Below are 54495 nucleotides of genomic sequence, written 5' to 3'. Positions count from 1 at the left end.
ACGTGCCACTGGCTCATTGACCAGATCCTGGGATAAATGCTCGTTTCGATACGGAATGCCAGCTGCATCTAAGCCCTCCATGATGAATGTCCCGTAGTCGCTGATTTGCCGGGAGAACAGGATGGCGATCTCATGCAGCGGGATCTGGTCAACCGTGACCCACTGTCGAATCGTATTCACGATGTAGGCAGCTTCTCGCTCAGAGTTTTCAAAGTGGCAAGCGATGATCTCTCCTTCATCGCCGGCGATAAGCTCCCCGGCCATGACGGCATCAGGATCGAGGGCTCGGATGACCTCGTTCTGCATACGCAGCAACTTAGGCTTCGACCTGAAATTCCTAAAAAGATGGAGGGGCTTTGCTCCAAAGTCATCGACAAATCTGGCAAAGATGCCGTCCATTGCTCCCGCCCATCCCATGATCTTTTGCTTCACATCCCCCACGGCCGTTAATCGTATGGGCTTACCTAGAAAAATGAGGTGCAGAAGCTCGTATTGCTGAGTGGTGCAGTCCTGGAACTCGTCTAGGAAAACGTCGCTGTAGGTTTGGCAAAGGGCATTACGGGCCGCCGGACAAGAAGACAGTATCTTGATGGCTAGCGGGATCAACTGGTCGAGCTTGATCTGCTTCCTACGAATGAACTGCGTGCCGATTTTGTAGCCTGGCTCCAGGAAATGGTCTCCCTGTAAGACTGGCCTGAACCGGTCGACGATGCGCTTTGCGAAGCCGTGGAAGGTGTAGCTATCGAAGCGTGATGCGAGCTCAAAACCACACCTCTTCTGTACACGCTGCTTCAGGTTTTTGCTTGCATCGACCTTGAATGAGATGGCCAGAATTCGTTTGGGGTACCGAGACTCACCGGTTTTGAGCAAAAAGTCGGCACGCTGCGCTAACACCTCCGTCTTACCAGCTCCTGGCCCCGCCGTGAGGGCTAGCGAATGCTCAAGCTCCTTGACCGCAAGTAATGCATTCTTCTCGAGTGTTAACCCATCGGCGGGCGACCATGTTTCAACGGCGGTCATTCTGGCAGCCCTTCCAAGGCTGCAATCACCGCATCAGCAAGCCTGTTGAAGGAGGCCGGCAGATTCTTTAAAAGGTCTTCGTCAGACAGCTCGGCAAGCGCTGCGATATGAGCTGCGGGTTTGCTACCGAGCTTGAACTTGGAATGATAAGAGGCGAACAACTCTTGCTCTTCGTCGGAATACTGCTCTGGTTCATGCCGTTTTTTGCCAAGGACAGCTTTGAGCGTTGCTTCATCCGGTACGGCACGTTCTACCCCATAGGCTTCGGGATATGAGCTAATCATTGAGAAGTCGAGATCCATCGGAGCAGAGAAGAACACTCTTCGCTGCTCAAGCTCTTTAACAAGATAAAGTTCGCCGAAACGGTTTTTCTTCCTGATTGGTACGTTCACTGCGTCCCAATTCGGAATAGTCCAACCAGTCGGCAGCTGTCGGGCCGGATTGTATAGCTTCAGTTGGTTATTGACGTAGTGAATCCGGCCCCACCCGCCTTGGTATCTCGAAACGTCCAAATCCAGCAAAGTCAGATATGGGGTACCCAATCCCTCGAGTAACCGCCAGAAATGGTTAACATGTCGCCCCCCAAGCGGCGCAATGGTGACTGCAGATTCGTCGACCGGCGCCCCCTTGGCTTTGAGGATTCGAGGGAGAACGATTTCCTCACTATCGCCTTCACCCAGCACAACTAAGCGAGAGAAATAGATCTCTGGAAACGCCTGGACAGCCTCCCTGACAAACTTGCGGGCATCGCCGTCCTTCTCGGGCAACTGGATCGTGGATACCTTAGTGACGCGATTTTCATCGAGCCGGAGGTAGCGAATATGCTCGGGCTCTACACGCCGCAGCATGGAGGGGGCGTGGGTAGCAATCAACGCCTGAGAGTCTGCCCCGCCAATCGAGCTGTCCAAAGCATTAACGATTCTGCCCAGGTAGTGAGGAGAGAGGCTGTTCTCAGGCTCTTCGATTGCTATCAGGGTGAACGATGGTGGCTTGAGCCGCTTTACGTCGAATGCCTTCGACTCACCTTTCAGCACTGCGCGACCTATCGCATGAGATGACAGAACCAGAGAGAGATACAGCATCGATTTCTGACCATCAGACAGACGTGAGAAATCCACCAGATTCTCGTCGTGGCCAGGTGTGAAAGACACCGACATGTGACGGAGCAAAGACTCAATTTCCGACGTGATGAAAGTCAGCTTCGGGTCAGAGAAGAAGGTGCCACGGTGTAGCCCCTTCCATGTGGTACTCAGAATCTCGCTGAAGGCCTTGATCGATACGTTAGAGGACAGCGACTCGCTGATCTTATCAGTGAGTTCTTGAACGACTCCTCGATCCAACTCCCAATCCACCGCTCTAAGCAAACGCCCAAGCAACGCATTGGCACCATAAGTTATGTGGTCAGCTGGGTCACGACGCGCTGGTAGGTAATGCATCTGAATGGCATTGCGGTGATGACGGGTCACTGGCGCTGTAGTCAGCGCGACACCCTCTTCGTTTGCATCCAAAACGTACAGCAGTGTTTCCTCTATATCACCGGCGAGGCCCATGGTAGCCTCAAGGCGGTATCTAACCCTGGGAATACCGTCTTCTGAGTCCATTCGCATATGGGCAAAATGAGGCGCCACAGTCGCGTTGTCGTCTTCCTTAAGCAACTCAGGGAAGTGAAAATCCGCTTCAAGCCACAGAGAGCGCTCTTCGGGTGCTTCCACCTCATCAAACGGTACGTAAAAATCGGAACGGCGAATCCGACGCAGCGACGGATCGAAGCAGAACATTCGGCACAACGCCTGTAGAACGGCAGTTTTGCCTGCTCCGTTCGGGCCAATTAGAAACGTGGAATCCTCAAAGTAGATCGAGGTTGGCTTGCCGAAGGATTGAAAATTACTCAGTCGAACACTGTGCAGCTTCATTGCCTATCTCCGTCCATGATGCGCTGGTTTCCACCAGCCAGGGTGGGAGGAGGATAAGCTCATTTCACACAGTGATGGTAGAGGGCCACTACCCTAATGCGATGTCCTGCGTACGAGCGGAGCGCGATAAACTCGGCCTAGGCTGATCTAGGTAGGTACACCATCCCATGATATTCCCTTGTAACGCAGTCAATCAGCTCATCGGTAAGCCGACGAATCTCGTCGCTAGCCAGTGAGTCTGGAGCGAAGTCGACTACCGAATCAAAATAGCAGTAACCGTCCCAAAAACCTCTAGGGATGCTCCGATCAACTTGTCGTGCAGCCGCGGCAAGTTGCAATTTTCCAGGCACCTACAGCGTCATTGGACGAAAAGTGACCGAAAAATCATGTACGGAGAGCTTTTTCGACCGGTTCTCCGTGTTAAACGCGAACCTCACCCATACCCATGAGCTGTTTTCGAACCCTCCACAGGTTTGCCAGGGCGAACAGCGTGGTCAACTGAGCCGTGTTTTTCATCAGCCCACGAAAACGTATTTTCACGTAACCAAACTGCCGCTTGATCACGCGAAACGGATGCTCGACCTTGGCCCGTGTCTGAGCCTTGCAGAACTCGATCTTGCGCTTGGCTTTGTACAGTACGCTGCGCTGGTTCAGCTTGGAATAGGTGCTGCGACGCGCTGCAATCTGCCAGATCACCCCCCGATTTTCATGCTCTTCGCGCCTTTCGACACCGGTGTAACCGGCATCTGCATACACGGCGTTTTCTTCGCCATGCAGCAGTTCAGCCACCTGCGTGACATCGGCCACATTGGCAGCGGTGCCATGGACGTGATGCACCAGGCCGGACTCGACATCGGCACCGATGTGCGCCTTCATCCCGAAGAAATACTGACCGCCTTTCTTGGTCTGGTGCATCTCGGGATCACGCTTGCCTTCTTTATTTTTGGTCGAGCTGGGGGCATGAATAATGGTGGCATCGACGATGGTGCCTTGGCGCAGCGACAGGCCTTTTTCCTGCAGATAACCATTGATGACCGCAAGGATTGCCGGTGCGAGCTGATGCTTCTCCAGCAAGTGCCGGAAGTTCATGATCGTGGTGTCTTCGGGGATTGGCGCGCTCAGCGTCAGGCGTGCGAACTGGCGCATGGGCGTGATTTCGTAGAGCGCTTCCTCCATGGCCGGGTCGCTCAGGGAGAACCAGTTCTGCAACAGATGGATGCGCAGCATGGTTTCCAGAGGATAGGGTTTTCTACCGCCGCCGGCCTTGGGGTAGAACGGTTCGATCAGCTCCAGCAGGCCTGCCCAGGGCACCACCTGATCCATTTCGGCGAGGAAGCGCTCTCGGCGGGTTTGCTTGCGCTTGCCGGCGTACTCAAAGTCGGAAAAGCTCATCTGGCTCATGGGCGGCTCGGATCAGGTGTTGCGGGGATTCTCGCATAACTGAAGGCTTGTTCGGAGATTCCCTAGTGCTGTTGTATCTCGCAATCTCCATGGAATGCGCCTTAGTCATAAACGTACGCAACATCGGCACTCTCAGTTTTCGCGCCTCAAGGTAAACTTCGGATTGATGCTCATAGGATTCAATTACCTCTCTACGAACCTGCTCCGCGTCCGCCTCATCATCTATATACTCAAGATATTCCGTACCATCCCCACACGGAGCATGATTAGTGATAAGCGTATATAAGTGAGACACCGGACGCCCACCATTCATCGCTATGATATCCTCACAATATTGCTCAGCACTCCATATCGAAGACAGGCAACGATTATCTAGCACCAAGGCTATGACATTCGAAAGCAACAGCGTCCTGTACATATCTCTATTCAGATCCAGCAAAATATAATCATATTCTTTAACAAGGGTAGACAACGCATGGCTGGCTACTTTTTTCCGTTTGATCCTCTCAATTTGATATCCGTAGCAAAATCGAATTTCGCCAGGATCTAGAACGCCCGTCCCAGCAAGGTCTTCTTCAAGCTTGCGCTCAAGGTCACGAAGTTCCGCTGAATACAGGATCACATCGGACTCATCGAAATACGTCACAGGGCTATTTTTAATCTTCAGCCGACGATGCTCACGCATTTCGTCACCCATGCTACATCTGTAGACCACATCTCCCGTAATGATTGCCACGCGGCTTCCACGCCTCGCCAACTCCGTGGCCACATCGACCGTAATGGGGGATTTTCCTACTCCGCCCTTATAGGCTGTGATGCTGATGATCTTGCAACCCACAGACAGCAACCTACCGTCGTTCGAAGTCGGCGGATAGGGCACACCATGGCGCTCACAAAAGACACGAAGGCTTCGCTCTGGGATCGTCCTGTGAGATTTGCAGTCCGCCGAGGTCTCGTAGCTTCGCCAAGCCCTAGCCTTAATATCGATAGAAATCGCCGCCTGCTCACAGGTGAGCCTGAGAGATCGTCTCAGATTTTTGAGATCGCTAGGACTGATAAGGGACATAGGTATCCGCCTCCATAGATACCGAAAGAGTAGCGAGCAGCTTTCTGATCGACAATGTGCACAGCGTGCCATCTGGGCCAGTGCGCTTTACCTCGTGCATTCAAGCTTTAACCACCAGGCGGCCTGCACATAGCAACAAGCCATCATGGTAGGATATTGAACTACTCTTCGGCACGACGAGCTCGACACATGTTTGACCCAGAGGATATTGACCCAGACTACATTTCATTCTTATGGAGCGTGTACCACTGCCGCCAAAGTCCATCCGCCGAAGAGTATTTAGATTTCGCCAGGCAGGATCTTACAGACGGTAACACTCCAAGGCATCTTATCAACGCATTATCAAATGCGAAGCGTGCTCTGCACATGAGAATGGAGGATGTATGCCTAGGCTTCGGAGCAGTCTCACTTAAAAGACTTAGAAACTTCCATGCATTATCCGAATACTTAAAGAAGTGCGGACTTCCTTCGCTTTCCGTACTCGAAAAGCTTAATAAAGCAAGAAACGACACCGAACATGACTTCACCGTTCCAGAACAAGAGATGGTTGAAATTTACATTGACGTAGCGCACCTATTTCTAAGTGCTACAGACAGATGGTCTGGCAGGCATCCATGCGACATCGAGATAGATCACAAGAACGAAGCCGGCGATAGGTGGTTGCGTGAGGTTAATTTTCACTGGAGAAAAGGAAGCGTAACACTAAAAATCAATGGCAAAGATAGCCAACGTTATGAATACCCTCACAGTGTTACCTATACCAACAAAGACCCTGAGTTCTTTAAGTGGGTTACCTTTGCCACTAAACACAGTATCTAGCCAGACAAGTGGGGCTATGAAGAACGCGCTCTCTAAGCAAGCGGAGCGCGCAGGCCAGGAAGGCCGAAGGCGTGAAGGCTGTCAGCCCGACAGGGCCGAGACTGGGCGGAACGCCATGGCTCGGTTCACGACAGCCTGGCCGCTATCAGCGGCACGCCCCCTGCGTATAAATCAGTGAAGCCGATTCGGTGATGGGAGATATCCGCCTCCAGCAAGGAGCCTGAACTCGCGGAGGCTTCTCCGACCACCATCTCGCTTAAAGGTAGCCGCGACGTAGCGGGAATTGACGGTGGTAATAACCCAGAACCGCCCTTCCCTCTCTACCTTCTGGATGTCCGAAGTCCGTATCAAGTGACCATCCGAAAACCGCCCATATGGCCCTTTTCGGGCATGTCCATACACCACGCCTACCGCACTGCATGCGTGTATTTGAACGTTCAACAAGTACGCGGTGACCTCGTCCTCATACTCCTGCCCGACAGCTCGAGCAATTCGAAGCAGGTCAAAATCAGAGTAACGCTTAACATGGTAGTCGACTGAAACCGTGCTGATGTCTGTCATGATTATTACGCCCCCGCCATCTCGGCTGCAGCAGCTTTTACAGGGCTGCGCCGGTACAGCTCTTTCAATCCTTTCAGAGACCCCACATCGAGTTCAGGCTCATGGGTGTCGACGTATACTTTTCCGCTCTCGACCTCGAGAACACAGATGGGCACCTCTGCTTTATTGAAGCCCATCGAAAGAGACGTCAGATTTTCCATCTTCCAGCCACCACCTTTGTTCATCCAGCCGGGTGTGACCACTTGGACTTCCCGGACAATCAGGCTCTGATCTTGGGCTAACAACAGCTCAACGAGTCGGGCCTCATCGTTGGGCATTTCCGTATGATTCCTGAATTGACCATCATCGAAACGCTGAACGCTAACGTGATACCAGTGGGTAGCGAGAGCTCTGGATACACTATGCCAATGCATCAGCCCGTCGCCAAACATGCCAGGGATTCCGGCCATGTCAGCTTGGTGGGAACGGAACATATTTTGATCTCTGGAATAGTCGAGTCGTCACGAGCGGGGCCGTGACTCCTAAAAGATTGAGAAGATGCCTTGCAAGGTGGACGACTTACGATAACCAGAGCCCTTAAGCACGTAGACCGTATTCCGCGTCCCGAATAAATATCCATCCTTGAAGGTCTGAGCGATTGTTGACCTAACCCATTCTCCCGGCTCGAAACGCCGCTGTTCATCGTGAACAACCTTGTGGGCAAACAGGAACATGGGCTGGCATCCAGCCGAAGCTACCTTGGCCAGCTCATCTTCAGTGAGGATGGCATCCAAGATCACCCACTCCTCGACAACGCAAAGAGGCATCCACTTGTAGTGCTGCCTGGCGAGGATAAGCACATCAGCTAATTCGAGCTCGCAGCCCATCAAGCTGACACCCTCTCCCATCAGTCCATCATTGATGGCGCCACTCATACATCCTCCTAACGGTGCCCCACCTGAACGCATCTTAAGCGCAGCGGATTCGTCTCTTGCGTCACACGTATCAATATATAGATTTGTGCGGCGCCTAGCAAACACGTCATACCGTCTGCTTTTAGGGAATGGATGGATGTCGCTGCGCTACTCGTTCGCGGCAGTGCTAAGGCTGCTGCGTCATCAGAAGGGTCTGACTCAATCGGACATCTCAAATACCGTGGCCCAGTCCCATGTGAGCCAACTGGAGTCCGCTAAGACAACTGCGACAATCGACGTGAGCTGCGAACTCGCGAGAGCAATGAGGATGCAGCCTGGATCTCTAATCACCCTTGCCCTCGCCTGCTATGGCCAGCGCACGCCACGCGAATTACTTACCGACGTTTTGGCAGAACTCGAGGAGTTGGAGCTTGCGGATGTCGTCTTGAACCATCAGCAGCAGCCCACCAAGACACCCGCGATGATCGATGCAGAACGCAAGAGAGACGCCATTAGAGCATTGAAGCGAGAGGGTGCTACTCAGGCTGAGGCTGCCAGGCAGCTTGGGCTCCCTGAGGCCACATTACGACGCCTATGGCACCAAGTATCTGACAGTTGATTCTTCTCACTGATAAAGCGGAGGCTCAAGCCAAGCTTCGGCATGCTGGCCTTATTTGAGAGGGCGTAAAGCGAGGTAGCCATTTCGCTCCATAACTGTGAACAAGCGCGTCACCAATACCGTTCGTCGGAAAAAATCTAAGCAATTCGACAGCCAAAATGTCAACATTGACAGATAAAAGCACTCTGCATATCGCGTTAAAAATCCTTTTATATCATTGATTTTTAGGGTTTTTTTCTCGACATTCCAAAATGTCAATGTAGGGCTGCCTCGGATAATCAAGTCAATGGCGACCGCAGCAACTTCAGTTTCGGCTGGCTGCCGGAGCAACGCGGCCAGTATGGCAGTTGCCTGACCCAGGTCGACTTCAAAGCCAAGAAGGTCATGCCACGCCCCTCGATACGCGGCATGATCGCCCGCACCTACTTCTACATGAGCAAACAGTACAACCTGCGCTTGTCCCGGCAGGACCGCCAGTTGTTCGAGGCCTGGAACAAGACCTATCCGCCGCAGGCATGGGAGCGGCAACGCAACCAGCAGGTAGCTTGCGTGATGGGCCGGGGTAATGAGTTCGTCGGGCCGGTCAACCTCAAGGCCTGCGGCTGAACCTCAGACCAACGCCTGCAAATAGGCGCTGGCTTCCCGGTAGCGGGCCAACCGCGCCAGGTCGGCGGGGCCAGGGCAAGGGATGCGCGAAATATCACTGTTATCGGCCAGATCGGCCAGTTTGACGGTTCGCGCCAGCGGGTCATCGCCCAGACGCACCACGAAGTCCTGATAAGCCTCACCCTCGCGGCGACTGAGCGCCAACAAGGCTGCAAGGATTTTAAGCGCGAAACCCTCGCGCGCCAGGTCGGACAGGGTCAGCGAGGTGTCCTCGATCACATCGTGAAGTACTGCGACAATCCGTTGTTCGGGTGTGGACACCCGCATCATCACGCGTAGCGGGTGGAGAATATAAGCCGCCCCACCCTTGTCGTATTGCCCTTCATGCGCCCTGGCGGCCACGGCAATGGCCCGCTCCAGTGTAGACATGAGGCCCCTCCCCGTTCGGCATCGTCACTCCAAGCATAGCCAAACTTGTGTGAACATTGTCTAGCGCACGGTTAACTGTGCCTTGCGGGGCTGACAGGAGCGGTTAGCGTGTGGCCCCGTGCTGGATAACCACCGAATCGGTGCCCAGCTTGGCCATCACTTCATCCCTGCGCGCTTGTGCTTCTTCGCGGGTAGGGAACGGCCCCATCAGCACCACTGGCTTGCCGTCGCGGTATTCCACCGAAGACGGGATGCCCTTTTCGATAAGCCGTGCGGTCATGTCGCTCAACGCGCCCATGTTGGCGCCCTGAACCACCTCTACATCCCAGCCCTCGGGTGCCGGTTGGTCTGCCAGCGCCTCGGCACGGCGCTGCAGGTCGGCACCGCCGCACATCTCGCGGATGCGCAGGTTGTTACCGGTGTCGTCGACGATGATGTCGTACTGGCCATCGCGCTTGATCGCCACGTAGCTGCGGTAGGCTTCGTACTGCCCGGCATCATCCTTGCCACGGACCTGGCCGCAGATGGTGCCTTGGGTGTCGATCCGCACGTTACCGAACTTTGCGGTTTTGGGGTTGTGCAGGTGTTCGGCCACCTGCTTGTGCACGCCTTCGACCTCGTTCTCACAGCCCGCCAGGGCGAGCACTGCCATTACCACAGCCAGTTTGCGCACGCGTGTACCTCCAGATTCGAAGGGGCGGATTCTAGCACGCCGACCTCTGTCCCGAACCGCGACCAAACGTTACACGCTGCTTCACGCGCACATGCAAAAAGGGCGATCATTTCTGATCGCCCTTTTCGGATTTGGTAGGCACAATTGGACTCGAACCAACGACCCCCACCATGTCAAGGTGGTGCTCTAACCAACTGAGCTATGTGCCTGTCGTGTGGTGCGCATATTAGAGATCGAATGCACACCTGTAAAGCTTTTTATTGAGAAAAATCAAAAACTTTCGAATGTAAGCGCTTCGCGCCCCTGCAACGGTTTGCTGCACCCGAAACCGGGCAATGAAAAAAGGGGTGACCCTTGCGGATCACCCCTTCTTCGATTTGGTAGGCACAATTGGACTCGAACCAACGACCCCCACCATGTCAAGGTGGTGCTCTAACCAACTGAGCTATGTGCCTGTCGTGTGGTGCGCATTCTACGCATTCCTAAAACCCTGTCAACACTTTTTTTCGCGCTAAGCTACTGAATCTTAAACTCTTTATAGATAGATGGGCTGGCAGCTAGCCCGTAAAGGATTTTCATCAGACGACTAGCGGGTGTTTATTATTATTGATAGCATCGGTACATTCGTTAAAAATATAAAACACGAGGTTCCTGCAGCATGGCTAACACCCCCTACCCCCAGTCCTACTACGCCGCCTCGGCCAACCCGGTGCCGCCACGTCCGGCGCTGCAGGGTGAGGTGGAAACCGATGTGTGCATCATCGGCGCCGGCTACACCGGCCTTTCCAGCGCCCTGTTCCTGCTGGAAAACGGCTTCAAGGTAAGCATCGTCGAAGCGGCCAAGGTCGGCTTCGGCGCGTCGGGCCGCAACGGCGGCCAGATCGTCAACAGCTACAGCCGCGACATTGACGTCATCGAACGCACCGTTGGCCCCAAGCAGGCGCAACTGCTGGGCCACATGGCCTTCGAAGGCGGCCGCATCATTCGTGAGCGCGTGGCCAAGTACAACATTCAGTGCGACCTGAAAGACGGTGGCGTGTTCGCCGCCCTCACCAGCAAGCAGATGGGCCACTTGGAGTCGCAAAAGCGCCTGTGGGAACGTTTCGGCCACAACCAGCTGGAGCTGATGGACCAGAAGCGCATCCGCGAAGTGGTCGCCTGCGACAGCTATGTCGGCGGCATGCTGGACATGAGCGGCGGCCACATCCACCCGCTCAACCTGGCCCTGGGCGAAGCCGCTGCGGTCGAGTCGCTGGGCGGCATCATTTATGAGCAAACCCCGGCGGTGCGCATCGAACGTGGTGCCAACCCGGTCGTACACACGCCACAAGGTAAAGTACGCGCCAAGTTCATCATCGTCGCCGGCAACGCCTACCTGGGCAACCTGGTACCGGAACTGGCCGCCAAGTCCATGCCATGCGGTACCCAGGTGATCACCACCGAGCCTCTGGGCGAAGAACTGGCACGTACCCTGCTGCCGCAGGACTACTGCGTCGAAGACTGCAACTACCTGCTCGACTACTACCGCCTCACCAGCGACAAGCGCCTGATCTTCGGCGGCGGCGTGGTGTACGGCGCGCGTGACCCGGCCAACATCGAGGCGATCATCCGTCCGAAGATGCTCAAGGCCTTCCCGCAGCTGAAGAACGTGAAGATCGACTACGCCTGGACCGGTAACTTCCTGCTGACCCTGTCGCGCCTGCCGCAGGTTGGCCGTATCGGTGACAACATCTACTACTCCCAGGGCTGCTCGGGCCACGGCGTAACCTACACCCACCTGGCAGGCAAGGTGCTGGCCGAGGCCCTGCGTGGCCAGGCTGAGCGTTTCGACGCCTTCGCCGGCCTGCCGCACTACCCGTTCCCGGGTGGGCAGATGCTGCGCGTGCCGTTCAGCGCCATCGGTGCCTGGTACTACAGCCTGCGCGATCGTCTGGGCTTCTGATGTAGCCGGGACTGGCCTCTTCGCGGGTTTACCCGCGAAAGGGCCGGTACAGGCAAAACTATTTGTTCAAGCTATTGACGGCCTGCTTCGCCGCAATCTCCTGCCCCGCCCGCGCCAGTTCATCCGCAGCCTGCAGCCAGCGCTGCCGATCCACCTGGGCCGGCAGCTGCCGTGGCGGCTGTACCAGTACCGCCCAACTCCCCTGCTTCGCCCACGCCGAGGCAAAGTCATCGAACGCCATCACCTGCCGCCGGTGCATGCCCGAGCGCAACAGCACCCGTTGCTTGTAACGGTCATAGCCGATCAGCACCGCATAACGCGGCTCGCCCCACCACGCCGAACCGTCCTCATAACGCAGCAGCACCGGGTTGCCAGCCGCCACCTGGGCCAGCAGCGCGTCCAGCTGCTTGTCCAACGGGTACACGACCATGCCGTAGTCCCGCGCCACGCGAGGAATGCCGGTGTCCAGCGCTTCGGCGCCCTGAGGCAGGTTCAACGGTTTGTCCAGCAGCCCCGGGGTGATGGGCGCGCCCTGCTGCGACAACACGGCGGCCAGGGCCATGGCGCCACTGTGGTTGGCGTTGCCACGGTAGAACGGCACGCTGCTGATCTCGACACGCTGCGGCAGGCCCTTGAGGTTGGCGGGTGGCGCACTGGCACAGCCGGCCAGGCTGGCCGTAATCAGGCAGGCAGCCAGCAGCCGACGGGGGACGGTTTTGAAGGAATGTTGCTGCATGGACGCTCGCTTGTTTCAACGCCAGGCAGGCAGCGCCTGGCTCTGACCAACGATCATAGGTCCCACAGCGGCGCGGGTATAGCCCGACAGCGGCTTAGAGCAAATCGGACCCAGAGATAGACCTTTGTTCGATGGAACGTCACAGGTGAAGGGCTAGACTAAAGCAGTGTCTGGCAGGCAAGCGCCGGCTGACCGTGCGCTGCCCTTGGAGATGGAGGCACAGATGAGCCTGACCATGGCAATCCTCATGCTGGTGGGCATGTGGCTGAGCGTTGCAGCCGCCATGCTGTGGGGTGTACTGCGTATCGTGCGGCGTCATTCCCACCACCACCTGCCACCGCAGGCCTCCGCCAAGCCACAGCCTGTGCGCCGGGCGCGGCGGCATGCCGGGGTACACTAAGCGTTCAGAAACAGCGAACGGGGCGCATGGCGCCCCGTATTTTTATCAACCTTCAGCCGCCTCACGCTTCAATCGCGCCCTGCGAGCCAGGATGTTGAGGACCTCGATCGCGGTCGAGAACGCCATGGCCGCATACACATACCCCTTCGGCACATGGGCACCAAAGCCTTCGGCGATCAGTGTCATGCCGATCATGATCAGGAAGCCCAGGGCCAGCATGACCACCGTCGGGTTGTCATTGATGAAGTTGGCCAGCGGATCGGCGGCCACCATCATCACGATTACAGCCGTGATCACGGCAATGATCATGATCGGCAAGTGCTCGGTCATGCCCACGGCGGTGATGATGCTGTCCACCGAGAAGACGATGTCCAGCAGCAAAATCTGGAAGATCGCCGCCGCAAAGCCCAAGGTAACCGTCGACGACACCTTGGCTTCTTCCTTGGCGCCGTGCGGGTCGACGTTTTCGTGAATCTCCTTGGTCGCCTTCCACAGCAGGAACAGGCCACCGGCAATCAGGATCACGTCCTTCCACGAGAAGGCGTTGCCGAACACTTCGAACACCGGGTCGGTCAGCTGAACGATCCAGGCCACCGTGCTGAGCAAGGCCAGGCGCATGACCAAGGCCATGCTGATACCAATGCGTCGCGCCTTGGAACGGTATTCCACTGGCAGCTTGTTGGTCAGGATGGAAATGAAGATCAGGTTGTCGATGCCCAGTACAACTTCCATGGCCACCAGCGTAGCCAGGGCAACCCAGGCGGTAGGGCTAGCGGCGAGTTCCAGCAAGTATTCCATTGTTCAAATCCTGCAGCGGCGGTTGGGGGTCAGATTTCCTGAGTGTCTTTTTTCTTGTCGGCATCTTCAGGCGTGTGGCCTTCCTTGCCGATGGCCTCACTCAAGGCCTGCTGGGCGGCCTTGTTGGTGTCGTCGATCGCCTGCTTGGCCGACTGCGCCGCCTGGTCGAGCATCTGCTGGGCGGATTTCTCGGCCTGGTCGCAACCCGCAAGCGTGAACAGGGCCAACGCCAGCACCAACGGGGTGCCAATGGATTTGAGTTGTAGCATGGTGTCCTCGCATGAAATATCCCGGCGGCGCATAGCGCCTGATGCCGTGCATTTTAGAGACGCCAATAGTTCAGGAAAATTCGTATTTTCATGGCGTATACTTCGGTTTTAACGAATCGGGGCGACCGACGGTGCTCAACTATCGCCAACTGCATTACTTCTGGGCCGTGGCCAAGACGGGCAGCATCACCCGCGCCAGCGAACAGCTCAACCTCACACCACAAACCATCAGCGGGCAGATCAGCCTGTTCGAGAAAACCTATGGCCTGGAGCTGTTCCAGCGTGCAGGCCGGCAGCTGGAGCTGACCGAGACAGGCCGCCAGGCGCTGGTCTATGCCGAGCAGATGTTCCAGCTCGGCGGTGAGCTGGAAGCCATGCTGCGCGCCGGCCCGCAAGAGCAGATTCTGTTTCGCGTGGGGGTGGCCGACGTGGTGCCCAAATCCATCGTCTACCGCCTGCTGGCGCCTACGATGGAGCTGGATGAGGTGCTGCGCATCAACTGCCGCGAAGACAAACTCGAGCGGTTGCTGGCAGACCTGGCCATCCAGCGCCTGGACCTGGTGATTTCCGACAGCCCCATGCCCAGCCACCTGGACATCAAAGGCTACAGCCAGAAGCTGGGCGAATGCGGCCTGAGCTTCTTCGCCACCCCAACGCTGGCACAACGGCTGGACGGCCCCTTCCCGGCTTGCCTGCAGGATGCACCGCTGCTCGTTCCCGGCCAGGAGACCGTGGTGCGCAGCCGCCTGCTGCGCTGGCTAGGCGAGCAACAGGTGCAGCCACGGATCGTGGGCGAGTTCGATGACAGTGCCTTGATGCAGGCGTTCGGGCAGTCAGGCAGCGGCATTTTCGTCGCCCCCAGCGTGATTACCGACGAAGTGTGCCGCCAGTATGGCGTGGAACTGATCGGTCAGACCGAGGCCGTGCATGAGTCGTTCTATGCCATTTCGGTGGAACGCAAGGTCAAGCACCCGGGGATCGTGGCGATTACCGAAGGCGCACGGCGGGAGTTGTTTCACTGGTGACGTTGGCCCCTGCGACGACACAGCCGAGGCTGCGCCGCCACGCTCTGTGCTAAAGTCGCGCCCTTTCACAATAATGAGATTGTGCTGCACATGTCCCCTGTACTTCGCCTACTCAACCGAACCAGCCTGGTGACGCAGATCGTCATTGGCCTGCTTGCCGGTATTGCCTTGGCCCTTCTGGCGCCCGCCGTTGCCCGCGACCTGGCCTTCCTCGGCAAGGTGTTCGTCAGCGCATTGAAGGCGGTGGCGCCCGTACTGGTGTTCATCCTCGTCATGGCCTCGATCGCCAACCATCGCCACGGCCAGGAAACCCATATCCGCCCGATCCTCTGGCTGTACCTGCTGGGCACCTTCGCCGCGGCAGTGGTAGCCGTGGTCGCCAGCATGCTGTTCCCGTCCCACCTGGCGCTCAGTACTGGCGAGGCCACGTTGAGCGCACCGGGCGGTATCGCTGAAGTGATGCAAAACTTGCTGTTGAGCGCGGTCGACAACCCGGTCAACGCCCTGCTCAACGCCAACTTCATCGGCATACTCACCTGGGCCATCGGCCTTGGCGTGGCCCTGCGTCATGCCGGTGAAACCACCCGCACCGTGGTCGAAGACCTGTCCAACGGCGTCACGCTGATCGTGCGGGTTGTCATCCGTTTCGCCCCGCTGGGCATTTTCGGCCTGGTCAGTTCCACCCTGGCGCAATCTGGCCTGGACGCCCTGTTCGGCTACCTGCACCTGCTTGCGGTGCTGATTGGCTGCATGCTGTTCGTGGCGCTGATCATGAACCCGCTGATCGTGTTCTGGAAAATCCGCCGCAACCCCTACCCACTCACCCTGCTGTGCCTGCGCGAAAGCGGCATTACCGCGTTCTTCACCCGCAGCTCGGCGGCCAACATCCCGGTCAACCTTGCTCTTTCGGAGCGCCTTGGCCTGCACGAAGACACCTACTCGGTGTCTATCCCGCTGGGTGCCACCATCAACATGGCCGGTGCGGCCATCACCATTACCGTGCTGACGCTGGCGGCGGTGCATACCTTGGGCATTCCCGTGGACCTGCCAACTGCCGTACTGCTCAGCGTGGTGGCAGCCGTTTGCGCCTGCGGTGCCTCGGGCGTGGCCGGGGGCTCGCTGCTGTTGATTCCACTGGCGTGCAGCCTGTTTGGCATCCCCAGTGAAATTGCCATGCAGGTGGTGGCGGTAGGCTTCATTATCGGCGTGCTGCAGGATTCGGCCGAAACGGCGCTGAATTCTTCGACCGATGCGCTGTTCACGGCAGCGGCGTGCCAAGCCGAAGAACGACGCAACGCTTGAGATTGTCGGGGCCGCATCGCGGCCCCAATTGCCTTACGCGGTGGCTTTACCTACCCTAGTGGCCTTTCCCCAGCCATTGAGACAGGGCCATGTCAGAACACGAAACCGCAGGTGAAGGCCGCTTCAACAGCATCGAGATCCGCGTTCTCGGCTCGCTGATCGAAAAGCAGGCCACCAGCCCGGAAAGCTACCCGCTGACCCTCAATGCCCTGGTCCTGGCCTGTAACCAGAAGACCAGCCGCGAGCCGGTGATGAACCTTACCCAAGGCCAGGTCGGCCAGGCCCTGCGTGCCCTCGAAGGGCAAGGCATGACCCGCCTGCAGATGGGCAGCCGTGCCGATCGCTGGGAACAGCGGGTAGACAAGGCCCTGGAGCTGGTACCGGCCCAACTGGTGCTGATGGGCCTGATGTTCCTGCGCGGCCCGCAAACCCTCAACGAACTGCTGACCCGCAGTAACCGCCTGCACGACTTCGACGACACCGAGCAGATCCAGCACCAGCTGGATCGCCTGATATCGCGGGATCTGGCCTTGCACCTGCCGCGCCAGGCCGGCCAGCGTGAAGACCGCTACACCCATGCGTTGGGCGACCCGGCGGAAATCGAGGCAATCCTCGCTGCACGCCAGCAGGAAGGTGGCGCGCGCAGCAGTGGCGCCAGTGTGTCGGAGGAACGGATCGAAGCCCTGGAAGCCCGCATCGCGGCGCTGGAGGCACGCCTGGCCGAGCTCGAAGGCTGAGCCGTCACGGCTCCGGGTCGGGGAAGTTGCGGCAGCTCTTGCGCTCGGCCAGCTCCCGGTCACTGGGGCGCTGGTCGACGAACACGGTGTGGCCGTCGGCATAGATTTCCAGGTAACCCCAGTGCAGGTCCTGCTCTTTTTGCCCGGGCTTTGGAGGGACTAACCACCAGGGTTCGCGGCTGATCAGGGTCATGGATGTGATTCCTGAGGGGGATGCTGTAATCATAGACACCCTCAGATTAAGCTCTGTCTGTTCTGACGCATTCGCGGGTAAAACCGCTCCTACACAGGCCTCCACCTTATTCAAAGGCGGTGGAGGCCTGTGTAGGAGCGGGTTTACCCGCGAAGGGCCGGTACGGGCTTACGCCGGCGCCGAGGTCCGGATCAGGTGGTCGAAGGCTGCCAGCGAGGCCTTGGCCCCCTCGCCCACCGCAATCACGATCTGCTTGTACGGCACGGTCGTTACGTCACCGGCCGCAAACACACCCGGGATGCTGGTCTGACCCTTGGCATCGACGATGATCTCACCACGCGATGACAGCTCGACGGTGCCTTTCAGCCAGTCGGTGTTCGGCAGCAGGCCGATTTGCACGAAGATACCTTCCAGCGCCACTTCGTGTTGCGCTTGCGTCGTGCGGTCCTGGTAACGCAGCCCCGTCACTTTCTCACCATTGCCCAACACTTCGGTGGTCAGCGCGCTGGTGATCACTTTCACGTTCGGCAAGCTGTGCAGTTTGCGCTGCAACACCGCATCGGCCCGCAGTTGGCTGTCGAACTCGATCAGCGTCACCTGGGCGACGATACCGGCCAGGTCGATGGCCGCTTCCACGCCCGAGTTGCCACCACCGATCACCGCTACGCGCTTGCCCTTGAACAGCGGGCCATCACAGTGCGGGCAGTAGGCGACACCACGGGCGCGGTACTCCTGCTCGCCCGGCACATTCATTTCGCGCCAGCGGGCGCCGGTGGCCAGGATCACGGTCTTGGCCTTGAGCGAGGCGCCGCCGGCCAGGCGTACTTCATGCAGGCCACCATCGGTGGCCGGAATCAGTGCTTCGCCGCGCTGCAGGTTCATGATGTCCACGTCGTACTGCTTGACGTGCTCTTCCAGCGCCGTGGCCAACTTCGGCCCTTCGGTTTCCTGCACCGAGATGAAGTTCTCGATGGCCAGGGTATCGAGCACCTGGCCGCCAAAACGCTCGGCGGCGACGCCGGTGCGGATGCCTTTACGTGCGGCGTAAATAGCCGCTGCCGCGCCGGCTGGCCCACCGCCGACCACCAGCACATCAAAGGCGTCCTTGGCGTTGATCTTCTCGGCCTGGCGAGCACCGGCGCTGGTGTCGATCTTGCCGAGGATTTCTTCCAGGCCCATACGGCCCTGGCCAAACACTTCACCGTTCAGGTAGATGCTCGGCACCGCCATGATCTTGCGCGCTTCCACTTCTGCCTGGAACAGCGCACCGTCGATGGCCACATGGCGCACATTGGGGTTGAGCACCGCCATCAGGTTAAGCGCCTGAACCACATCCGGGCAGTTCTGGCACGACAGCGAGAAGTAGGTTTCGAAGGTGAACTCGCCTTCCAGCGCCTGGATCTGCTCGATCACTTCGGCACTCGCCTTGGACGGGTGGCCGCCGACTTGCAGCAGCGCCAGCACCAGCGAGGTGAATTCATGGCCCATGGGGATGCCGGCAAAGCGCAGGCTGATCTCGCCATTGGGGCGATTGAGCGAGAACGATGGACGACGGGCGTCATCACCATCCGCGCGCAGAGTAATCAAGGTTGACAGGCTGGCAATATCCACCAGCAGGTCATGCAATTCGCGGGACTTCGCGCCGTCGTCGAGGGAGGCAACGATCTCGATCGGCTGGGTGACCCGCTCCAGGTAGGTTTTCAGTTGCGATTTAAGCGTGGCGTCCAACATACGGGCGATTCCTTTTTTCAAAACTCGGATACAAAAACGCCCAGGCGAGGTCGCCCGGGCGCTTTTACGGGGCGGTGACTACTTCAGCTTTGGCGGCTGGCTACCGCCCACGACATGCACATGGCCTTAGATCTTGCCGACCAGGTCCAGCGACGGTGCCAGGGTGGCTTCGCCTTCTTTCCACTTGGCTGGGCACACTTCGCCTGGGTGGGCGGCAACGTACTGGGCAGCCTTCACTTTACGCAGCAGTTCGGCAGCATCGCGGCCTACACCACCGTCGTTCAGTTCGACGATCTTGATCTGGCCTTCCGGGTTGATCACGAAGGTACCGCGATCGGCCAAGCCAGCTTCTTCGATCAGCACGTCGAAGTTGCGCGAGATGACGTGGGTCGGGTCACCGATCAGCGGGTATTCGATCTTGCCGATGGTGTCCGAGGTGTCGTGCCAGGCTTTGTGGGTGAAGTGGGTGTCGGTGGACACACCGTAGATTTCCACGCCCAGCTTCTGGAACTCGGCGTAGTTGTCAGCAAGGTCACCCAGCTCGGTCGGGCATACGAAGGTGAAGTCGGCCGGGTAGAAGAACACGACAGACCACTTGCCTTTCAGGTCGGCTTCGCTGACCTGAACGAACTCGCCTTTGTGGTAGGCAGTGGCGTTGAACGGTTTGACCTGGCTGTTGATGATTGGCATGAGAGACGCTCCTTCATGGGGTTGGAATCAGTTGATGGATAGAATCCTAACTAATCATCCCGCTGAAGGCTCATTGGCAAAGCTCATGCTTGCGATTGGTTTTGGCTATAACCGAGGTCTATTAATAGAAGGGAATCGGCTGAGCAAAGGATTGCGGGCCGCGCTTGGGCCTCATTGCCGGCAAGCCAGCAATGAGGCCGTTAGCATCAGCGGGTAACGGTGCGCATGGTCACGAACTCTTCAGCCGCCGTCGGGTGCACGCCGATGGTCTCGTCGAACTGTTGCTTGGTCGCGCCGGCCTTCAGGGCGATGCCCAGGCCCTGGATGATCTCGCCAGCGTCAGGGCCCACCATGTGACAGCCCAGCACCTTGTCGGTGTCGGCATCGACCACCAGCTTCATCAGGGTCTTTTCCTGAATATCGGTGAGTGTCAGCTTCATGGCGCGGAAGCGGCTTTCGAAGACCTGCACCTTATGCCCGGCCTCCAGCGCCTGCTCCTCGGTCAGGCCAACAGTGCCAATCGGTGGCTGGCTGAACACGGCGGTGGGGATGTTCTGGTAGTCCACCGGGCGGTATTGCTCAGGCTTGAACAGGCGCCGCGCCACGGCCATGCCTTCGGCCAGGGCCACCGGCGTCAGTTGCACACGGCCGATCACGTCGCCAATCGCCAGGATCGACGGCGCGGTGGTCTGGTATTGCGCGTCAACGCGGATGTAGCCGCGCGCATCAAGCTCTACGCCAGTGTTCTCCAGGCCCAGGTTGTCCAGCATCGGGCGCCGGCCTGTTGCGTAGAACACACAATCTGCGACCAACTCGCAGCCGTCTTTCAACGTGGCCTTGAGGCTGCCATCTTCCAGCTTGTCGATGCGCTGGATGTCGGCGTTGAACTGCAAGTTCAGGCCGCGCTTTTCCAGCTCTTCCTTCAAGTGCGTGCGCACCGAGCCATCGAAGCCGCGCAGGAACAGGTCGCCTCGATAGAGCAGCGTGGTATCGGCCCCCAGGCCCTGGAAGATACCGGCGAACTCGACGGCGATGTAACCGCCCCCCACTACCAACACCCGTCGTGGCAGGTCCTTGAGGTAGAAGGCTTCGTTGGAGGTGATAGCCAGCTCCTTACCCGGGATGTCCGGTACCTGTGGCCAGCCACCGGTGGCGATCAGGATATGCTCGGCCGTGTAGCGCCGGCCTTCGACTTCCACTTCATTGGCGCCGGTCAGCCGCGCATGGCCCTGCAGCAGGGTCACACCGCTATTGACCAACAGGTTGCGGTAGATGCCGTTGAGGCGCTCGATCTCGCGATTTTTGTTGGCAATCAGGGTGCCCCAGTCGAAATGCCCCTCTTCCAAGGTCCAGCCAAACCCTGCGGCCTGCTCGAGTTCGTCAGCGACATGGGCGCCGTACACCAGTAACTTTTTCGGTACACAGCCAACGTTGACGCAGGTACCGCCCAGGTAGCGGCTTTCGGCCACAGCCACCTTTGCGCCAAAGCCGGCGGCAAAGCGCGCCGCGCGCACACCGCCAGAACCGGCGCCAATCACAAACAGATCAAAATCGTAGGCCATGTATTCAGTCTCCTAGGCAGGCGCCCAGCATAACGCCGTTGGCCGCCGCAAACAAAAAAGCCACCCCGAAGGGTGGCTCTTGTACCAGCAGGGCTTATCAGTAAGCCTTGCCAGCCTTGTAGAAGTTCTCGAAGCAGAAGTTGGTCGCCTCGATGTAGCCCTCGGCACCACCGCAGTCGAAACGCTTGCCCTTGAACTTGTAGGCGATCACGTTGCCTTCGGCCGCTTGCTTCATCAGGGCATCGGTGATCTGGATCTCGCCGCCTTTGCCAGGTTCGGTCTGTTCGATCTTCTCGAAGATGTCCGGGGTCAGGATGTAACGGCCGATGATCGCCAGGTTCGATGGGGCATCTTCAGGCTTCGGCTTCTCGACCATGGCGTCGACACGGAAGATGCCGTCCTTGATCTCTTCACCGGCGATGACGCCGTACTTGTTGGTTTCCTGCGGATCGACTTCCTGGATGGCGACAATCGAGCAGCGATACTTCTTGTACAGCGCAACCATTTGCGCCAGCACGCCTTCACCTTCGAGGTTGACGCACAGGTCATCCGCCAGCACCACGGCGAACGGCTCGTCGCCGATCAGCGGGCGACCGGTCAGGATGGCGTGGCCCAGGCCTTTCATTTCGGTCTGGCGGGTGTAGGAGAACGAGCACTCGTCGAGCAGGCGACGGATACCGACCAGGTATTTTTCCTTGTCGGTGCCCTTGATCTGGTTTTCCAGCTCGTAGCTGATGTCGAAGTGATCTTCCAGCGCGCGTTTGCCGCGACCGGTAACGATGGAAATCTCATTCAGACCAGCATCCAATGCTTCTTCAACGCCATACTGGATCAGTGGCTTGTTGACCACCGGCAGCATTTCCTTGGGCATGGCTTTGGTAGCGGGCAGGAAGCGAGTACCGTAGCCGGCTGCCGGGAACAAGCATTTCTTGATCATAAACGTCCTTACAAAAGGCTAGGCCTGTGGAATTCGGCGCAGTCTAATCAGGCGGCAGTCACCTTACAATGCCCCCTGGTATCGACCGATGCCATCATAGAGATATCCCAGTGTAGATAGTTCCGGCGGATCGTAAATATTACGGTCATACATGACGGATGGATGAAGCAAAATAATGTTGCCTGTACCGGCCTTTTCGCGGGTTTATCGAGGCATCGAACCGCCGCGAAGAGGCCGCCACAGGCCCCCATCAACTACCCGTGCCCTGCCCGACCAGCACCCCGTCAACCTTCTGCCCATACAGATTCACGCCATCATTGGCATGAAATTTCACCCGCGTCTTCTCGATGGAGCCCTCCACCAGACGTGGGTCCTGAGGCCGCTCATGACGGTTGATCCACGCCGCCACGTCCCAGGCCTGCTGGTCACTGAGGCTGCCCGGTTTGCCCAGCGGCATGTTGTACTTGATGAACGACGCCGCCGTATTGATACGGTGCATGCCGGCGCCCCAGTTGTAGGAATCCTTGCCCCACAGCGGTGGCATCACGTATTCGCCCGCCACCTTCTGCCCTTCGCCGCTGTCACCGTGGCAAATCGCGCATTGCTCGCGGTACACCTGCTGGCCACGCTTGAAGTCGTAGCCACTCTTGGGTTGCGGCACCTCAGGGTAACCACGCCCGGCAATCTCCACGCCGATGGGTGCCTTGGTCGAAAGCCAGTATGAGTACACGGCCAGCGCCGTCATCTGCGGGCTGTCGGCAGCAGGCGGCTTGCCATTCATGCTGAACTGGAAACACCCCTGAATACGCTCGGCGTAGGTGTTCACCTTGTCATTCTTCTTGCGGTACGCGGGGTACATCGGGTACGCGCCCCACAACGGTGCCGAATGGGCTAACCGCCCCTGATCAAGGTGGCAGTTGCTGCAGTTCATGCCGTTGCCCACGGCCTCTGGCATCAAACGACGGGTGTCCACGAACAAGGCATGGCCTTCACGCACCATCTTGCCAAAGGCATTGTCCGGCAACTCGCTTTCGGCGGGCGGCATGAACTGCGGCGCGACCTGCACATCGGGCACCTTCAACTGCGACTGGTCTTCCATGGCGATCGGCGCGGCTTGGGCGCTGCCCATGGCCAGCAGCAACAAGGCTGGAATCATCGGTTTCATGGCTTGACCTCCTGGCTGACGGGGTGGGCGAAGAACTCGGCAACGGCCTTGATCTCGTCATCGGTCATGGCCTTGGCCACGCCGACCATCAGCTGGTTGGGGTCATTGCTGCGGCTACCGTCGCGCCAGGCATTGAGCTGCGCCACCAGGTAACTGGCGGGCTGGCCGGCCAAGGGCGGGAAGTGCTCGCCAACCCCACCACCACCGGGGCCGTGACACTGCACGCAGCCGGGAATCTGCCGGCTCCAGTCGCCGTAGAGGGCCATGCGAGTGGTAGGGTCATCGGCAATCTGCTGGCGGCGCAGGTCGCCAACGGGGTCTGCCGGCAGGCTGGCCAGGTACAGGCTGACCGCCTTGATTTCATCGTCGCTCAGGGCCTTGGCCAACGGCTCCATCACCGGCTGCTTGCGGCTGCCGTTGCGCCAGTCATGCAATTGCTTGCTGAGGTAACCGGCCGGTAGCCCCGCCAAACGAGGAAAGCCGGCAGCAGCAATACCCTTGCCGTCCGGGCCATGGCAGCCGAGGCAGGCCATGGCGGCGGGGTTGGCCCCACCCTGGGTGAAGATTTTCTGGCCATCGGCGGCATGCGCCATCGGCCAGGCCAGGATCAGCAGGCTGCCGATCACGACGCGTCTTAACGGTGTCATCACGAAACTCCTTTTCTTTTGTTATATGTTTAGGCCTAAAACATATAAGCAAAGAACGGAAGGTCCGTTGCCTCAGATCAATGTCCGGAGATGCACTGGGTGGCTGCGGTGCGCACATCGCCCAGGCGCAGGGGGAAGTTGTTCAGCCGTTCGTGCAGCTTGATACTGCTACCGCTGCCACGCTTGTCGATATCCACAAGCGCTGCCGGCCCGGCACCCGACGTGAGCTTTTGCGGCACGATCAGCCGCAGGCCGTCACCGCGCTGCTCTTCAGTCAGCGGGTCGCGGGTATCGGCCAGCTTCTGCTTGACGCAGTCGGCATATTCACGCGGACTCTTGCCAGAAATCACATCCAGCGTTTCGCGTGATTGCTCCAGCTCCGTAACGCTCACGCAGCCACCGAGCGTCACCGCTAACGCGGCCACCATCCACTTCATTTGCAACACCTCTGCCTTCAAGAGTTCGGTTCGACCACAGCCGGGCGGTTTTGCTCCCTGCTTTGGCAGAATTATCTGCGCCGGGTGAACAGCGCGGCAGTGTAACGGCACATCGTGGTATCTTTTGCCTTTGCAGATCCAAACCTTGCGGAGCATCACATGAAATTCGTACACCAGCGCGAGCACCTGAACGAGGACGACATCGTCGTCATCGAGTGCTCCCAGCGCTGCAATATCCGCCTGATGAACGACGCCAACTTCCGCAGCTTCAAGAATGGCGGCCGTCACACTTACCACGGCGGCCATTTCGAGAAGTTCCCGGCGAAAATCACCGTACCCAGCACGGGCTTCTGGAACATCACCATCGATACTGTCACAACCCGCCCGATCTCGGTCACCCGCAAGCCGACCCTGACCCACAAGATCAAGATCATCCGTCGTTCGTCGTCGAAACTCAGGTAAGGCCCCCATGACCCAGACCATCAAGTACGTCATCAAATACAAGCTCGACGGCCAGCGCCGCTGGGACTTCGCACTCATGCCAGATGCCTCTCAGGAGCAAGCCTTGGAAGCCCTGCGCAAGATCCACGGCGAAGACGCCGAGAAGATCAGCGACATCCAGGTCAGCAAGGCCTTGTAAAACCCGCTTCAAGCCCCTGTAGCGCCGCCCGCCCCGCACATGGAGAACCGCATGAGCCACTGGCCCGACCGCCGAATCCTCGACCTGCTGGGCATCGAGCTGCCCATTCTCCAGGCCCCCATGGCCGGCGCGACAGGCTCGCCCATGGCCATCGCCGTGGGCCTGGCAGGCGGGCTGGGCGCCCTGCCCTGCGCCATGCTTACCGGCGAACAGATACGCGCGGAAATCGCCGCATTCCGCGCCGGTTGCCCGGGCCGCCCGCTGAACCTGAACTTTTTCTGCCACCAGCCACCCGCGCCCGACAGCGCGCGCGATGTACGCTGGAAGCAGGCCCTGGCACCTTATTACAGTGAAACGGGGGCCGACTTTTCGGCACCCACGCCGGTGTCCAACCGTGCGCCGTTCGATGAGCAAAGCTGCCAGCTGGTCGAGCAACTGCGCCCGGAAGTGGTCAGCTTTCACTTCGGCCTGCCGCAGGCTGAACTGTTGCAACGGGTGAAGGCCAGTGGTGCCAAGGTGCTGTCCAGCGCCACCACGGTGGAAGAAGCGGTTTGGCTGGAACGCCACGGTTGTGACGCGATCATTGCCATGGGGTACGAAGCCGGTGGCCACCGCGGCATGTTCCTTAGCGATGACATCACCAGCCAGATCGGCACCTTCGCCCTGGTGCCGCAGGTAGTGGATGCGGTCAGTGTGCCGGTCATCGCCGCTGGCGGTATCGGTGACCACCGCGGCCTGGTGGCGGCACTGGCGTTGGGCGCTTCGGCTGTCCAGATCGGAACCGCTTACCTGTTCTGCCCCGAGGCCAAGGTTTCGCCGGCTCATCGCAAGGCCCTGGACAGTGCCCCCGCCAGCGAGACCGCGTTGACCAACCTGTTTACCGGGCGCCCGGCGCGTGGCATCAACAACCGCATCATGCGTGAGCTGGGGCCGATGAGCGCGCTTGCACCGCGCTTCCCGCTGGCGGGTGGGGCATTGATGCCATTGCGGGCGATTACCGAGCCGCAGGGCAATAGTGATTTCAGCAACTTGTGGTCGGGGCAGGCGCTGCGGCTGGGGCGGCACATGCCGGCCGGGGATTTGACCCGGGCGATTGCCGAAAAGGCGCTGGCCGTTGTTTATCGTTAGGCTTCTTCTTCAACAGGCTGACCCTCTTCCCCGCAAATGGCCTATCGCTATATAGTTCAGGATATAACGATAACCCCAAGGAGCTGTTTTCATGCGTATCCGCCCGTCCCTCCTGGCCTTCACCGCCCTGGCCAGCCTGCTCGCCTTCAACACTGCCTGGGCCGATGAGGTTCAGGTCGCGGTCGCAGCCAACTTCACAGCCCCTATCCAGGCCATTGCCAAGGACTTCGAGAAAGACACCGGTCACAAGCTGGTCGCGGCCTACGGCGCCACCGGGCAGTTCTATGCCCAGATCAAGAACGGCGCACCGTTCGAAGTGTTCCTCGCCGCTGACGACACCACCCCGAAGAAGCTTGAAGACGAAAAGGAGATCGTCCCCGGTTCGCGCTTTACCTACGCCATCGGCACCCTCGCCCTGTGGTCGGCCAAAGAAGGCTACGTAGATGCCAAGGGTGAAGTACTGAAGAAAAACACCTACCAACACCTGTCGATCGCCAACCCGAAAGCGGCACCCTACGGCCTGGCCGCCACCCAGGTGCTGGACAAGCTGAAGCTCACCGAAGCCACCAAAGGCAAGATCGTCGAAGGCCAGAACATCACCCAGGCCTTCCAGTTCGTCTCCACCGGCAATGCCGAACTGGGCTTCGTCGCCCTGTCGCAGATCTACAAGGACGGCAAGGTGACCAGTGGCTCGGCCTGGATCGTACCAGCCAGCCTGCACGACCCGATCCGCCAGGACGCCGTAATCCTCAACAAAGGCAAGGACAACGCCGCCGCCAAGGCGCTGGCCGAATACCTGAAAGGCCCAAAAGCCGCAGCGGTAATCAAGTCCTACGGCTATGAACGCTGATGCCACTGGATGCCAGTGACCTGGGGGCAATCTGGCTGACTGTTAAACTGGCCAGCCTGACCACCCTGATCCTGCTGGTTATCGGCACCCCCATCGCCTGGTGGCTGGCGCGCACGCGCTCATGGCTGCGCGGGCCGGTGGGTGCGGTGGTTGCTCTGCCACTGGTGCTGCCACCGACGGTGATCGGCTTTTACCTGCTGATCGCCCTCGGCCCGCACGGCTGGCTCGGTCAGGCTACCCAGGCGCTTGGCCTGGGCAGCGTGGTGTTCAGCTTTACGGGCCTGGTGATCGGTTCAACGGTGTATTCCATGCCGTTCGTGGTGCAGCCGTTGCAAAATGCCTTTGGTGCGATCGGCCAGCGCCCACTGGAAGTCGCTGCCACCCTGCGCGCCAGCCCGTGGGACACTTTCGTGCATGTGGTGCTGCCACTGGCCCGTCCCGGCTTCGTCACCGCCAGCATTCTTGGCTTTGCCCACACCATCGGCGAGTTTGGCGTGGTGCTGATGATTGGCGGCAACATCCCCGACAAGACCCGCGTGGTTTCGGTGCAGATCTTCGATCACGTCGAGGCCATGGAGTATTCACAAGCCCACTGGCTGGCCGGTGCCATGCTGGTGTTCTCTTTCCTGGTGCTGCTCCTGTTGTACGCCGGGCGCCGTGGCAAAGCTGGCTGGAGCTGATATGACCGCATCGATTGTGGCGCGCCTGATCCTGGCGCGCGACGACTTTACCCTGGACGTCGACCTGCCCCTTCCCGGGCGCGGCATCAGCGCGCTGTTCGGCCACTCGGGCTCTGGCAAGACCAGCTGCCTGCGCTGCCTGGCCGGGCTGGAACGGGCCGCCAGCGCCTACATCGAGGTTAACGGCGAAGTCTGGGAAGACAGTGCCCGCGGCTACTTCCAGGCACCGCACCTGCGCCCGGTTGGCTATGTGTTCCAGGAGGCCAGCCTGTTCCCGCACCTATCGGTGCGCGGCAACCTGGAGTTCGGCTGGCGCCGGGTGGCGGCTGCCGAGCGCAAGGTCAGCCTGGAGCAGGCGTGCCAGTTGCTGGGCATCGGCCACTTGCTGGAACGCCGTCCTGCCACCTTGTCTGGCGGCGAAGCGCAGCGGGTGGGCATTGCCCGCGCCCTGCTCAGCAGCCCGCGCCTGCTGTTGATGGACGAGCCCCTGGCGGCCCTGGACGGGCCCCGCAAGCGCGAGATCCTGCCCTACTTGGAGCGCCTGCACGACGAACTGGACATTCCACTGGTGTATGTCAGCCACGCCCAGGATGAAGTGGCACGCCTGGCCGACCACCTGGTACTGCTGGAGCAAGGCAAGGCGGTGGCCAGCGGCCCGATCGGCGAAACCCTGGCACGCCTGGATCTGTCATTGGCCCAGGGCGAGGATGCCGGCGTCGTCTTCGAAGGCATGGTGGTGGGGCATGACCCGCACTACGACCTGCTCGACCTGCGTCTGCCCGGCAGCGGCGGGCCGCTGTTGCGCATCGCCCACACGGCACATGTGATGGGCAGCACCCTGCGGGTCAAGGTGCAGGCCCGGGACGTCAGCCTGGCGCTGACGGCTGACAGCACATCGAGCATTCTCAACCGCCTGCCGGTGCGTGTGCGCGAAAGCCGCCCGGCCGATAACCCGGCCCATGTGCTGGTGAGCCTGGATGCCGGCGGCAATGCCTTGCTCGCCCGCATCACCCGCTTCTCGGCAGACCAGCTCGGCCTGCACCCGGGCCAGGCGCTGTTTGCCCAGATCAAGTCGGTGGCCCTGTTGGGCTGAGCATCCTTTACACGGGCGTTGTCCATTGATCAGTGACTTGATCGAGGCCTGCCGCCCATGCTCGACTGCCCCCTGCCACGCACCCTGCACTACGTTGACGACAGCCAGCCGGGCCTGACCCGGCGACGCTGGCGCGACCGTTTCATCTACCTGGATACCGATGGCCAACGGGTGCGCGACAGCGAAACCCTCGCCCGTATCGCTTCGCTAGTGATTCCGCCGGCCTACACGGATGTGTGGATATGCACCGACCCACAGGGCCACCTGCAAGCAACCGGCCGCGACGCGCGTGGCCGCAAGCAGTATCGCTACCACACGCAGTGGCGCGAGCTGCGCGACCAGCACAAGTATGGGCGTATGCTGGCCTTTGCCCAGGCCCTGCCTGAACTGCGCGCACAACTGGAGAGCCACCTGGCACGGCCAGGCCTGGACCGGGAAAAAGTGATGGCGCTGGTAGTGAGCTTGCTCGACCACACCCTGATCCGCATTGGTAATCAACGCTACCTGCGCGACAACCAGTCGTATGGTCTGACCACCCTGCGCAACCGTCATGTGCAGATCAAAGGCAGCACCATCCGCTTCCAGTTCCGCGGCAAGCGCGGCGTGGAGCACAACGTCACCCTCAACGACCGGCGGCTTGCCAGCCTGCTCAAACGCTGCATGGAGCTGCCCGGACAGGCACTGTTTCAATACCTGGATGAGGACGGCCAGCGCCACAGCGTCGGCTCCAGCGAGGTCAACCAGTTTCTGCAGCAGCTGACCGGCGCCGACTTCACCGCCAAGGACTACCGCACCTGGGCCGGCAGCAGCCTGGCCCTGGACCTGCTGAAGCCCTTGGCCTGGGAGCCGGACGCCGAGGCCAAACGCCAAGTCGCCGCAGTAGTCCGCCAGGTCGCCAAACGCCTTGGCAATACGCCCGCAGTGTGCAGGCGTTGTTATATCCACCCTGCGGTACTTGAGCACTATGCCCTGGGGCGCCTGGCCAACTTGCCGAAAAGCCGAGTGCGCAAAGGGCTGGACCCCGAAGAAGTGGCATTGCTGATATTTCTGCAGGCACTTGAGGAACAGGATGACCATTAAGCCTGTCTATTCCCCTCATGATGCGAAGAAATTTCCCATTGGCCGCCAGGCGCCCTATTCTTGCCACCGAGCACCTTGACCGACAAATCGCTGACGGTTTGCTTCGGCACCTGCAACTGAAGACTCGCAACAGAATTTGTCTGTCGGGGAATTACTATCCGCCGAAAGCGTCTTTAATGAGAAGGAAGAGGGACCCGCTCCCGCCGCCAAGGCAATTAGCCCGGCGGTCTTTTACATCACCAAGGAGATCTACATGCTGATACTCACCCGCAAGGTTGGCGAAAGCATCGTCATCAACGATGACATCAAAGTCACCATTCTGGGCGTCAAAGGGATGCAGGTGAGGATCGGGATCGATGCACCGAAAGATGTTCAGGTTCATCGCGAAGAAATCTTCAAGCGCATCCAGGCCGGCAGCCCGGCCCCGGAAAAGCACGAAGACTCGCACTGAGCGACCTGCCTCAAGCCGCACGGACGCGCTTGATCGCCCCACGCCTCAGGTGCCGAGCAGTTCGTGCACCTTGGCGACCATACAGTCCATGTCGAACGGTTTGTCGAACACGGCGGCGAACAGTTCCGGGCATCCCTGGTTGGCCTGTGCGCCGCTCATGAGGATGACCGGCAACTCGCTCAAGGCCGGGTCTTCACGCATCGAGCGCACCAGCTCTTCACCGTTTAGCAGCGGCATCATGTAATCGGTGATGACCAGCTGAACACGCTTCTCCTTGAGCGCTTCCAGCGCCTTGCAGCCATTGCTCGCCTTTTCCACCAGGTAGCCTTCGTCCTCCAGGGCAAAACCGAGGATATCGGCAATCAGGTACTCGTCATCGACGATCAGGATGGTGTTCATGGGCCTGCTCCGTCACCCGCCCCCTTGCGGCACCGGCGTTCCCGAGAGCACGCCACAGGCGCCTTCGAACGCCTTGCGCAGGGTAATGCCTTGCGGCCCCATAAGCAGTTCGTGCAAAGCAGGGTCATGGTGACTGTCACGCACCTTGAGGATCGACAGCATGCGCCGCAGCTGCGAATCCAGCTCGACGAAGCGCATCAGCATCAGGTTGTCGACGATGCTCGACAGGTCCGGGGCCGGGGCGCTGATTTCCGAGCCGAAGATATCGCGCATTTCCCAGGTCAGCATCACACTCACATCACGCGCGCGCAGTTCACCGGTCAAGGCGCGGAAAAATGCATTGAGACGCGCCGGGTCAACAGCCAGTCGGCTGAACGCCCCGAGGCTATCAACCAGCACGCGCTTGCAGCCCTGCGCCTCGACACGTTCGAGCAGGCGCGCCCCGACCTGGTCCAACAAACCTTCGGTGGTCGGTTGCCAGCACAGCTGCAGGCTGCCGGCGCGCTCCATCGCTGCCAAGTCGTAACCCAGTGATGCAGCCTTGCTACGCAGGCGTTCGGGTGTTTCGTAGAAGCCGAAATGCAGCCCCGGCGCTTGCGCAGTGCTGGCACCCAGAAAGGCCAGCCCCAAGGATGTCTTGCCAATACCCGAAGGCCCGATCAGCAAGCTGACCGACCCCGTGGACAGGCCGCCGTCGAGCATTTCATCCAGGCTTGGCACACCGCTGCTGATGCGCGCAGGAATGGCGCTGCCCAGCTGGCTGGGGTGGCTGAACAACGCCTCAAGGCGCGGGTAGACATGCATGCCGCTTTCATCGATAAGGCACTCGTGGCGCCCCGACAACGCCCCACTGCCGCGCGTCTTGCGCAGCTGGATATGGCGCACGGCGCGGCTGCCCACCAGTTGCTCACCCAACTCGATCACGCCATCGACCATGGTGTGCTCCGGGCTGCCCTCGTCCAGCCTTGCGCTGGTGAGCAGCAGCACCGTGCAGCCGGCGAAGGCCGCATGACCCTGCAGCTCGGAGACGAACTTCTTGGTGTCCAGCGCAGTTTCCGCGCGCACCCGGGCATTAAGTACACCGTCGACGATCAGCAAGCTGGCCTGCTGCCGGGCGATTTCTTGGCGCAGCAGCCGCACAACGGCATCAAGCCCTTCCTGCTCAAGGGTATCGAAGGCACTGACAAACTGGATCTGGTCGCCCACTAGCGCAGGGTCGAAGAAGTCCAGCGTGCCCAAGTACTGGAACAGCCGGTCATGCGACTCGCTCAGCAAGGTGGCCACCAGCACCCGGCCACCGCCGCGTACATGGCCGCAGGCCAGCTGGTTGGCGAGAATGGTCTTGCCCGCGCCCGGCGGGCCCTGAATGATGTACGAGGCACCGGCTACCAAGCCACCCTTGAGCAAGGCATCGAGCCCTTCGATACCCGTCACCAGCCGCCTGAGTGCCTGCGCCATGATACTCACCTGTCGAGATTGCTGTGGGTCTTGTCCTGATACGTTGGCAAGTAAAGTTGCATGGAAGTTCCGTGGCCGGGCTCACTGTCGACAAAAATGGCGCCGCCGCTCTGCCTGGCAAAGCCATAAACCTGGCTAAGGCCCAAGCCAGTGCCCTTGCCGAAAGGCTTGGTCGTGAAGAACGGCTCGAAGATGCGTGGCAATACCTCAGGCGCAATGCCTTCGCCGCTGTCTTCCACCACAAAACGCACGAAACGGCCCTGCAATCCTTCCACTTCGCCCGCCAGTTCGACTACTTCGGCCGTCAAGCCTATCCGGCCCTCCCCTGCGATGGCATCGCGGGCGTTGAACAACAGGTTCAGCAGCACCATCTGCAATTGCCCGGCATCGACTTCGATCAGCGGCAAGTCCGCCTGCAACTGCACCTGCAGGTCAATCGAACTGGGCAGGGCATGTTCCAGGAGCCCACGCGTGGCAGCTACAAGGTCTGCCGGCGCTACACACGCCACATCGAGTTTGCGGTGGCGGGCAAAGCTGAGCAGTTGCTGGGTCAGTTCAGTGCCTCGCTGCCCGGCATCCAGAATATGTTGCAGCATGCGCTGGGCACGCGCCGGGTCCTGGGTGGCTATCGCCAGGCGCGCCGAACTGATGATGATGGTCAGCATGTTGTTGAAATCATGCGCCAGCCCGCCAGTCAGTTGGCCGAGGGCCTCCAGTTTCTGCGCCTGGAACAGCTGGGCGCGCACCGCGTCCAGTTGCATCGCCGACTCGCGGCGGTCGGTGATGTCCCGGGTAACTTTGGCCAGGCCGATGATCTGGCCCTGGTCGTCGCGGATCACGTCCAGCGCCGCCAAGGCCCAGAACTGTGTACCATCCTTGCGCACCCGCCACCCTTCATCCTGCGCTACACCCTGCTCCAGCGCTTGGCGCAACAAGCGCTCCGGGCGGCCGTCGGCACAGTCCTGCTGCGTGAAGAACAGCGAGAAATGCTTGCCGATCACTTCATCGGCGCGGTAACCCTTGATCCGTTGCGCACCGGCATTCCACGACACCACATGGCCGGCAGGGTCAAGCATGTAGATGGCGTAGTCCACCACCGACTGAACCAGCTGCTCGTAGCGGTGGGCAGGCATGACGGGGTGGTCGGGGCAGTCAGCTGAAACCATGCAAACTCCACTGGCACAGCGGGAGGAACAAAATGAGCTTAGCCGAACACGCCCGGCGACAGACAGCCGTCACCGTTCAGGCTCGACCAGTATCGGGCTGATGCGCAGCCGCCAGATCAGCCGTGGGCGCACGACACGCTCGCAAGCGTCGGACTGAGTCATCGCCGCATACTCTTGGATCCAATAAAAGGGCAACAGTGGCGTAATGACAGCAAGGTGTCAATTACCCGTTCGCTCGACCCTTCACTCTGTTGATCATAGGTGCTGCAGTTGACTCAACTATAACGATGGGTTATAAAGCGCGCTTGATTGCGAAGCCCTTCTGCTTAGAAGCGAGCCGGTCGTTACGACCCCTTCAAGCGTGCGAGTGTGGTGGAATTGGTATACACAGCAGACTTAAAATCTGTCGGCGTGAGCCTTGCGGGTTCGAGTCCCGCCACTCGCACCAAACTTCGTTGAAAAGGCGCCCTTGCGGCGCCTTTTTGCTGCCTGCCGGCAATATCTCGCGCAGCTGCTAGAGTGGAGCTTGTACTCGTCCACTGGAACGCCGCCATGCGCTACTCCCTGTTCGATGGCCAACGCGACATCATTATCCTGATAGCCCGCGTGCTGCTGATGATCCTGTTCGTCTTGTCTGGCTGGGCCAAGCTTACCGGCTTTGACGGCACGGTCGGCTACATGACCTCGCTGGGTGCCCCTGCCCCCATGCTGGCGGCAGCGATTGCCGTGCTCATGGAGTTCGTGGTCGGCATCCTGCTGATCCTGGGCTTCTATACCCGGCCGTTGGCGTTCCTGTTCGCACTGTTCGTGCTGGGCACGGCGCTGCTGGGTCACCCGTTCTGGAACATGGTCGACCCTGAGCGCAGCGCCAACATGACCCAGTTCCTGAAAAACCTCGCCATCATGGGCGGCCTGCTATTGCTGGCCGTAAGCGGCCCAGGGCGCTTCTCGGTGGACGGCCGCTAGGTCAGTCGTCTTCGCAATCGTCGAACCAGGCTGGGTGATCCCGCTCCTCATCATCGAGGTCATCCAGCGTTTCCTCGTCTTCTTCCACTTCATCCTCGGCGCCTTGGGCATCTGCCTCGTGCTCCACGTCGTCGTAGAGAAACTCATGGTCGAGCAGGTGATCGTGCTCGGGTTCGTGCAGGTCGTCTTCGTCGTGCATGCTGGCTCCTGGCGTGATGGCAGGCCTGTATAGGCTGATCAGCTTCCGAGGTCAATGCGTTGCCACTTAATCCTGGGTTAACCAGCCGGGCGCAACCTGCAGGCTCTCCCTTCAAACGTCTTTTGCCCGCCGCTCATGGCGGGCTTTTTTATGGTGTTGCGCACATGACAGCCTCATGACCTGCGCTTCACGAAATACTGACAAACGGATGGGCACACTGACCCTGCTCCGTACGTTCTTGCAGCCCGCCGCATCATTGCCGCGGGCTTTTCTTTTTGTGGCGCTAACCCACCCCATGACCTGGAGCAGTTTTGCTCGGCCACGCAAGGGCTATGCTAACCCAGCGATAACCCAAGCTCACTCGGATAGACACGGAGGCTCTTATGAAAGCTGCTGTTGTTGCGCCAGGCCGTCGCGTGGATGTGGTTGAGAAAACCCTGCGCCCCCTCGAACACGGTGAAGCGCTGCTGAAGATGCAATGCTGCGGTGTGTGCCACACCGACTTGCACGTGAAAAATGGCGACTTCGGTGACAAGACCGGCGTCGTGCTGGGCCACGAAGGCATCGGCGTGGTCCAGGAAGTCGGGCCGGGCGTTACCTCGCTCAAGCCGGGCGACCGCGCCAGCGTGGCATGGTTTTATCAGGGGTGCGGGCATTGCGACTATTGCACCAGCGGCAACGAAACCCTGTGCCGCGAAGTGAAAAACTCCGGGTACACCGTGGACGGCGGCATGGCAGAAGCCTGCATCGTCAAAGCCGACTATTCGGTCAAAGTACCTGACGGCCTCGACTCCGCCGCCGCCAGCAGCGTTACCTGCGCCGGCGTGACCACCTACAAGGCGGTAAAAATCTCCAACATCCGCCCCGGCCAATGGATCGCCATCTACGGCCTCGGCGGCCTGGGCAACCTGGCGCTGCAATACGCCAAGAACGTGTTCAACGCCAAAGTGATCGCCATTGACGTCAACGAAGAGCAACTGCGCTTCGCCAGCGAAATGGGCGCCGACCTGGTTATCAACTCGCGCACCGAAGACGCCGCGAAGATCATCCAGGCCAAGACCGGGGGCGCCCATGCAGCTGTGGTTACCGCCGTTGCCAAAGCCGCCTTCAACTCGGCCGTGGACGCGCTACGCGCAGGCGGCCGCCTGGTTGCCGTCGGGCTTCCGTCAGAGTCCATGGACCTGAATATCCCCCGCCTGGTGCTGGACGGGATCGAAGTGGTTGGCTCGTTGGTGGGCACACGGCAAGACCTGCAAGAGGCCTTCCAGTTCGCCGCTGAAGGCAAAGTAGTGCCCAAGGTAACCCTGCGGCCGATCGAGGACATCAACCAGATCTTCGACGAGATGCTGGAAGGCAAGATCAAAGGCCGCATGGTTATCCAGTTCGAAGGTTGATAGCCTGAAGGCCGATCGTTTCGAACGACCAAAAGCCCATGGATGATCATTCACGGGCTTTTGCCCTTTTCATTTCATAGTCAAGGGACAGACCATGGGCTTCGACTGGCACGCTGGGCCGATTACCCGCACCACGCCCTTGGACAAGCACTACCGCAACACGCAGAAGGTGCGTCAGTTTCTACTCGGCGAGTGTGGCCAGGCATCCAAGTTCGACGGAGCCTTCATGGCGTGGATCAAGAGCGGCACGCCGTCCACTATGGGCGACGTCGCGGATGAATGGTTACGGATGCATCGCTGACTTTCATTGGCGGATACCTGCGTTGCAGCCGCTTTCTCCAACATCTTGTCCAACGCTTCAACCATGCTGGAATAATCCATTTCCTGACGACCTCGCTGGTGGAATGGGCTTGAGCTCAACCTTAGCTTGCGAACATTTCAATACGTGGTGAGGGAACCGGGGCGTTATTACCGCCCTCCCTTCTGATGACCCACGTATGGGTGGTGCGGTTCAAAATAAGTGCTCAAGGTGCAGCATCGAGCTTGTACACACGAGGAGATGGGCATGTCGATTCGAAGCTTGGCCAAGCATCTACCGCCAGATCCTTCCAGAGCGGGCTGGGTTCTGATGGGCTGCGCGGATTAGCGGCGCTACCTGTAGTTTTCTGCCACTTCGTTCACAACAAAAGTTCAGCACGGTACTTAAAAGCCGCAATCAAGAGGCACCCCAGGCTAGCAATACCAGCGTTGGCCTCCACATTAATACCCTGCCTCACCTACACTTCATTTAGCTCAAACTTCGCAGCCACTACCGAATTACCCGGATACCCATAAGAGGAATACTTCTCAGTATTTGACCTTTCTGTGCATTATTGCACCTCCTGGACTGCCTTCAGCCCAGCGCGCACTCACGACCAAGACCTGCGCCTTCCTTGGAAGAATCTCATACTCCATGTACTTGGTTCACTTTACGCTTATCGGGTTTCTTGGGTCATTTATCGTCGAGGCCGAGGTCGAAATCGAACCGGCCTAGACGGATTTGCAATACGACCCAAGAATCTCCGCCTTATGCGCCCTGGACGCTAAAATCAGTTCCAATAAAAATCGGGATTTGCCAGCTTGTAACCAGCATTGTAGAGGTGTCTAACTTTCGGTTTTGGAACCATTTTTCTGGCTAATTTCCCTTCCTCCTTTACGGCGCCGCGCTGAAAAATGCCGGGCGTGCATCTGTGGCAAACGGACTGTAGGCTACGAGGTCAGAGCGTGAGGTCCAGCAGGCCCGCCGCTTGGCCATCTGGCGCGGAATCCACATGCAAAAAGCCTGGCGCACGACCAGGCTTTTAGATCTATATCCATCTACAGCTGAACGTTATTCCAATGGGCGCTTGTGATAACTATAACGCTCCGCATGGGATGCCCTCGATGGGTCCGGCGGCACCTGTTTCTGCCCTCTTCGAAAGGGAGGGCTGTCGAAATTGTCGTCACGGCCCTCTTGGCAAACGCTTTCGTTCTGATTGACTGATCCCTGTAGCTGCCCCTCATTACCGGCTGGCTGACTGACCTGTCTGTCACTCTCTACGCCATACCTATCTCTGGACATACACACCTCTCAATGCTCAGAAGCCCTGAGCCACTTGAGTATGCGCCTCCAACTCCTCCAGAAGATATAAAACGGACCACCGGGACAAGGCTTGTGTTGAGCTCGCGTCAGGATCGTACGCTCAATCAAACTCACTCATACGTCTGTCGCCTGGATTTCCACTGTGACAAGGAGGGTAAACCGTCAGTAAGCCTCTGGCGTAGCGCTCGGAGCATTGCGAACGAAAAACGGATGAGCCACGAATCATCCTTCAATCGAAACATATTACCCCGGTAAATAGCTATTTCCGTCTCGCTGACGCCAATCCACTCAGAAATATCTAAATCACTTGGCGCATCAAACATACTTGTGCCCTCGCGTTCGCAATGAAGCAACCAAGCAGTGCGCTTTGACGCGCTATCGCTTGTGGATGGACTTGGCCGTTTGAGGGTTGGTCCAAACCGACTTCGGCTTGCTAGCTAGCACGCCGCTGACTCCTGCAGGAACGCTTTCAATTTGGCCTCCCAGCTTGACGAACAATTGAGTCTGTTCATTCAAGCGCTCATGGGCACGCTGCGTCTCGGGGGATATGGCCTGGAGCATAAAAGCAACCTCATAGTGAGCAGCCGCAAAACACGGCTACGCAGTCACTATACAGGCTATTGACAGACTCCGTGCAAATAAGAGCCAGATACTGAAAATTGCCAGCATATTCAACGCAAAACTCGGCAGATTCTTTCGAAAATCCCGCATGCCTAACCATCCGCCGCCGCTGACAAGCTGCATGAGCCTGGTCTGTGGCTAGCGTCACTTCCAGTACTGCAGCAGTAGCGTGAGAATCGACCCTCAGGCCGCGCCGCTAGCGGCCTGCGAATCGCAACTGTTTAATACGGTTCGGCCAGCTTCACCGACTTTCGCCCAGCAAAACCGACATGCTTGAGCTCAGTGCCAAGCCTCCTCGAGCACGGCAGCGCGCCCATCGGGATCTGTAACCAAGGCGAATCGGTCGTTCAGTTCATCCATGCTTGCGTATCCCGGCCATCACTCTGCTCTGCACCACCACGACTGCGCATACAGCACGCCTTCGACTTCCTCGACACCGTTGATGTTGATTCCGAGCTGGGCCATGCCATTGACCTTTGCGTCATGCAATCGAGGAATGATGTCGGGCCCCGGCGCAGGGTTAAACACCCAGGCCTGGGTCGATACCCGGCCCAGTGGTTCGCTGTGATGGTCACCAATGTGGATGTCGGCCTTCAGGGGCTGGATCATCCTGAGCTGATCGTACGGGATGGCCACGCCATTCACGCGGCGGCGAACGAGGAGGAAGTACATACTGCACCATATACTGCATATAAATACAGTATTTCAGCATCAGGAAAAGCAACCTCGCCAGTACCGCTCGGCGGACTATGCTTGTTTGCTCATGCAGGAGGGCGGCGTATGTGTGGAAGGTTGAGTCAGTACCGAGGCATACACGACTTCGTTGAAACCCTGAGCCTGCCAGAGGCCTGGAAGAACAACGTCGGCGACGAGCCTCTTGGCCGGTACAACGTCGCGCCGACCACGCCGGTGGCAGTGCTGAGGGTAGATGACGCAGGCCCGCGCGCTGACCTGGTGAAGTGGGGATGGCGGTCGCATTGGGCGACCGACCGTGCTGCGCCGATCAATGCCAGGGTCGAAAAGGTGGCGCACGGCCCATTCTTCCGAGCGATCTGGCCGAACCGGGCAATCACACCCATCGACGGCTGGTACGAATGGGTTGATGAGGGTGGACCGAAGAAGCAGCCGTACTACATTCGCCGTCGGGACGGGCGCCCCGCCCTATGTGCCAGCATCGGCCAGTTTGTCGGCAGCGAGCACGACGGGTTTGTCATCATCACCGCCGATGCCCAGGGCGGCATGGTCGACGTGCACGATCGTAGGCCTGTTGTGCTGTCACCTGAGCTGGCATACGAGTGGATCGCGGCAGGAATGCCGAGCGAGCATGCAGAGCAACTGGTGCTCAACTTGGGCGAACCGGCCGACGCCTTTGAATGGTACCGGGTGAGCCCCGCCGTAGGGAATGTACGCAACCAAGGTGCCGAGCTTATAAGCCCGCTTCAATGAAGAGGCGGCAAATCCTTGCCGCGGGCTTTAGCTATCACCCGATACTGGTAGTCGGATAACACCTGAAACAACGACTCGGCCAGTCGGCGCAGGCGCTCGACCTCCTTAGCGGTGCGCCACAGTCCTGGGCTTGGTGGTACTCACGCAGCCCGAGAGGACGCCAGGGTGAAGGCCGAGGTCGAGAATAAGCCGGATCTGGCCAACCGTATCGCCCAGTTCCAGTTCCGCGACATCAGACCGAAGGCCGCATCCGAGATCAACGACCTGAGCGATGCAAGCGTGCTGCTAGGTCACTCAAAAGAGGGGATCACCGAGCGCGTTTATCGTCGCGTCGGCGCCATCGCCAAGCCCTCCAAAGGCTGAAGTTTCGGAACTCTTGGCTTTTTTTGACCCATAAAGAAAAACCCCGCAGACGTTAATCTGCGGGGCTTTCGAATGGTGGAGGCCGAGGTCGGAATCGAACCGGCGTAGACGGATTTGCAATCCGGAGCATAACCACTTTGCTACTCGGCCTCAAAGGTCGGATCTAGCTGCTTGCGCTTTGCTATCTCCTTGAAACGCTGAACCTTTTTCAAAGTTTGCTGCGTTTCGATGGGCGCCATTATGTCTTCATTCCTTTAACCTTGCAACCCCCTGAACGAAAAAAAATTTCAACGGGTTCAAGGTGTTAGCGCAGACGCCCGAGTTTACTCCACAAACCTACCACCGTGTTCTCCACCGTGCCGCTCGCCGCCATGCCGATGCGTTCCTGCAGGCTCTTGCGTTCGGCATAGTGGAGGTGGAACAGGTTGGCATTGCGCGCACGCTCGCTGAGGTATTCGTCGCTGGTCTGCAGTTCGTCCACCAGCTTTCGGTTGAGTGCCGCAACCCCGAGCCAGACTTCGCCGGTGGCCACTTCGTCAATATGCAACTGTGGGCGGTAGCGTGCAACGAAGTCCTTGAACAGCTGGTGGGTGATGTCCAGGTCTTCCTGGAACTTCTCCCGGCCCTTCTCGGTGTTTTCGCCAAACACGGTGAGGGTACGTTTGTACTCGCCAGCAGTCAGCACTTCGAAGTCGATGTCATGCTTCTTCAACAGGCGGTTGACGTTAGGCAACTGCGCCACCACGCCGATCGAACCCAGCACGGCGAACGGCGCACTGACAATCTTCTCGCCGATGCAGGCCATCATGTAACCACCGCTGGCGGCCACCTTGTCGATGCACACGGTCAGCGGGATGCCTGCCTGACGAATGCGCGCCAGCTGCGACGCTGCCAGGCCGTAGCTGTGCACCAGGCCACCGCCACTCTCCAGGCGCAGCACTACTTCGTCACGCGGGGTGGCGAGGGTCAGTAGCGCGGTGATTTCGTTACGCAGGCTTTCAGTGGCCGAGGCCTTGATGTCGCCATCGAAATCCAGCACGAAGACCCGGCCCTTTTCCTCGGCCTTGCCCTTCTTCTGCTGTTTTTCCGCCTTGGCCTGCTGCTTGCGCAAGGCCTTGAGCTGGGCCTTGTCCAGCAGGCCAGACTCCAGGCGCTCGCGCAGGTCCTTGTAGAACTCGTTCAGGCGGGTGACCTGTAACTGCCCACCCGGTTTGCGCCGCCCCTTGCCGCGCAGCCCGGCGATGGCTGATAGCACCACCAGGATGGCGATGACCAGGGTGGCGGTTTTGGCGAGAAAGCTTGCGTATTCGGCAAGAAACTCCACGTTGACTCCTTAAATACCTGCGCCACGGCGGCGCGTAACTGTTGCAAGCATACCGTTGCACCCGAGGTGCTGCCAGCAGGTGCAAACGCTGGCAACATCTTTCAAACAACCTTTTCAAACGCTTGTATGTTTTTTCGTTGACAGCCCGTGAGCCGCATCCTAACCTCGCAGCAACCTCCAACAGGCCGGAACCTTTCGTGGGCAACCTCTACCTGATCCGACATGGCCAAGCCTCCTTCGGTGCCGATGACTACGACGTTCTCTCCCCCGTGGGCGTGCGTCAGAGCCAGGCCCTGGGTGAGCACCTTGCCCAGCTGGGTGTACGGCTGGACCGTTGCGTGGCAGGCGACCTGCGCCGTCAGCAGGATACCGCTCGCCTTGCCCTGGAGGCCTTGCAGGCCAACGGCTGCCCGGTGCCGACGGTTGAGACCGACGCGGCGTTCAATGAGTTCGATGCCGACGGCGTCATCCGTGCCCTGTTGCCCGGGCTGCTGCCGCAAGAGCCAAACGCCCTGCACATCCTGCGCAATGCTGCGCAGCACCGCAGTGAGTTCCAGCGCCTGTTCGCCTTGATGGTGCAGCGCTGGCACGACGGGGAGCATGCCGACGACGGCCTGGAAACCTGGCAAGCTTTTACTGCCCGCGTACAGGGTGGGCTGCAACGCGTACTGGATAATGCCGGCAGCGGCGACAATATCGCCATTTTCACCTCGGGCGGTACCATTGCCGCCCTGCTCCACCTGGTTACCCGTATCACCCCCAGCCAGGCGTTCGCGCTGAACTGGCAGATCATCAACACGTCGCTCAGCCAGCTGAAGTTCCGCGGCCGCGACGTGGCACTGGCTTCCTTCAACAGCCAAGCCCATGTGCAGCTGTTGAGGGCACCGGAGTTTGTCACCTACCGATAAGCCCGGCTTTGTTGTGTCCCTGCGGGGACGTGTAAATCACTCTATAAGGAATGCGCCATGACCTCCGTAGCTGATGCCGTCAAAAAGATGCAAGAGAAGTTCAACCCATCCGCTGCCGCCGGCCTGGACCTGGTGTTCGGCTTCAACATCACCGACGAAGGCAAGCAGTACGCGCTGATCGTCAAAGACGGCACCTGCGACCTGCAGGAAGGCGAAAACCCGGATGCCAACTGCACCCTGGTAATGGACAGCGAAACCCTGAAGGGGATCGTCAGCGGCGAAACCGACGGCATGCAGGCCTTCATGGGCGGCAAGCTGCGCGTTGAAGGCGACATGATGCTGTCGATGAAACTCAGCGAGCTGTTCCCGTCCTGAGGGCTGGGGATACCGAATGATCGAAAACCGAAGCCCTCGCGGCTTCGGTTTTTTTTTGCCCGGCATTCGGTGCAGTGATCCACCGGCAACACCCGCACCTATATGGCACCTGGCACGCTTGTTCCAGCCTGGGCAGGCCATTAGATTAGCCAATAGTCCTTGCGATCGAGAATAAGGAAAACGCATGACGCTCACCGACCAGTCCACCCAGGTACGCCCCGGCGAAGAACTCGACGCGGCCGTCATCGCCCCTTACCTCAAGGCCAATATCCCCGGCCTGGATGGCCTACCCAGCATCAGCCAGTTCCCGGGTGGCGCCTCCAACCTCACCTACCTGGTCAGCTACCCGGGCCGTGACTTCGTACTGCGCCGCCCACCGTTCGGGCAGAAAGCCAAGTCGGCCCACGACATGGGCCGCGAGTTCCGTATCCTGAACCAGCTGAACAACGGCTTCCCCTACTGCCCCAAGGCCTATGTGCACTGCACCGACAGCAGTCTGATCGGCGGTGAGTTCTACGTGATGGAGCGGGTCAAGGGCATCATTCTGCGCTCGGATATCCCTGCCGAACTGAACCTGGACGCCAGCCGCACCGAGGCCCTGTGCAAAAGCTTCATCGACCGCCTGGTCGAGCTGCACCAGGTGGACTACAACGCCTGCGGCCTGGCCGACCTGGGCAAGCCGGAAGGCTATGTGCAACGCCAGGTCGAGGGCTGGACCAGCCGCTACGAAAAAGCCCTGACCCCGGATGCCCCGCGCTGGGAACAGGTGATCGCCTGGTTGCACGACAAGATGCCCGCTGACCACCCGAAGCCCGGCATCGTGCACAACGATTACCGCTTCGACAACGTGATCCTCGACGCCGACAACCCCATGCGCATCATCGGGGTACTGGACTGGGAAATGGCCACCCTGGGTGACCCGCTGATGGACCTGGGCAACAGCCTGGCCTACTGGATCGAGGCCGACGACCCAGCACCCGTGCAACTGATACGCCGCCAGCCGAGCAATGCACCAGGCATGCTTACCCGTCGCCAGTTCGTCGATTACTACGCCGAGCGAGCGGGCATCCAGCTCGACAACTTCGATTACTACTATTGCTATGGCCTGTTCCGCCTGGCTGGCATCGTCCAGCAAATCTACTACCGCTACTACCACGGCCAGACCCAGGACAAGCGCTTCGCCCAGTTCATCCACATGAACCGCTTGCTGGAGCAGATGACCCTACAGGTCATTGCCAAGTCCAGCCTGTAAGTCATGACCACGACGACGGATAACAAGGAAAACAGCATGTCCAAGACCCACCTGTTCGACCTCGACGGCAAGATTGCCTTCGTTTCCGGTGCCAGCCGTGGCATTGGCGAGGCCATCGCCCACTTGCTGGCACAGCAAGGCGCCCATGTGATCGTTTCCAGCCGCAAGCTCGACGGTTGCCAGCAGGTGGCCGACGCCATCATCGCCGCCGGTGGCAAGGCAACGGCGGTGGCCTGCCACATCGGTGAGCTGGAGCAGATCCAGCAGGTGTTCGCCGGCATTCGCGAGCAGTTCGGGCGCCTGGACGTGCTGGTCAACAACGCGGCTACCAACCCGCAGTTCTGCAACGTGCTGGATACTGACCCGAACGCCTTCCAGAAGACCGTGGACGTGAACATACGCGGCTACTTCTTCATGTCAGTGGAAGCTGGCAAGCTGATGCGTGAGCACGGCGGTGGCAGCATCATCAACGTGGCGTCCATCAACGGTGTGTCGCCCGGCCACTTCCAGGGGATCTACTCGGTAACCAAGGCAGCGGTCATCAACATGACCAAGGTCTTCGCCAAGGAGTGCGCCCAGTTTGGCATTCGCTGCAACGCGCTGTTGCCGGGCCTGACCGACACCAAGTTCGCCTCGGCACTGGTGAAGAACGACGCCATCCTGAACGCCGCACTGCAGCAGATCCCGCTCAAGCGGGTGGCCGACCCAAAAGAAATGGCCGGCGCAGTGTTGTACCTGGCCAGCGATGCGTCCAGCTACACCACCGGCACGGCACTCAATGTAGACGGCGGCTACCTGTCCTGATCACGCTTTGATTGCCACCAAGGTGTAGCTCAAGGGCAGCCGTGCGGGCTGCTCACGCAAGCGATACTCCCCGTCACTGCCCTTGACCATCTGCCCCGGCAGCGCCTCCCAGGGGATGCTCTGGTGCTCGACCAGTGCCGTCAGTTGCAGCCCATGCGCCAACAAGGCAGTCACCACTTCGCCCAGGCCATGGTTCCATTCATGGGTTTCGGTGTGGGCAAGGCGCTGTTCGGTTTCTACGTAGGTCTGGTCGTTGTGCCACACCGTCGGCGCTTCGTGCTCGAAATACGGGTATTCGAGCTGCAGGCGGTCCTGGTGGTCCTCGTTGACGGCCATCAGCATCGGGTGCCCATCGCGCAGGAACAGCCGCCCGCGTGGTTTCAACAGTGCTGCCACTGTACGCGCCCACAGAAGCTCGCCTTCGTAGTCCTTGGAGGCAGCATGTAGCGGAGCGCGTTCGTCCCAGCTGGCACGGTTGAGTTGAAGAGAGCGATCCATGGTGTCGCCCTTGAGTGGTAACGGCCCATGCTAGCCGTCACCACGCGTCTTGCAACACAACTGCATTGCTAAAAATTGTAAAGCCCACCCCTACAGGGTGAGCGCCTGCGTTACAGGCAAGTAGCCGCTGCCGCCCGGCGCTGCAATGCCACGCCGTCATGCTTCTGCGCGTAATAGTCAACCCGCGCCCCACCCGCCTGCGGGTAAACATCCACGAACGCTTCGGCTTCGCGGGTATACACGGTAAACCCGCCCTGCTTGCGCGGCTCCAGATAGCCACTGGCATCGTCGCCGAACACCTTCTCTTCCTGCCAGCTGAACTGGATGCACTGGGCCACCAGCTCTGGCGCCTTGTGCGAATCGAGCTGCGCCGTCGGCTTGCCGCCGCGGGCCGTCTCCATGGTCGCAGAAGCACAACCGACCAGCATCAGTGCTGCGGCCATCGGCAGAATCGCACGCATGTTCCATCCTCAGGGTAAAAAGAAAGCGACTCTAGCACTGGCATGCATCGCGAGTGAATTGCCACACACCTGCCGCTGTCGCAGATAAGACACGTAACCAAGAGGAAAACCCCATGAAACTGCACTATTTGCTGCTCGCGGTCCTACCCTACCTACCCCTGGCGGCAAACGCCGCCCCTTCCAGCGAAGAAAGCGTCACCGCGCCGGAAACACACAATCGCGAACTCAAGGTGGGTGACAAGGCGCCGGACCAGTACAAACGAGACGATCAGGCCATACAGGACTGGCAAGCCAAGGGCCTGCCCAAGCCCGAAAAAGAAAGCCACTGGGTACGCATGGGCGGGCACTTTGTACTGGTACAGATCACCAACGGCGTAGTGCTGGCAATCCAGCCGGCGTCGTGAGTCAACCCGCTTCGGCCATTGCCGCCATATGCACCGTATTGCGCCCGGCGGCCTTGGCCTGGTAAAGCGCTGCGTCAGCCTGGGCCAACAGGCTGGCGGTACTGTCCTGGAATCCAGGCACGCCGCACCACAAGCCAACGCTGAAGCGCAATTCGATCTGGTCACCGGCAAAACTCGCCGGGTTGCGCGCAATGGCCTCCCGCAGCCCTTGCAGCGCAGCCATCGCCCCGTTGCGGTCAGTGCCCGGCAGCAGCAACAGGAACTCCTCACCACCATAACGGCCCAGGCAGTCACCTTGGCGCAGCCGCTGTTGCAACTGACGCACGCAATGGCACAGCACCTCGTCACCTGCCAGGTGCCCATACAGGTCGTTGATGCGCTTGAAATGGTCGATGTCGATCATCGCCACAGCCAGGATGCCCTGCTGCTGGCGAGCCTGGTCCAGCTCCACGGCGAAGCGCTCAAGGATCGCCCTGCGGTTCAGCGTGCCGGTCAGCACATCGTGCAGGGCCAGGTGCTGCAAGCGGGATTCGCTGCGCTCCTTGGCCATCAACACCAGCCCGATCGAATACATCATTACCGTGGCGGTGCCAATCGCCACCGAAATGCTCTGCTTGAGGTTGCTGGTGTCATAGCGCAACTCCACCGCCGTGCCATTGGCCACCGCCACCCCACGCATGCCCAGGCCGACCAAGCTGATCAACGCACCGATCTGCAGCAGCAAGTGGGCCTTGCCCGGCCGCTCGGCATAGCGTCGCGCCCAGTACAGAATCATCGAACACTGCAACATCAGCACCAGCGTTGCCAGCAGCATACGTGGCTCCACCGTATCGAGCAGCAGCATCAACCCCACCAGCATGCACGCCGGGATAATGAAGATACTGCGCCAAGGCACCAACTGCTGACGCACCCGAAACAGGCTGGCCGTATAGAACGCCAAGGCCAGCGACAACAGGCTGTTGCCCAGGCCATAGCTGAGCCACAGCGGGGCCTGGGCGTAAACGGTGTAGCAGACATAGGCAAGGGCATGCACCAGCAACCCACACCCCGTGAGTGAAAGGTTGTCACGGCGGTTACTGCGCCCGACCAGCAACAGGCAGAAGGCCAGAATGGTTGCAACCAAGGCAACGGCGGCGAACAACGTGGGGGTATGGGCGATCATCATGATTCACTGTGTGGCAAATTGCCGTCTTGCCTGCGGCTTACCCCACAGTCTAGAGGGGTATTACCGGCTCGACCATGACCGAATGGGACAGAACAGCAGCCCACAAGCACGCCGCTCATCACTGGCGCGACAAATTTTTGCCTGCCAGGGAAACCAAATGGATCATTCCCAGTCTCAGCAAGTGCCCTGTAAACCATTGCGGATCAAGGACCTATATCGTGATGACCCGCCTTGCAAGCCTTTCGCTGGTTGCTGTTGTCCTGCTGACCGCAGGCTGCCACAGCCATCGCTACCATGACGACGACGATGGCTGGCGTGACCGCGACCGTGACCATCGCCACCACCATCGCCATGACCGCGACGATGATGACGATGACAATCGCCAGTACCGCGGTGACCGCTACTACCGTTGAAGCGTCTTTGCACCCCTGACCCGCCGCCCGTTGCGCGGCACCTTAACCTGATGATTCCTTTGAGGTTCGTATCATGCGTCTGACTCTGCCTTCCCTTGCCCTCGGCCTGCTGCTGTGCCAGGGCGCTTTCGCCGGTGACGGTACTGCCGCCATTGGCGGTGGCCTGGGTGGTGCCCTGGGTAACGTTGTAGGTCAATCGATCGGTGGCAAGACCGGGGCGGCCATCGGCGCAGGCCTCGGCGGCGCAGCCGGCAGTGCGGTAGGTGCACGCAAGGGCAACCGTACCGAAGCCGCCATCGGCGGCGGCCTGGGCTCGGCTGGCGGCTCGCTGCTGGGCGGCGCGGTGGGCGGCAAGACCGGCTCCACGGTGGGTGCCGGCCTGGGCGGCGCGGCCGGTGGTGCCATCGGCAACCACCTGGGCGACAATAACGGCAGCAAGAAGCACCACCGTCACCGTCACTGATCCGGTGACCCAAGGGGCCGCAATGCGGCCCCTTTTGTTTGGCAAACCCTGCAGCACATCAACACCCCCTTCATTACAAGCTGGCACACTGGCTGCTACTGTCTATCGTGCCCCTGTGTGAAGGAACACCCCCTCCCCATGAACCAAGAGCTGCTCTGGGTCCTCGGCCTGCTGGCCATCGTCATCCTCCTGTTCGTCATCAACCGCCCGCGCATGGACGTGGTCGCACTGCTGGTGATTCTCGCCCTGCCGCTACTCGGCATCCTCACCGTCGAGCAGGCCCTGGCCGGCTTCAGCGACCCCAACGTGGTGCTGATCGCCGCCCTGTTCGTGATTGGCGAAGGTCTGGTGCGTACCGGCATTGCCTACCGCATCGGCGAATGGATGAGCGAGCGGGCCGGCAACAGCGAGGCGCGCCTGCTGGTGCTGCTGATGGTGGCGGTGGCCGGGCTGGGCTCGATCATGAGCTCCACCGGCGTGGTGGCTATCTTCATCCCGGTGGTGCTCAGTATTGCCGCACGCCTGAAACTCTCGCCCAGCCGCCTGATGATGCCACTGGCGTTCGCCGGCCTGATCAGCGGCATGCTCAGCCTGGTAGCCACACCACCCAACGTGGTGGTGCACAGCGAGCTGGTGCGCAATGGCGAAGCCGGTTTCAGCTTCTTCAGCTTTACCCCGTTTGGCCTGGTGGTGCTGGTGCTGGGCATCGGCTACATGCTGCTGACCCGCCACTGGCTCAACGGCGAAGTGCGCAAGGACGGCCGCGTGGAAACCCGCCGGACACTGCTGGACCTGGTGCTGGACTACAAGCTCAACGGCCGCGAACGGCGCCTGCGCATCCGCCCCCACTCGCCGCTGATCGGCCACACCCTCGGCGAGCTGGAGCTGCGTACCCGGCACGGCGCCAACGTGATCGGTATCGAACGCCAGCACAAGTTCACCACGCGGGTGATGGCTGCCGACTCCAGCACCGTGTTGCACCAGGGCGACGTGCTGCTGCTCGACCTGTTCGCCAACCGCGACGACCTGCGCAGCCTGTGCCAGACCATGCAACTGGAGCCGCTTCACTTCAAGGCCGCCTATTTCATCGACCAGTCCCAGGAACTGGGCATGGCCGAGGTCTCGCTACCACCGGGGTCGCAGCTGATTGGCAAGAGCATTCTCGAACTGGCGTTCCGCACCCGCTTCGACCTCAACGTGGTCGGCCTGCGCCGCGAACAGGCAGCGATCGAAGACCAACTGGTGGAAGAAAAGCTGCGCCTTGGCGACACGCTGCTGGTGGTCGGCCCGTGGAAGGCCGTACGCCAGCTGCAAAGCAAGCCCAGGGACTTCCTGGTGCTGAGCCTGCCTGCCGAAATCGACCAGGTGGCCCCCGCCCGCACCCGCGCGCCGCAAGCGCTGCTGAGCCTGGCGGTGATGGTCGGGCTGATGGTCAGCGGTGCCGTGCCCAATGTCATGGCGGCGCTGATCGGTTGCCTGCTGATGGGCGCCGGCCGTTGCATCGACATGAACAGCGCTTATCGGGCCATTCATTGGCAAAGCCTGGTGCTGATCGTCGGCATGCTGCCCTTTGCCCAGGCGCTGCAGAAAACCGGCGGCATCGACCTGGCGGTGAGCGGGCTGGTCAGTGTGCTGGGCGGGGCCGGCCCCAGTGCCATTCTCGCCTGCCTGTTTGCCGTCACGGCGGTGATTGGCCTGTTCATTTCCAATACGGCCACTGCGGTGCTGATGGCGCCGGTGGCTGTCAGTACCGCTACACAGCTGGGGATGTCGCCCTACCCGTTCGCCATGACGGTGGCGTTGGCCGCATCGGCGGCGTTCATGACGCCGGTGTCATCGCCGGTCAATACGCTGGTGCTGGGCCCAGGGCAGTACCGTTTCGCCGACTTCGTCAAAATCGGCGTACCGTTCACCCTGCTGGTGATGCTGGTGACCGTGTTGATGGTGCCGTGGTTCTTCGGGCTGTGACGACACAACCGAGGAATGAAGGCAATTTGGCATTATCTCGACCGATCGCGGCAGATTGACATCAACTACCCTGACGAAACACACTGCGGGTCATTGCCCCAGGTGCTTCAAGGCGTTGTCCTGGATTTCGTTTCCGCTTGCCGGTCGAGCCCATGGTTTTTGCTGCCCAATCGCGCTTGTTGCCTTACGTCGTTCTGCTCTGCCTGACCTTTGCCCTCACCCTGAGCGGCATCCTGGCACGCCCGATCGAATCGCTGTCGCTGTTCTGGCCGGTGAATGCCGTATTGGCCGGTGTACTGCTGCGCTACCCTCGTCAGGCCACGCTTACCGGCTTTGGCCTCGTCTGGCTGGCCATGGTCGGTGCCGACCTGCTGTGCGGCAGCGCCTGGGCCCCGGCCCTGTGGTTCAACCTGTGCAACCTGGGCGTGGTGGTGACCCTCTGGCAATTGCTGTCGCGCTTGCCGCGCCTGCACCGACGCATGCGCACCCCGCACGGCGTACTCAGCGTATTTGCCGCCTGCGCCGTTGGCGCCATGGTGGCGGCCAGCATGGCGGCGGCGATGGCCGCGCCCTGGTTCCAACAATCGTTGCGCACCACTTGGCTGGCCTGGTTCAGCGAACAGTTCTCGACCAGCGTGCTGGTGCTACCGGTGCTGCTTACTGCGCCCTCGGTGCGGGCCTTGATGCGCGGTGGTGCCCAGGCCATCCGCCTGGCACCGCTGCTGGTGCTGCTGGCCTCGCTGGCGTTCAGCATTGCCTTTGGCGGCCCCGGGGCCATTGCCTTCCCGATTGCCGCCTTGCTGTGGTGTGCCTGGACCTATTCGCCCTTCATGGTTTCGCTGCTGGCACTCACCGCCGGCAGTACCTTGATTGTGGCCGTGGCGCAAAACCTCATGCACTTTAGCGTGCCGCAAAGCGAGCCAGGGGTGACCACGCTGATGTCGGCGCGCCTGGGCATCGCCATGCTGGTGCTTGGCCCGCTGGTGGTGGCCTGCGTCAGCCAGGCCAACCGCAGCCTGATGGCCCGCCTGGCGCACCAGGCTACCATCGACCACCTTACCGGCGTGCTCACCCGCAGTGCCTTTACCCGCCGCGCCAACGCGTTGCTGGACAGCCGCCAGCAGTATGCCCAGGCGCTGCCGCTGACCCTGATGATGCTGGACATCGACCATTTCAAGTCGATCAACGATGCCCACGGCCACGCGGTCGGTGACCAGGTGCTGCGCCAGTTCGCCAGCACCTTGCAAGACCAGTTGCACAACGATGAACTGCTCGCGCGCCTGGGTGGCGAGGAGTTCGTCGTCATTCTCCCGGGCCTTGCGCCAGAACGGGCCAAGTTCACCGCCGAACGCCTGCGCCGCGCCGTACAGGACCTGCATGTGGTGCAGGCCGACCAGCGCCTGCAGATTACCGTCAGTATCGGCCTGGCCGGCTGTGACGCCGACCGCCCGGCCCCCAGCCTGGACGCGCTGCTGGCAAGCGCCGACCAGGCGCTGTACCGGGCCAAGGCCCATGGCCGCAATCGCGTCGAGCAGGCCGAGGCGCAGCGCCAAGTGATCTGAGTCAACCGGCCAGCAAGTCCCACGACAGCTTGGCGATCAGCACGCACAACAGCACCAGGAACAGCCCGCGGACAAAGCCGGCACCCTTGCGCACTGCCAGCCAGGTACCGGTCAGCGCGCCCAGGATGTTGCACACGGCCATGGGCAGGGCGATGGCATACAACACGTTGCCCGTCGGCACGAAGAACACCAGTGCCGCCAGGTTGGTGGCGATGTTCACCACCTTGGCCGACGCCGAGGCGTGCAGGAAGTCCAAGGCAAAGAAGCGGATGAACAGGAAGATCAGGAAGCTACCGGTACCCGGGCCGAACAGGCCGTCGTAAAAACCGATCGCACCGCCGATCAGCACCGCCAGGCACTGCTCCTTGCGGCCGATTTGCGCAGGCTTGTGCAAGGTGCCGAAGTCTTTCTTGCAGAAGGTGTAGATGGCCATCAGCACGATCAGCACCAGCACCGCCGGACGCATTACGCTGGGCGGCACCAGCGACACCGTGGCGGCACCGGCGAACGACATGACAAAGGCGCTGAGTGCAGCGGGTACGATCAGCCCCCAGTCCAGCGTCACCTTGCGGATAAACGACCGCGCCGCGAAGGCCGTGCCGCACACCGACGCCAGCTTGTTGCTGCCGAGCAATGCCGCTGGCTGTGCGGTGGGCAGCACATTGAACAAGGCCGGGATCTGGATCAGCCCACCGCCCCCCACGGCGGCATCGATCAGCCCAGCGGCAAAAGCGAACACGGAAAGTACAGCGATATCCATCATGATGCAGGCCCAGAGGCAGTGAAGACGCCTGCAAGGCTAATCAAAGTACCGCGCTTGTGTTGAAATGCCATATTGCGAAAACTGCAACAAGGAGCAGACGATGGCACTGGACATGCTGCGGGAAATCCAGGCGTTCGTCAGCGTGGCACACAAGCGCAGCTTCGTCGCCGCTGCCCGCGCACTGGGGCGTTCACCGAGCGCAGTTACCCGTGCTGTGCAAACCCTGGAAGACAACGCCGGAAGCAAGCTGCTCAACCGCAACGCCAACGCCGTGACCTTGACCGAAGCGGGCGAGCGACTGTTGCCGCACGCCGAACGCTTGCTGGATGTGCAACGCGATGCGGCCGACGAACTGGCCGCGCTCAGCGGCAGTGCCCAAGGCTGGATCCGCTTTGCCGTGCCGCAGTTGCTGGGGGAGCATGTGTTACCGCAGGTGCTTGCCGAGTTTTCTCGCTGCCACCCGCAAGTGACCCTCGACGTGCAGTACAGCGACGAAGCCCTCGACCCACTGCAAGGCAAATTCGATTTCGTGGTGCGCGGCGCCTTCCCCCAATCAAGCGAGCTGATCGGCTACCCGCTTTGGCCCTATCAGCGCCACCTGTATGCCAGCCCCGCCTACCTGGGCCTGGCCGGCACACCGCAACACCCGGAAGACCTGGAGGGCCATACGCTGATCCTGCATACCGCGCCACGCATCCTCAAGGCCTGGCATTTCTGCCGCGATGGCCAGATCACCAGCCTGCGCCCCAGGCCCAGGCTGCGCCTGGGTTCGGGCGAGGCGGTGTACCACAGCACCCTGGCCGGTGCGGGTATCGCCCGCCTGGCCGCCTGGGTTGGCGAAGCGCAGGTCAAAACCGGGCGCCTGGTGCGGGTGTGCCCACAGTACCGCCTGACCTCCAGCAGCGGCCAGGACCCGCAGATGCATGCGCTATACCCTGCCGGCGAGCTGCCGGCGCGGGTACGTGACTTGCTGGCGGCCCTGCGCCGAGTCGGCATGGCCCAATGAAACAGCCACTGAAACGGCTGTTCAATTTCTGCTCAATTTAACAGAGCCCGCCGTGGGCTTGGCTTACAGCACTTTATCCACAGACCTACCCACGTTTTTTGTGGACAGATTTCCCAGCGCAAAGAATGACTTATCCCATGCGCGGGTGAACGTTGAACCTCAGCTTGGCGGAATCGTGCCAAGAAGACCAATCAGAATGGTCAGTAGCAGAAAACCACCCAGGAATAGCGCCAGCTTGCCCATTGGAACCTCTACAGTTGTGATGCGGGAATGGGCATATTCTCGGCCTTGGGCTGATACGGTTACAGATTCAGCTTTGTGGAAAAAAAGCGGATCAGATGGAAACCTGCTGAAGCTTTTCTGCAGGCAGCCAGCCCAGTTCGCCATTGCCATGGCGACGGCACCAGACCCAGCCGTTGAGCGGGCGCAGCATTTGCACCCGCTGCCCGGGGTCGGCATCGAGCTCATGCGCTGAGTAATTGTCCAGTGCCCTGCCCTGACACACGCTGATTCGCTCGATCAACTGGGCCGGAACCCAGCCAGGCTCCTGACCACTGCAGGTGCACAGGTACCAGTCCTGCCAGCCTGGCTTGCCTTCGTAGCGTGGCCCGATGTTCAGCAGCGTGCCCTTGGCGAAGCGGATGGGCCGCGGATATTCACTGCGATGGGGTTCAATGACAACGTAATGCATGGGCCTCTCCTTGGCCGGGTAAACCTTCGATCGGTGCAGCAGCGGAAAAACCACCGCTGCACCGCGTTCTTATCGTTATGTGTACCCATTGAGACCTGATACACAAGCACGTTTCCAACGGGTCAATCGGACATATCGGCGATACAGCCGTCAACTTTACTGGCACACATCAAACCGCCTCACTGGCTCATGCAAAGGAGATGCCCGATGCCTGCCCGCCACTCGACATGCGGCCAGGCGGTCGTGGATGCGGACCACTTGTAACGCGCAAGAAATTGCTACACGACGTTTCGAAGGGCATGGCAAACCATT

General features: G+C 60.0%; 61 protein-coding genes, 4 tRNA genes and 2 pseudogenes (1 of these 67 only partly in view). 32 read left to right on the top strand and 35 right to left on the bottom strand.

Annotated elements, in window-relative coordinates; translation table 11 throughout:
- The 4 genes from D8767_RS11465 to D8767_RS11450 form a co-directional block, all read right to left on the bottom strand.
- A protein-coding gene (locus tag D8767_RS11465; RefSeq protein WP_016711397.1) for a UvrD-helicase domain-containing protein crosses the window boundary here: on the bottom strand, positions 1–1020 show its 5' portion. 645 nt of this gene lie to the left of the window's left edge; the window shows 1020 of its 1665 coding nt (coding positions 1–1020); its start codon is at positions 1018–1020; its stop codon lies beyond the left edge, outside the window.
- Positions 1017–2933: an ATP-dependent endonuclease gene (locus D8767_RS11460; protein WP_016711398.1), complete on the bottom strand. Its 1917-nt coding sequence runs from the start codon at positions 2931–2933 to the stop codon at positions 1017–1019. Before D8767_RS11460 ends, D8767_RS11465 begins: the two co-directional genes overlap by 4 nt.
- 420 nt (positions 2934–3353) lie before the next feature.
- Entirely contained in the window at positions 3354–4334 is a 981-nt protein-coding gene (locus D8767_RS11455) for an IS5-like element ISPa41 family transposase (protein ID WP_003117291.1), read from the bottom strand.
- A complete protein-coding gene (locus D8767_RS11450; RefSeq protein WP_163002506.1) occupies positions 4306–5400 on the bottom strand; it encodes an AAA family ATPase in 1095 nt (364 codons plus the stop codon). The genes D8767_RS11455 and D8767_RS11450 overlap by 29 nt, the downstream gene beginning before the upstream one ends.
- 189 nt (positions 5401–5589) lie before the next feature.
- Between D8767_RS11450 and D8767_RS28695 the strand changes: the two genes are divergently transcribed.
- Positions 5590–6219, top strand: coding sequence for a hypothetical protein (locus D8767_RS28695; RefSeq protein WP_134792788.1), 630 nt, complete (start codon positions 5590–5592; stop codon positions 6217–6219).
- Between the two features lie 171 nt (positions 6220–6390).
- Here the strand turns inward: D8767_RS28695 and D8767_RS29145 are convergent, their stop codons facing one another.
- Genes D8767_RS29145 through D8767_RS11435 form a run of 3 tightly spaced genes read right to left on the bottom strand, consistent with a single transcriptional unit; the run spans position 6391 to position 7694 of the window.
- Positions 6391–6780: a hypothetical protein gene (locus tag D8767_RS29145; RefSeq protein ID WP_080578070.1), complete on the bottom strand. Its 390-nt coding sequence runs from the start codon at positions 6778–6780 to the stop codon at positions 6391–6393.
- 5 nt (positions 6781–6785) lie between these two features.
- Positions 6786–7253, bottom strand: a complete 468-nt coding sequence (locus D8767_RS11440; protein WP_016711400.1) for a hypothetical protein — start codon at positions 7251–7253, stop codon at positions 6786–6788.
- Between the two features lie 48 nt (positions 7254–7301).
- Positions 7302–7694, bottom strand: coding sequence for a hypothetical protein (locus D8767_RS11435; protein WP_016711401.1), 393 nt, complete (start codon positions 7692–7694; stop codon positions 7302–7304).
- 136 nt (positions 7695–7830) lie between these two features.
- On the opposite strand from D8767_RS11435, the gene D8767_RS11430 reads away from it, so the two are divergent.
- Both D8767_RS11430 and D8767_RS11425 read left to right on the top strand, forming a co-directional pair.
- Positions 7831–8292: a helix-turn-helix domain-containing protein gene (locus D8767_RS11430; protein WP_016711402.1), complete on the top strand. Its 462-nt coding sequence runs from the start codon at positions 7831–7833 to the stop codon at positions 8290–8292.
- A 270-nt stretch (positions 8293–8562) separates the two neighbouring features.
- Positions 8563–8898, top strand: a pseudogene (locus D8767_RS11425) (endonuclease); the annotation flags it as partial.
- 3 nt (positions 8899–8901) lie between these two features.
- Here the strand turns inward: D8767_RS11425 and D8767_RS11420 are convergent.
- The 4 genes from D8767_RS11420 to D8767_RS11405 form a co-directional block, all read right to left on the bottom strand.
- On the bottom strand, positions 8902–9327 hold the full coding sequence (locus D8767_RS11420) for a GTP diphosphokinase (protein WP_016711405.1): 426 nt from the start codon (positions 9325–9327) through the stop codon (positions 8902–8904).
- A gap of 103 nt (positions 9328–9430) precedes the next feature.
- The gene (locus tag D8767_RS11415) at positions 9431–10000 is read right to left on the bottom strand and encodes an SPOR domain-containing protein (RefSeq protein WP_016711406.1); all 570 of its coding nucleotides are present in this window, start codon (positions 9998–10000) and stop codon (positions 9431–9433) included.
- A gap of 132 nt (positions 10001–10132) precedes the next feature.
- A tRNA-Val gene (locus D8767_RS11410) sits at positions 10133–10209 on the bottom strand.
- A 169-nt stretch (positions 10210–10378) separates the two neighbouring features.
- A tRNA-Val gene (locus D8767_RS11405) sits at positions 10379–10455 on the bottom strand.
- Between the two features lie 203 nt (positions 10456–10658).
- Between D8767_RS11405 and D8767_RS11400 the strand changes: the two genes are divergently transcribed.
- Positions 10659–11942 carry an FAD-binding oxidoreductase gene (locus tag D8767_RS11400; RefSeq protein ID WP_009682777.1) on the top strand — a complete coding sequence of 428 codons (1284 nt, stop codon included), beginning with the start codon at positions 10659–10661 and terminating at the stop codon, positions 11940–11942.
- Between the two features lie 58 nt (positions 11943–12000).
- Here D8767_RS11400 and D8767_RS11395 read toward each other — a convergent pair whose 3' ends face one another.
- Complete coding sequence (locus D8767_RS11395; RefSeq protein WP_063977459.1) at positions 12001–12678, bottom strand: peptidase C39 family protein; 678 nt, start codon at positions 12676–12678, stop codon at positions 12001–12003.
- 223 nt (positions 12679–12901) lie between these two features.
- Between D8767_RS11395 and D8767_RS28690 the strand changes: the two genes are divergently transcribed.
- Positions 12902–13078 carry a hypothetical protein gene (locus D8767_RS28690; protein WP_016711408.1) on the top strand — a complete coding sequence of 59 codons (177 nt, stop codon included), beginning with the start codon at positions 12902–12904 and terminating at the stop codon, positions 13076–13078.
- A 45-nt stretch (positions 13079–13123) separates the two neighbouring features.
- On the opposite strand, the gene D8767_RS11390 is transcribed toward D8767_RS28690, so the two are convergent.
- Both D8767_RS11390 and D8767_RS11385 read right to left on the bottom strand, forming a co-directional pair.
- Positions 13124–13876, bottom strand: a complete 753-nt coding sequence (locus D8767_RS11390; RefSeq protein ID WP_003250551.1) for a TerC family protein — start codon at positions 13874–13876, stop codon at positions 13124–13126.
- 29 nt (positions 13877–13905) lie between these two features.
- Positions 13906–14145 carry a hypothetical protein gene (locus D8767_RS11385; protein ID WP_016711409.1) on the bottom strand — a complete coding sequence of 80 codons (240 nt, stop codon included), beginning with the start codon at positions 14143–14145 and terminating at the stop codon, positions 13906–13908.
- Between the two features lie 131 nt (positions 14146–14276).
- On the opposite strand from D8767_RS11385, the gene nhaR reads away from it, so the two are divergent.
- The 3 genes from nhaR to D8767_RS11370 all read left to right on the top strand — a co-directional run bounded on the left by nhaR (position 14277) and on the right by D8767_RS11370 (position 17209).
- Positions 14277–15170, top strand: coding sequence for a transcriptional activator NhaR (nhaR, locus tag D8767_RS11380; protein ID WP_016711410.1), 894 nt, complete (start codon positions 14277–14279; stop codon positions 15168–15170).
- A 90-nt stretch (positions 15171–15260) separates the two neighbouring features.
- A complete protein-coding gene (sstT, locus tag D8767_RS11375) occupies positions 15261–16472 on the top strand; it encodes a serine/threonine transporter SstT (protein WP_121757723.1) in 1212 nt (403 codons plus the stop codon).
- Between the two features lie 89 nt (positions 16473–16561).
- Positions 16562–17209, top strand: coding sequence for a YceH family protein (locus D8767_RS11370; RefSeq protein WP_016711412.1), 648 nt, complete (start codon positions 16562–16564; stop codon positions 17207–17209).
- A 4-nt stretch (positions 17210–17213) separates the two neighbouring features.
- Here D8767_RS11370 and D8767_RS11365 read toward each other — a convergent pair whose 3' ends face one another.
- The 8 genes from D8767_RS11365 to D8767_RS11330 all read right to left on the bottom strand — a co-directional run bounded on the left by D8767_RS11365 (position 17214) and on the right by D8767_RS11330 (position 24571).
- Entirely contained in the window at positions 17214–17402 is a 189-nt protein-coding gene (locus D8767_RS11365) for a hypothetical protein (RefSeq protein ID WP_016711413.1), read from the bottom strand.
- 168 nt (positions 17403–17570) lie between these two features.
- Positions 17571–19133 carry an alkyl hydroperoxide reductase subunit F gene (ahpF, locus tag D8767_RS11360; RefSeq protein WP_016711414.1) on the bottom strand — a complete coding sequence of 521 codons (1563 nt, stop codon included), beginning with the start codon at positions 19131–19133 and terminating at the stop codon, positions 17571–17573.
- Positions 19134–19259: 126 nt separating this feature from the next.
- Positions 19260–19823 carry an alkyl hydroperoxide reductase subunit C gene (gene ahpC / locus D8767_RS11355; protein ID WP_003250537.1) on the bottom strand — a complete coding sequence of 188 codons (564 nt, stop codon included), beginning with the start codon at positions 19821–19823 and terminating at the stop codon, positions 19260–19262.
- Between the two features lie 206 nt (positions 19824–20029).
- Positions 20030–21385 (bottom strand): glutathione-disulfide reductase, encoded by a 1356-nt coding sequence (gorA, locus tag D8767_RS11350; protein WP_016711415.1) that lies wholly within the window; start codon positions 21383–21385, stop codon positions 20030–20032.
- 97 nt (positions 21386–21482) lie between these two features.
- Entirely contained in the window at positions 21483–22322 is an 840-nt protein-coding gene (gene galU / locus D8767_RS11345; RefSeq protein WP_016711416.1) for a UTP--glucose-1-phosphate uridylyltransferase GalU, read from the bottom strand.
- Positions 22323–22572: 250 nt separating this feature from the next.
- Positions 22573–23487 carry a c-type cytochrome gene (locus tag D8767_RS11340; protein WP_016711417.1) on the bottom strand — a complete coding sequence of 305 codons (915 nt, stop codon included), beginning with the start codon at positions 23485–23487 and terminating at the stop codon, positions 22573–22575.
- A complete protein-coding gene (locus tag D8767_RS11335; RefSeq protein ID WP_016711418.1) occupies positions 23484–24134 on the bottom strand; it encodes a cytochrome c in 651 nt (216 codons plus the stop codon). Before D8767_RS11335 ends, D8767_RS11340 begins: the two co-directional genes overlap by 4 nt.
- A gap of 77 nt (positions 24135–24211) precedes the next feature.
- Positions 24212–24571 (bottom strand): hypothetical protein, encoded by a 360-nt coding sequence (locus D8767_RS11330; RefSeq protein ID WP_016711419.1) that lies wholly within the window; start codon positions 24569–24571, stop codon positions 24212–24214.
- Positions 24572–24730: 159 nt separating this feature from the next.
- Here D8767_RS11330 and D8767_RS11325 point away from each other — a divergent pair, with 159 nt between their 5' ends.
- The 8 genes from D8767_RS11325 to csrA all read left to right on the top strand — a co-directional run bounded on the left by D8767_RS11325 (position 24731) and on the right by csrA (position 30493).
- Positions 24731–25033: a DUF1883 domain-containing protein gene (locus D8767_RS11325; protein ID WP_003250918.1), complete on the top strand. Its 303-nt coding sequence runs from the start codon at positions 24731–24733 to the stop codon at positions 25031–25033.
- A 7-nt stretch (positions 25034–25040) separates the two neighbouring features.
- The gene (locus D8767_RS28685; RefSeq protein WP_012051910.1) at positions 25041–25211 is read left to right on the top strand and encodes a hypothetical protein; all 171 of its coding nucleotides are present in this window, start codon (positions 25041–25043) and stop codon (positions 25209–25211) included.
- Positions 25212–25262: 51 nt separating this feature from the next.
- Positions 25263–26339 carry a nitronate monooxygenase family protein gene (locus D8767_RS11320; RefSeq protein WP_028699461.1) on the top strand — a complete coding sequence of 359 codons (1077 nt, stop codon included), beginning with the start codon at positions 25263–25265 and terminating at the stop codon, positions 26337–26339.
- A gap of 91 nt (positions 26340–26430) precedes the next feature.
- Complete coding sequence (modA, locus tag D8767_RS11315; protein ID WP_016711421.1) at positions 26431–27189, top strand: molybdate ABC transporter substrate-binding protein; 759 nt, start codon at positions 26431–26433, stop codon at positions 27187–27189.
- The gene (modB, locus tag D8767_RS11310) at positions 27189–27869 is read left to right on the top strand and encodes a molybdate ABC transporter permease subunit (protein WP_016711422.1); all 681 of its coding nucleotides are present in this window, start codon (positions 27189–27191) and stop codon (positions 27867–27869) included. The genes modA and modB overlap by 1 nt, the downstream gene beginning before the upstream one ends.
- A 1-nt stretch (position 27870) precedes the next feature.
- Positions 27871–28962: a molybdenum ABC transporter ATP-binding protein gene (gene modC, locus D8767_RS11305; RefSeq protein WP_016711423.1), complete on the top strand. Its 1092-nt coding sequence runs from the start codon at positions 27871–27873 to the stop codon at positions 28960–28962.
- 57 nt (positions 28963–29019) lie between these two features.
- Positions 29020–30042 (top strand): DNA topoisomerase IB, encoded by a 1023-nt coding sequence (locus D8767_RS11300; RefSeq protein ID WP_016711424.1) that lies wholly within the window; start codon positions 29020–29022, stop codon positions 30040–30042.
- A 253-nt stretch (positions 30043–30295) separates the two neighbouring features.
- The gene (gene csrA / locus D8767_RS11295) at positions 30296–30493 is read left to right on the top strand and encodes a carbon storage regulator CsrA (protein ID WP_012051904.1); all 198 of its coding nucleotides are present in this window, start codon (positions 30296–30298) and stop codon (positions 30491–30493) included.
- Between the two features lie 45 nt (positions 30494–30538).
- On the opposite strand, the gene D8767_RS11290 is transcribed toward csrA, so the two are convergent.
- The 3 genes from D8767_RS11290 to D8767_RS11280 are packed head-to-tail and all read right to left on the bottom strand — an operon-like array spanning position 30539 to position 33516.
- A complete protein-coding gene (locus D8767_RS11290; protein ID WP_016711425.1) occupies positions 30539–30892 on the bottom strand; it encodes a response regulator in 354 nt (117 codons plus the stop codon).
- A 12-nt stretch (positions 30893–30904) separates the two neighbouring features.
- Positions 30905–32350 (bottom strand): ATPase domain-containing protein, encoded by a 1446-nt coding sequence (locus tag D8767_RS11285; RefSeq protein WP_016711426.1) that lies wholly within the window; start codon positions 32348–32350, stop codon positions 30905–30907.
- Positions 32351–32355: 5 nt separating this feature from the next.
- Positions 32356–33516, bottom strand: a complete 1161-nt coding sequence (locus D8767_RS11280) for a nitrogen regulation protein NR(II) (RefSeq protein WP_016711427.1) — start codon at positions 33514–33516, stop codon at positions 32356–32358.
- Between the two features lie 363 nt (positions 33517–33879).
- Between D8767_RS11280 and D8767_RS11275 the strand changes: the two genes are divergently transcribed.
- Positions 33880–33964: transfer RNA gene (locus tag D8767_RS11275), tRNA-Leu, on the top strand.
- Between the two features lie 104 nt (positions 33965–34068).
- Positions 34069–34482 (top strand): DoxX family protein, encoded by a 414-nt coding sequence (locus tag D8767_RS11270; protein WP_016711429.1) that lies wholly within the window; start codon positions 34069–34071, stop codon positions 34480–34482.
- A gap of 1 nt (position 34483) precedes the next feature.
- Here D8767_RS11270 and D8767_RS11265 read toward each other — a convergent pair whose 3' ends face one another.
- The gene (locus D8767_RS11265; protein WP_016711430.1) at positions 34484–34681 is read right to left on the bottom strand and encodes a hypothetical protein; all 198 of its coding nucleotides are present in this window, start codon (positions 34679–34681) and stop codon (positions 34484–34486) included.
- Between the two features lie 383 nt (positions 34682–35064).
- Between D8767_RS11265 and adhP the strand changes: the two genes are divergently transcribed.
- Positions 35065–36075, top strand: coding sequence for an alcohol dehydrogenase AdhP (gene adhP, locus D8767_RS11260; protein ID WP_016711431.1), 1011 nt, complete (start codon positions 35065–35067; stop codon positions 36073–36075).
- 94 nt (positions 36076–36169) lie between these two features.
- Positions 36170–36376 (top strand): DUF6434 domain-containing protein, encoded by a 207-nt coding sequence (locus tag D8767_RS11255; protein ID WP_016711432.1) that lies wholly within the window; start codon positions 36170–36172, stop codon positions 36374–36376.
- A 1695-nt stretch (positions 36377–38071) separates the two neighbouring features.
- Here the strand turns inward: D8767_RS11255 and D8767_RS29590 are convergent.
- The gene (locus D8767_RS29590) at positions 38072–38257 is read right to left on the bottom strand and encodes a hypothetical protein (protein WP_016711433.1); all 186 of its coding nucleotides are present in this window, start codon (positions 38255–38257) and stop codon (positions 38072–38074) included.
- Between the two features lie 438 nt (positions 38258–38695).
- The gene (locus D8767_RS11240; RefSeq protein WP_016711434.1) at positions 38696–38989 is read right to left on the bottom strand and encodes a hypothetical protein; all 294 of its coding nucleotides are present in this window, start codon (positions 38987–38989) and stop codon (positions 38696–38698) included.
- A gap of 108 nt (positions 38990–39097) precedes the next feature.
- On the opposite strand from D8767_RS11240, the gene D8767_RS11235 reads away from it, so the two are divergent.
- Positions 39098–39763, top strand: a complete 666-nt coding sequence (locus D8767_RS11235; RefSeq protein WP_016711435.1) for an SOS response-associated peptidase — start codon at positions 39098–39100, stop codon at positions 39761–39763.
- Positions 39764–39910: 147 nt separating this feature from the next.
- Positions 39911–40126: pseudogene (locus tag D8767_RS11230) on the top strand (integrase); the annotation flags it as partial.
- Between the two features lie 76 nt (positions 40127–40202).
- On the opposite strand, the gene D8767_RS11225 reads toward D8767_RS11230, so the two are convergent.
- Positions 40203–40276: transfer RNA gene (locus D8767_RS11225), tRNA-Cys, on the bottom strand.
- A gap of 154 nt (positions 40277–40430) precedes the next feature.
- A complete protein-coding gene (gene sohB, locus D8767_RS11220) occupies positions 40431–41450 on the bottom strand; it encodes a protease SohB (RefSeq protein WP_016711437.1) in 1020 nt (339 codons plus the stop codon).
- Positions 41451–41647: 197 nt separating this feature from the next.
- Here sohB and D8767_RS11215 point away from each other — a divergent pair, with 197 nt between their 5' ends.
- From D8767_RS11215 to D8767_RS11200, 4 genes are all read left to right on the top strand, one after another.
- Entirely contained in the window at positions 41648–42358 is a 711-nt protein-coding gene (locus tag D8767_RS11215) for a histidine phosphatase family protein (RefSeq protein WP_016711438.1), read from the top strand.
- Between the two features lie 57 nt (positions 42359–42415).
- On the top strand, positions 42416–42733 hold the full coding sequence (locus D8767_RS11210) for an SCP2 sterol-binding domain-containing protein (protein WP_016487959.1): 318 nt from the start codon (positions 42416–42418) through the stop codon (positions 42731–42733).
- Positions 42734–42917: 184 nt separating this feature from the next.
- A complete protein-coding gene (locus D8767_RS11205; protein ID WP_016711439.1) occupies positions 42918–43985 on the top strand; it encodes a phosphotransferase family protein in 1068 nt (355 codons plus the stop codon).
- A 36-nt stretch (positions 43986–44021) separates the two neighbouring features.
- Entirely contained in the window at positions 44022–44789 is a 768-nt protein-coding gene (locus D8767_RS11200; protein ID WP_016711440.1) for an SDR family oxidoreductase, read from the top strand.
- Here D8767_RS11200 and D8767_RS11195 read toward each other — a convergent pair whose 3' ends face one another.
- Both D8767_RS11195 and D8767_RS11190 read right to left on the bottom strand, forming a co-directional pair.
- The gene (locus D8767_RS11195; protein ID WP_016711441.1) at positions 44790–45287 is read right to left on the bottom strand and encodes a hypothetical protein; all 498 of its coding nucleotides are present in this window, start codon (positions 45285–45287) and stop codon (positions 44790–44792) included.
- Between the two features lie 110 nt (positions 45288–45397).
- Positions 45398–45748: a hypothetical protein gene (locus D8767_RS11190; protein ID WP_016711442.1), complete on the bottom strand. Its 351-nt coding sequence runs from the start codon at positions 45746–45748 to the stop codon at positions 45398–45400.
- Positions 45749–45861: 113 nt separating this feature from the next.
- Between D8767_RS11190 and D8767_RS11185 the strand changes: the two genes are divergently transcribed.
- A complete protein-coding gene (locus tag D8767_RS11185) occupies positions 45862–46152 on the top strand; it encodes an RcnB family protein (protein ID WP_122048297.1) in 291 nt (96 codons plus the stop codon).
- Position 46153: 1 nt separating this feature from the next.
- Here D8767_RS11185 and D8767_RS11180 read toward each other — a convergent pair whose 3' ends face one another.
- Complete coding sequence (locus D8767_RS11180; protein ID WP_029380195.1) at positions 46154–47314, bottom strand: GGDEF domain-containing protein; 1161 nt, start codon at positions 47312–47314, stop codon at positions 46154–46156.
- Positions 47315–47538: 224 nt separating this feature from the next.
- Here D8767_RS11180 and D8767_RS11175 point away from each other — a divergent pair, with 224 nt between their 5' ends.
- The 4 genes from D8767_RS11175 (at position 47539) to D8767_RS11160 (ending at position 51723) form a co-directional block, all read left to right on the top strand.
- Complete coding sequence (locus D8767_RS11175; RefSeq protein ID WP_016711445.1) at positions 47539–47730, top strand: hypothetical protein; 192 nt, start codon at positions 47539–47541, stop codon at positions 47728–47730.
- Between the two features lie 73 nt (positions 47731–47803).
- Complete coding sequence (locus tag D8767_RS11170) at positions 47804–48193, top strand: glycine zipper domain-containing protein (protein WP_016711446.1); 390 nt, start codon at positions 47804–47806, stop codon at positions 48191–48193.
- Between the two features lie 138 nt (positions 48194–48331).
- On the top strand, positions 48332–50161 hold the full coding sequence (locus tag D8767_RS11165) for an SLC13 family permease (protein ID WP_016711447.1): 1830 nt from the start codon (positions 48332–48334) through the stop codon (positions 50159–50161).
- A 137-nt stretch (positions 50162–50298) separates the two neighbouring features.
- Positions 50299–51723 carry a GGDEF domain-containing protein gene (locus D8767_RS11160; RefSeq protein ID WP_029380196.1) on the top strand — a complete coding sequence of 475 codons (1425 nt, stop codon included), beginning with the start codon at positions 50299–50301 and terminating at the stop codon, positions 51721–51723.
- Position 51724: 1 nt separating this feature from the next.
- Here the strand turns inward: D8767_RS11160 and D8767_RS11155 are convergent, their stop codons facing one another.
- Positions 51725–52486, bottom strand: coding sequence for a TSUP family transporter (locus D8767_RS11155; RefSeq protein ID WP_016711449.1), 762 nt, complete (start codon positions 52484–52486; stop codon positions 51725–51727).
- Between the two features lie 100 nt (positions 52487–52586).
- Here D8767_RS11155 and D8767_RS11150 point away from each other — a divergent pair, with 100 nt between their 5' ends.
- On the top strand, positions 52587–53492 hold the full coding sequence (locus D8767_RS11150; protein ID WP_016711450.1) for a LysR family transcriptional regulator: 906 nt from the start codon (positions 52587–52589) through the stop codon (positions 53490–53492).
- 334 nt (positions 53493–53826) lie between these two features.
- Here the strand turns inward: D8767_RS11150 and D8767_RS11140 are convergent, their stop codons facing one another.
- Positions 53827–54183, bottom strand: a complete 357-nt coding sequence (locus tag D8767_RS11140) for an SH3 domain-containing protein (RefSeq protein ID WP_016711451.1) — start codon at positions 54181–54183, stop codon at positions 53827–53829.
- Positions 54184–54495: the final 312 nt, after the last annotated feature.

The sequence above is a fragment of the Pseudomonas sp. LTGT-11-2Z genome, from assembly GCF_003691445.1.
In the GTDB taxonomy this organism is placed as follows: Bacteria; Pseudomonadota; Gammaproteobacteria; order Pseudomonadales; family Pseudomonadaceae; genus Aquipseudomonas; species Aquipseudomonas monteilii.
This window is presented reverse-complemented; position numbering and strand designations above follow the sequence as displayed.

Bases quoted from the DNA above. Each gene is read 5' to 3' on its own strand.
- D8767_RS11460 (WP_016711398.1), bottom strand. From the start codon at position 2,933: ATGAAGCTGCACAGTGTTCGACTGAGTAATTTTCAATCCTTCGGCAAG.
- D8767_RS11455 (WP_003117291.1), bottom strand. From the start codon at position 4,334: ATGAGCCAGATGAGCTTTTCCGACTTTGAGTACGCCGGCAAGCGCAAG.
- D8767_RS11450 (WP_163002506.1), bottom strand. From the start codon at position 5,400: ATGTCCCTTATCAGTCCTAGCGATCTCAAAAATCTGAGACGATCTCTC.
- D8767_RS28695 (WP_134792788.1), top strand. From the start codon at position 5,590: ATGTTTGACCCAGAGGATATTGACCCAGACTACATTTCATTCTTATGG.
- D8767_RS29145 (WP_080578070.1), bottom strand. From the start codon at position 6,780: ATGACAGACATCAGCACGGTTTCAGTCGACTACCATGTTAAGCGTTAC.
- D8767_RS11440 (WP_016711400.1), bottom strand. From the start codon at position 7,253: ATGTTCCGTTCCCACCAAGCTGACATGGCCGGAATCCCTGGCATGTTT.
- D8767_RS11435 (WP_016711401.1), bottom strand. From the start codon at position 7,694: ATGAGTGGCGCCATCAATGATGGACTGATGGGAGAGGGTGTCAGCTTG.
- D8767_RS11430 (WP_016711402.1), top strand. From the start codon at position 7,831: ATGTCGCTGCGCTACTCGTTCGCGGCAGTGCTAAGGCTGCTGCGTCAT.
- D8767_RS11420 (WP_016711405.1), bottom strand. From the start codon at position 9,327: ATGTCTACACTGGAGCGGGCCATTGCCGTGGCCGCCAGGGCGCATGAA.
- D8767_RS11400 (WP_009682777.1), top strand. From the start codon at position 10,659: ATGGCTAACACCCCCTACCCCCAGTCCTACTACGCCGCCTCGGCCAAC.
- D8767_RS11395 (WP_063977459.1), bottom strand. From the start codon at position 12,678: ATGCAGCAACATTCCTTCAAAACCGTCCCCCGTCGGCTGCTGGCTGCC.
- D8767_RS28690 (WP_016711408.1), top strand. From the start codon at position 12,902: ATGAGCCTGACCATGGCAATCCTCATGCTGGTGGGCATGTGGCTGAGC.
- D8767_RS11390 (WP_003250551.1), bottom strand. From the start codon at position 13,876: ATGGAATACTTGCTGGAACTCGCCGCTAGCCCTACCGCCTGGGTTGCC.
- D8767_RS11385 (WP_016711409.1), bottom strand. From the start codon at position 14,145: ATGCTACAACTCAAATCCATTGGCACCCCGTTGGTGCTGGCGTTGGCC.
- sstT (WP_121757723.1), top strand. From the start codon at position 15,261: ATGTCCCCTGTACTTCGCCTACTCAACCGAACCAGCCTGGTGACGCAG.
- D8767_RS11370 (WP_016711412.1), top strand. From the start codon at position 16,562: ATGTCAGAACACGAAACCGCAGGTGAAGGCCGCTTCAACAGCATCGAG.
- D8767_RS11365 (WP_016711413.1), bottom strand. From the start codon at position 17,402: ATGACCCTGATCAGCCGCGAACCCTGGTGGTTAGTCCCTCCAAAGCCC.
- ahpF (WP_016711414.1), bottom strand. From the start codon at position 19,133: ATGTTGGACGCCACGCTTAAATCGCAACTGAAAACCTACCTGGAGCGG.
- ahpC (WP_003250537.1), bottom strand. From the start codon at position 19,823: ATGCCAATCATCAACAGCCAGGTCAAACCGTTCAACGCCACTGCCTAC.
- gorA (WP_016711415.1), bottom strand. From the start codon at position 21,385: ATGGCCTACGATTTTGATCTGTTTGTGATTGGCGCCGGTTCTGGCGGT.
- galU (WP_016711416.1), bottom strand. From the start codon at position 22,322: ATGATCAAGAAATGCTTGTTCCCGGCAGCCGGCTACGGTACTCGCTTC.
- D8767_RS11340 (WP_016711417.1), bottom strand. From the start codon at position 23,487: ATGAAACCGATGATTCCAGCCTTGTTGCTGCTGGCCATGGGCAGCGCC.
- D8767_RS11335 (WP_016711418.1), bottom strand. From the start codon at position 24,134: ATGACACCGTTAAGACGCGTCGTGATCGGCAGCCTGCTGATCCTGGCC.
- D8767_RS11330 (WP_016711419.1), bottom strand. From the start codon at position 24,571: ATGAAGTGGATGGTGGCCGCGTTAGCGGTGACGCTCGGTGGCTGCGTG.
- D8767_RS11325 (WP_003250918.1), top strand. From the start codon at position 24,731: ATGAAATTCGTACACCAGCGCGAGCACCTGAACGAGGACGACATCGTC.
- D8767_RS28685 (WP_012051910.1), top strand. From the start codon at position 25,041: ATGACCCAGACCATCAAGTACGTCATCAAATACAAGCTCGACGGCCAG.
- D8767_RS11320 (WP_028699461.1), top strand. From the start codon at position 25,263: ATGAGCCACTGGCCCGACCGCCGAATCCTCGACCTGCTGGGCATCGAG.
- modA (WP_016711421.1), top strand. From the start codon at position 26,431: ATGCGTATCCGCCCGTCCCTCCTGGCCTTCACCGCCCTGGCCAGCCTG.
- modB (WP_016711422.1), top strand. From the start codon at position 27,189: ATGCCACTGGATGCCAGTGACCTGGGGGCAATCTGGCTGACTGTTAAA.
- modC (WP_016711423.1), top strand. From the start codon at position 27,871: ATGACCGCATCGATTGTGGCGCGCCTGATCCTGGCGCGCGACGACTTT.
- D8767_RS11300 (WP_016711424.1), top strand. From the start codon at position 29,020: ATGCTCGACTGCCCCCTGCCACGCACCCTGCACTACGTTGACGACAGC.
- csrA (WP_012051904.1), top strand. From the start codon at position 30,296: ATGCTGATACTCACCCGCAAGGTTGGCGAAAGCATCGTCATCAACGAT.
- D8767_RS11290 (WP_016711425.1), bottom strand. From the start codon at position 30,892: ATGAACACCATCCTGATCGTCGATGACGAGTACCTGATTGCCGATATC.
- D8767_RS11285 (WP_016711426.1), bottom strand. From the start codon at position 32,350: ATGGCGCAGGCACTCAGGCGGCTGGTGACGGGTATCGAAGGGCTCGAT.
- D8767_RS11280 (WP_016711427.1), bottom strand. From the start codon at position 33,516: ATGGTTTCAGCTGACTGCCCCGACCACCCCGTCATGCCTGCCCACCGC.
- D8767_RS11270 (WP_016711429.1), top strand. From the start codon at position 34,069: ATGCGCTACTCCCTGTTCGATGGCCAACGCGACATCATTATCCTGATA.
- D8767_RS11265 (WP_016711430.1), bottom strand. From the start codon at position 34,681: ATGCACGACGAAGACGACCTGCACGAACCCGAGCACGATCACCTGCTC.
- adhP (WP_016711431.1), top strand. From the start codon at position 35,065: ATGAAAGCTGCTGTTGTTGCGCCAGGCCGTCGCGTGGATGTGGTTGAG.
- D8767_RS11255 (WP_016711432.1), top strand. From the start codon at position 36,170: ATGGGCTTCGACTGGCACGCTGGGCCGATTACCCGCACCACGCCCTTG.
- D8767_RS29590 (WP_016711433.1), bottom strand. From the start codon at position 38,257: ATGCTCCAGGCCATATCCCCCGAGACGCAGCGTGCCCATGAGCGCTTG.
- D8767_RS11240 (WP_016711434.1), bottom strand. From the start codon at position 38,989: ATGTACTTCCTCCTCGTTCGCCGCCGCGTGAATGGCGTGGCCATCCCG.
- D8767_RS11235 (WP_016711435.1), top strand. From the start codon at position 39,098: ATGTGTGGAAGGTTGAGTCAGTACCGAGGCATACACGACTTCGTTGAA.
- D8767_RS11210 (WP_016487959.1), top strand. From the start codon at position 42,416: ATGACCTCCGTAGCTGATGCCGTCAAAAAGATGCAAGAGAAGTTCAAC.
- D8767_RS11205 (WP_016711439.1), top strand. From the start codon at position 42,918: ATGACGCTCACCGACCAGTCCACCCAGGTACGCCCCGGCGAAGAACTC.
- D8767_RS11200 (WP_016711440.1), top strand. From the start codon at position 44,022: ATGTCCAAGACCCACCTGTTCGACCTCGACGGCAAGATTGCCTTCGTT.
- D8767_RS11195 (WP_016711441.1), bottom strand. From the start codon at position 45,287: ATGGATCGCTCTCTTCAACTCAACCGTGCCAGCTGGGACGAACGCGCT.
- D8767_RS11190 (WP_016711442.1), bottom strand. From the start codon at position 45,748: ATGCGTGCGATTCTGCCGATGGCCGCAGCACTGATGCTGGTCGGTTGT.
- D8767_RS11185 (WP_122048297.1), top strand. From the start codon at position 45,862: ATGAAACTGCACTATTTGCTGCTCGCGGTCCTACCCTACCTACCCCTG.
- D8767_RS11180 (WP_029380195.1), bottom strand. From the start codon at position 47,314: ATGATCGCCCATACCCCCACGTTGTTCGCCGCCGTTGCCTTGGTTGCA.
- D8767_RS11175 (WP_016711445.1), top strand. From the start codon at position 47,539: ATGACCCGCCTTGCAAGCCTTTCGCTGGTTGCTGTTGTCCTGCTGACC.
- D8767_RS11170 (WP_016711446.1), top strand. From the start codon at position 47,804: ATGCGTCTGACTCTGCCTTCCCTTGCCCTCGGCCTGCTGCTGTGCCAG.
- D8767_RS11165 (WP_016711447.1), top strand. From the start codon at position 48,332: ATGAACCAAGAGCTGCTCTGGGTCCTCGGCCTGCTGGCCATCGTCATC.
- D8767_RS11155 (WP_016711449.1), bottom strand. From the start codon at position 52,486: ATGATGGATATCGCTGTACTTTCCGTGTTCGCTTTTGCCGCTGGGCTG.
- D8767_RS11150 (WP_016711450.1), top strand. From the start codon at position 52,587: ATGGCACTGGACATGCTGCGGGAAATCCAGGCGTTCGTCAGCGTGGCA.
- D8767_RS11140 (WP_016711451.1), bottom strand. From the start codon at position 54,183: ATGCATTACGTTGTCATTGAACCCCATCGCAGTGAATATCCGCGGCCC.